Here is a 55,059-nt window from a genome sequence, read left to right on the forward strand (position 1 = left end):
CTGCCGTCGCGATCGCCGACGCGCCGCGTCGCGGCCGCAAGAAGGGCTCCAAGAACAAGGCGGCGTCGTCGGCCAAGGCCGGCGGCAAGCGTGGCCGCAAGGCGGCAGCTGCAGAAACCGGCGAAACCGGCAACCTGAGCGGCGCGCTGGCCGCGATCGCCAGCCGCTTCGCTCCGGTTGCGGACCTGAAGCAGAAGGTGGCCGTGCTGGATCAGCTGGCCCAGTCTCTGCCGCGCGAAGTGGCCGCCGTGCTGAAGGCGATCAAGAGCGATCTGACGCGCTGACACCGGGCTTGCGGTCCTGCCCGGCTGTGGAGCAGGACCGGCAGCATCGGCGCGAAGGAGCGCCTCGCTGCGGCTGCCATCGGAAACGATGACCGTCGCTCAGCGATGTGCCGTCACCTGCGTCTCGGCGAGCAGTTCGAATACCGGATAGGGATGCCGGAAACAAGAACGGCCACTCGAAGTGGCCGTTCTTGTTGTGCTGCTTAATGAAGTGGTCGGGGCGACAGGATTTGAACCTGCGACCACTTGCCCCCCAGGCAAGTGCGCTACCAGACTGCGCTACGCCCCGCGAGTTGTGATTGTAGCCTGCCCTGAAGGCGGCAGGCGAGCTTCAAGGCCAGCTCAGTAAGGCCAGCGGTCCAGCAGGGACTGCAGTTCCAGCCGGATATCGCGCAGCTGCTGCTGCCGGTCTCCACCGTTAGCCGGTGCTGCGGTCGGCGGAACAACCGGCTCGGTGTCGGGCACATCCTTCAGACGCAGGCGCGCGGCGCCGATCGTGTAGCCCTGCTCATAAAGCAAGCTGCGGATGCGCCGCACCATCTCGACATCGCCTTGTTGGTAGTAGCGACGGTTGCCGCGCCGCTTCGCCGGTTTCAGCTGTGGGAATTCCTGCTCCCAGTAGCGCAGCACGTGCGCCTTGACGCCGCACAGGTCGCTGACTTCCCCGATCGCGAAATAGCGCTTGGCTGGGATTTCGGGCAGCGGCGCCAGCTTATGCGTCGTCTTCATCGACGCTGACTCGCAGGCGCAGTTTCTGGCCAGGACGGAAGGTGACGACACGACGGGCGGAGATCGGAATCTCTTCGCCGGTCTTCGGATTGCGGCCAGGACGCTGGCTCTTGTCGCGGAGTTCGAAGTTGCCGAACCCCGACAGCTTCACTTCTTCACCGTGTTCCAGGCGCTCGCGCACTTCCTCGAAGAAGTAATCCACGAACTCCTTAGCTTCCCGCTTGTTCAGGCCCAGTTCCTCGAACAGGGCTTCGGCCAATTCGGCTTTGGTCAACGCCACGATTGTCAGTCTCTTACCAAACCACCCAGTCGGGCATGAACGCTGGCGGCAACGGAATGCGCGGCGGCGTCGACTTCCTCCACATTCAGCGTGCGGGAATAATCCTGAAAAATCAAGCCGAAGGCGATGCTTTTGCGTCCGGCGGGAAGGCCTGTTCCGCGGTAGACATCGAAGATCTGAAGGTGCCGGAGCAGTGGGCCGGCCGCCTCCCGGATGACCCCGGAAAGTGCATCGGATGTCACCGATTCGTCGACCACGAAGGCAAGATCGCGGCGCGACGACGGGAACTCCGACACGCCGCCCGGTGCCGGCAGGGCGATGTCGCGGACAGCGGCCCAGTCCAGTTCGAACAGGTACAGCGCGTCCGGGATGTCGAGCACCTCCGCAAGCTTCGGATGCAGCGCACCGAGCCAGCCGACGGCCACACCGTCGCGAACGATCCGCGCCGTGCGGCCCGGATGCAGGGCAGGGTGCTGGGCGGCCTCGTACAGAAGCGCGCTGCCGAACAGCGCCTCGAGATCAGCCTTGGCGTCGAAGAAATCGACCGGACGGGCCGCAGCGCCCCATTGCTCGGGCTGAGCCGGGCCGGCGATCAGGCCGGCGAGCCGCGCGTCCTCGCGATTGGCGTCGCCCGCCAGCGCGTAGACCGCGCCGGCCTCGAACAGCCGGGCGCGCTTCTGCTGGCGCTGCCGGTTGTACTGCCAGGTCGGGATCAGGCCGCTCCAGATCGTCGTCCGCATGACCGCCATGGTCTCGGCGATCGGGTTGTCGAGCGGCACGCCTGGCGTGGCGGGATCGAGCTGCGCCTGGATTTTCGGATCGACGAAGCTGTAGGTGACGACTTCCTGATAGCCGCGCGCGATCAGGGCGTCCTTGACCCGGTCGAGCTGCCGCGTCGTCTCCTTGGCCGAGAACGGCGCCAGTTCGGCGGCATAGGCGCGCGGGGCGATGTTGTCGTAGCCATGCAGGCGGCCGATTTCCTCGACCAGGTCCGCTTCGATCCGCAGGTCATGGCGGTGCGGCGGCACCTTGACCTTCCAGCTGCTGGCACCGGTCGGCGCAACGCTCATCCCGAGGCTTTGCAGCAGCGGCACGATGCGGCTGGCGGGAATCTCGCAGCCGAGCAGGCGGTTGACCTGCGAATGGCGAAGCGCGATTTCGGCAACGTGGTGCGGCGCGGTGCCGACCTCGACGATCGGTCCGGCGCGGCCGCCGCAGATGTCCTGGACCAGCGCCGTCGCGCGTTCCAGCGCCTGCCGCTGCAGGGCCGGGTCGACGCCGCGCTCGAAACGGTAGCGGGAGTCCGACAGCAGCTTGTGGCGGCGTCCGCCGGTGGCGATGGTGACCGGCTCGAAGCAGGCGGATTCCAGGAAGATGGTCGTGGTGGCGGCCGAACAGCCGGAGGCATCGCCGCCCATGATGCCGGCCAGTGCCAGCGGGCCGCTGTCGTCGCAGATCAGCAGGTCGCGCGCGTCCAGGCTCAGGGTCTGTTCGTTGAGCAGCTTGAGCTGCTCGCCGGCACGGGCACGGCGCACGCGGATCGCGCCCCGCAGCTTGGCGGCGTCGAAGCCGTGCATCGGCTGGCCGAGTTCGAGCAGCACGTAGTTGGTGATGTCGACCACCGGGTGGATCGCGCGGATGCCGGAGCGGCGCAGCCGTTCGACCATCCAGTCCGGCGTGCGTGCGGCTGCGTTCAGGCCTTCCACGACCCGGCCGACGTAATGCGGGCAAGCGGCCGCATCCTCGACGACGACGTTGATCCGCGTTTCCGGCTCGACCACGGCGGGCTTGATGCGCGGCGCGCTGACCGGAATGCCGTACAGCGCCGCCGTTTCGCGGGCGAGGCCGGCAATGCTCAGGCAGTCGCCACGGTTGGGCGTCAGCTCCAGCACCAGGATGTTGTCGACCAGGCCGAGATGCCGCTCGATCGGCGTGCCGGGCTTGGCGCCCGGATCGAGCTCCAGCAGGCCTTCGGATTTCTCGGCCAGGCCCAGCTCGGAGGCCGAACACAGCATGCCGCTGGATTCGACGCCACGCAGCGCGGCCTTGGTGATCTGGGTGCCGCTCGGCAAGATCGCGCCGGGCAGGGCCGCCGGCACCAGGATGCCCGGACGGGCGTTGGCGGCGCCGCAGACGATCTGCAGCACCTCGCCAGTGCCGGCATCGACTTCGCAGACCCTTAGGCGATCGGCCTGCGGATGCGGTGCCGTCTTGAGGATCCGGCCCACGACGATGCCGTTCGGCAGCACGGACAGCATCGCCTCGGCTTCGGCCTCGAGGCCAGCCATGTTCAGTTTGTGCGCGAGTTCGGTGGCGGTGGCCGGCGGGTTCACCCACTCGCGCAGCCAGTTTTCGGAAAGCTTCACTTGAACTGCTCCAGGAAGCGCAGGTCGTTGTTGAAGAACAGGCGCAGGTCGTCGACGCCGTAGCGCAACATGGTCAGGCGTTCCACGCCCATGCCGAATGCGTAGCCGGTGTAGCGCTCGGGGTCGATGCCGACTGCCGCCAGCACGTTCGGATGGACCACGCCGCAGCCCAGCACTTCGAGCCAACGCGTGCCCTTGTCGGGATCGCCCCAGCGGATGTGGACGTCGGCGCCGGGTTCCACGAACGGGAAGTACGAGGGACGGAACAGCGCTTCGACATCGCGTTCGAAGAACAGCTTGAGGAACGTGGTCAGATCATGTTTCAGATCGGCAAGGCCCACGTTTTCAGCGACATACAGGCCTTCGACCTGATGGAACATCGGGCTGTGGGTGCGATCGAAATCGACCCGGTAGACCCGGCCCGGGCAAATGATGCGGATCGGTGGTTTGCGGTCGAGCATGGTCCGCACCTGCACCGGGCTGGTGTGGGTGCGCAGCAGGCGCGCGCCGTTCAGCGCGTAGAAGGTGTCCTGCATCGCCCGCGCCGGGTGCGATTCGGGAATGTTCAGCGCCTGGAAGTTGTGCCAGTCATCCTCGATTTCCGGGCCTTGCACCGATTCGAAGCCCATCGAGTTGAAGATCTGCTCGATGCGGCGAATCGTCCGCGACACCGGATGCAGGGCGCCGGCCGGTTCGCCGCGGCCAGGCAACGTGACATCAATGGTTTCCGAGGCCAGACGGCGTTCGAGTTCGACGTCGGCAAGCGCGCGGGCGCGGGCTTCGAGCTGCGTCGACAACAGCTCCTTGACCTTGTTGACCTGCTCGCCGAAGGCTTTGCGCTGCTCGTGCGGCAGGCTACCCAAGCTTTTCAGCAGGTCGGTGACTCGGCCCTTCTTGCCGAGCAGGTCGACGCGAAGCGCCTCGATGGCGCGCGGATCGCCGGCGGCGGCAATTTCCGCCTGGGCGCTGTGCAGCAGATCGTCGAGGTGAGGTGTTGAAGTCGCGTTCATGGCAACGGAACTCGTGAATTCAGGGGAATTCGAGGGCACAAAAAAGGGGAGAGGCGAATGACGCCGCTCCCCCGTTTTGCAGCCGGACAGCTTAGGCGGCGAGCTTGGCCTTCGCCTGCTCGACAAGCTTGGCGAACGCCGGCTTGTCGTGGATCGCGATGTCCGAAAGCATCTTGCGGTCGACCTGGATTTCCGCCAGCGACAGACCGTGGATGAACTTCGAGTACGACAGACCCAGCTCGTTGGCCGCTGCGTTGATGCGCTGGATCCAGAGGGCGCGGAACTCGCGCTTCTTGACCCGACGATCGCGGTAGGCGTACTGACCCGACTTGATGACCTGCTGCTTGGCAGCGCGGTAGACGCGGCCGCGGGCGCCGTAGTAGCCCTTGGCCTTCTTCAGCAACTTCTTGTGACGTGCGCGCGCAGTGACGCCGCGTTTGACTCGTGCCATCGGTGATTACCTTTTGATGATCGTGTTCGCTGAGCGAATCTTCTATGTAAGCGACGCTTCTACCACTGGGTGACGCCGACGAACCCGGAGGTTCAGGCGTACGGGAGCAGCTGACGGACTTCCTTGTTGTCCGAGGCATGCACCATCGTCGGCCCGCGCAGGTCGCGGATGCGCTTGGGCGACTTCTTGGTCAGGATGTGGCGCTTGAACGCGCTGGAGCGCTTGAAGCCGCCTTTCGCGGTGCGGGAAAAGCGCTTGGCGGCGCCCTTGTTGGTCTTCAGCTTCGGCATTTCTTACGGCTCCAATGTGTTGGTGTATCAGTCATCCACCGCAAGGATGACTTTGCAGTGTACTTAGTGCTTCCGCGGGCCCATCACCATGATGGCCTGCTTGCCTTCGAGTTTCGGGTGCTGCTCGACCAGCGCCAGTTCATCCAGTTCTGCCTTGAGGCGGTCAATCAGCCTGAAGCCCAGTTCCTGGTGAGCCAGCTCGCGACCCTTGTAGCGGATCACGATCTTCACCTTGTCGCCTTCTTCGAGGAATTCCTTGCAGTGCTTCAGCTTGGTCTGGAAGTCGCCTTCCTCGGTCGTCGGCCGGAATTTCACTTCCTTGACCTGGATCTGCTTCTGCTTCTTGCGAGCGGCCTGCTGCTGCTTGTCCTTCTGATAGATGTACTTGCCGTAATCCATGATCTTGCAGACCGGTGGATCTGCATTCGGCGAGACTTCTACCAGGTCAAGCCCGGCTTCCTCGGCTTTGGCGATGGCGTCACGGGTGAGCATGATGCCGACCTGTGCGCCGTCATCGGCGATGACACGTACGCGAGGTACGTTAATTTCATCGTTCCGGCGATCCTGACGTTCCGCGCTGATACGCGTATCTCCCAAAAACCCATAGACAAGGCGAGTCGAGCGCACGCCCCCGCCGATTAAGAGCGGTATTATAGGGAATGCGCAGCCGGCGAAACAAGTACGCGGACGCCGAAAGCCGCCGTTGCGTGTCAGTAGGCCCGGGCCGTGGTCTCGCATACGAAAAAGGCTTCGGTTTTCCGAAGCCTTTTCGTTACCAAATTGGTAGGCGCGAATGGACTCGAACCATCGACCCCCACCATGTCAAGGTGGTGCTCTAACCAGCTGAGCTACGCGCCTGCGTAGTCAGAAACTATACGGCACCGACAGCAAATCGCGCAAGCTTTTCCTGCGGTATCCGGAAATTTCAGGCGGACTTCGCGCCCAGCGCCGTCTCCCGAAGCTTGCGCAGCTCGTCTCGCTTCTTGGCTGCCAGCTCGAATTCGAGATTCTGCGCCGCCTGCCGCATTTCCTTTTCGAGCTTGGCGATCAGCTTGGCCAGCTTTTCCGGCGGCATTCGGCCGTAGTCGACCGTCTTTTCGGCCGCCTTGCGCGACGGCGTCGTGTCGGTCGTCTCGTAGCCGAGCTTCATCACGTCGTGGATGCGCTTGGCAACCGAGGTCGGCGTGATGCCGTTGATCCGGTTGTGTTCGATCTGCTTGGCGCGGCGGCGGTCGGTTTCGTCGAGCGCGGCGCGCATCGAGCCGGTGATGGTGTCGGCGTACAGGATTGCCTTACCGTTCAGGTTGCGCGCGGCGCGGCCGATGGTCTGGATCAGCGAGCGCTCCGAGCGCAGGAAGCCTTCCTTGTCGGCATCGAGGATGGCGACCAGCGACACCTCGGGCAGGTCAAGGCCTTCGCGCAGCAGGTTGATGCCGACTAGCACGTCGAACACGCCGAGGCGCAGGTCACGCAGGATTTCGGCCCGTTCGACGGTGTCGATGTCCGAATGCAGGTAGCGGACCTTGACGCCGTGTTCGGTCAGGTAGTCGGTCAGGTCTTCCGACATTCGCTTGGTCAGCGTGGTGATCAGCACGCGATCGCCGTTGTCGACGCGCAGGCGGATCTCGCCGAGCACGTCATCGACCTGCGAGGCTGCCGGCCGCACTTCCACTTCCGGGTCGATCAGGCCGGTCGGGCGCACCACCTGATCGATGATGGCGTCGCCGGAGAACTTCAGCTCATAAGGGCCGGGCGTCGCGGAGACGTAGATGGTCTGCGGGACCAGTCGCTCGAATTCCTCGAACTTCAGCGGTCGGTTATCGAGCGCGCTGGGCAGGCGGAAGCCGTATTGCACCAGGGTTTCTTTGCGTGCCCGGTCGCCACGGTACATGCCGCCGATCTGCGGAACGGTGACGTGGCTTTCGTCGATCACCACCAGCGCATCCGGCGGCAGGTAGTCGAGCAGGCAGGGCGGTGGCTCGCCCGGTGCGCGGCCGGTGAGGTAGCGCGAGTAGTTTTCGATCCCGTTGCAGTAGCCGATCTCCTGGATCATCTCCAGATCGAAGGTCGTGCGCTGCTCGATGCGCTGTGCTTCCAGCAGCTTGCCGTTGTCGGCGAAGTACTTGATGCGCTCCTGCAGCTCGTCCTTGATTGCCCCGCTCATCGCCATCGTCCGCTCCTTCGGCGTCACGTAATGGCTCTTGGCGTAGATCGTCGCCCGCGGCACGCGGCGGCGGACCTCGCCGGTCAGCGGATCGAAGTAGCTGATGCCGTCGACCTCGTCGTCGAACAGTTCGACGCGCACCGCTTCCTCGTCCGATTCGGCCGGGTGGATGTCGATGATCTCGCCGCGGACGCGATAGGTGCCGCGCGCCAGCGCCACATCGTTGCGCGTGTACTGCATTTCGGTGAGGCGGCGGATGATCTCGCGCTGGCCCAGCTTGTCGCCCTTGACCAGGTGCAACACCATGTTGAAGTAGGCCTCCGGATTGCCGAGGCCGTAGATCGCCGATACCGACGCCACGATGATCGCGTCCTTGCGCTCCATCAGCGCCTTGGTCGCGCTCAAACGCATCTGCTCGATGTGCTCGTTGATCGCCGAATCCTTCTCGATGAAGGTGTCGGACGACGGCACATAGGCTTCCGGCTGGTAGTAGTCGTAGTAGCTGACGAAGTACTCGACCGCGTTGTCCGGAAAGAACTCCTTGAACTCGCCGTACAGCTGGCCGGCAAGGGTCTTGTTCGGTGCCAGGATCATTGTCGGCCGCTGGGTGCGCTGGATGACGTTGGCGATCGTGTAGGTCTTGCCTGAGCCGGTGACGCCGAGCAGGGTCTGGTGGGCGAGGCCGTCGTTGAGGTTCTCGACCAGCTTGTTGATCGCCTGCGGCTGGTCGCCGCTCGGCGCCCAGTCGGCCTTCAGATGGAAGCCGCCGTCGATGCGGCGCTTGAGGCGGACCAGCTTGTCGGAGACGTGCTCGACGATCAGATCGGACTTCGGACTGGACATGGCAGGCAGGTTCGAAAGAGGACTGGACAGGTTACCGCTGCGTCGCCGCGCCAGCCACGCCGGACAGCGGCTCAGGCATCCGAACGGGCATCGATGCGGCGGTCCGGGCGCGTCGTCAATGCCGGTCGTCGCCGTGGCAGCAGCGTGACCAGGCAGGAGCCGATCACCAAGCCAATGCCGAGCAGGGACCAGCGATCCGGTGCCTCGCCCCACAGGGCCCAGCCCAGGGCACCGGCGAAGATCACCGAGGTATACGTGAACGGGCCGATGTAGGACGCAGTGGCGACCGAATAGGCACGGGTCAGCAGGAACTGGCCGGCGGTGGCGAATGCGCCGACTCCGAGCAGCCAGCCCCAACCCGGCAGGTCTGGTGTCTTCCAGACCCAGGGCAGCGGCGCGGCGGCGGCGATGCTCGACAGCAGCAGGAAGTAGAAGACGATCCGCGACGCCGGTTCGGTATCGCTGATCCGGCGGATGCCGATCATTGCGGCTGCTGCGCTGATGCCCGAGGTGGCGCCGATCAGCGCCGCGAGGCTGGTCAGCCCTTCGCCCCCCGGCTTGACGATCAGCGTGATGCCGGCGAGGCCGATCAGCGCCGCCGGCAGCGCACTTGGCGGCGGCTTTTCGGCCAGCCACAACCAGCCGATGAAGGGCGCGAACAGGGGCATCGTGTAGGTCAGCAGCACCGCTTCGGCCAGTGGCAGATGGCCGAGCGCGTGGAAATAGCCGTACATCGAGATCAGGCCGAAGCCGGCGCGCCACAGATGGCCGCCGAAGCGTTGCGTCGTCATCAAGTTGCGGCCGCCGCGCACCAGCCACGGGGCCATCAGCAGCAAGCCGATGGTGGCGCGGAAGAACACGATCACCGGCCCCGGAACCGATCCCGATGCGCCTTTGATGCAGGTGGCGCCAAGGGCCATCGCGGCGGCTGCCGAAAGGGCATAGAAGGCGCCGCGGCGCAGGTCATCGGACATCGCGGATCAACGGGCAGGGGCGGGGCGCGGCAGTCTATCGGCTGGGTCGTTCGGGCGGGGACGGCGCGGCTGGCGACCGGCTGCCGTCTGTCCGGATGCCGGTGCCATCGGTATGAAATCTCGCCGCATCGCCGGTTGCCTCATTACATTGCCAACTCGTTCATTTCTGCCGGCGCTGCCGGAACTCCCACCATGCTGAATCCATGCCGGTTGACCGGTCGAGCAGGAGCGACCCGATGATGCATTCCGATTCCGCCGCCGCCACGCCGTCCGCCAGCGGTGGTGCGCGCGCCGCCGTGATCCTGCTGGTCGAGGATTCGATCGCCGATGTCCGGCTGATGCAGGAGGTGCTGCGCGAAACCGGCCTGCCGCACGAACTGCTGATTGCCGGCGACGGCGAAAAGGCCCTGCGCGCGATCCGCCGTGAAGGCGAGTACGCCGGCGCGCGGCAGCCGGACCTGGTGCTGCTCGACCTCAACCTGCCGGGCATCGATGGTCGCGAGGTGCTGCGCACGATCAAGAGCGATCCGGCGCTGCGCCGCACGCCGGTGCTGGTGCTGTCGACTTCCACCGCCGAAAGCGACATCACCGCCAGCTACGACGCGCATGCCAACTGCTACCTGTCGAAGCCGGTCGACCTGGGCGATTTCTTCCGTCTCGCCGAAGCGCTGCGCGATTTCTGGCTGCGGCTGGTGATCTTGCCGCCCCGGCCTGACGCCGACGGCGGGCAGTCGTGATGCGCGATCGCTGAGGCCGACATGGCGGCTTCTTTCTTCTCCGCGAGCGGCACCGGGCTGCTGCCGCACGGCATCTGTTTCCAGCTGCGGCCGGACCTGATCTGGCTGCATGTCGCCGCCGACGCGGTGACCGCCGTGTCGTACTTTGTGATCCCTGCGCTGCTGCTTTACTACATTCGCCGTCGGCGCCAGCCACTGCCGTTCGGTTGGGCGGTGGCGCTGTTCGCGGCCTTCATCGTGTTGTGCGGCCTGAGCCATGTGCTGGGCATCGTCGCCATCTGGTCGCCGATCTACTACCTGCAGGGCATCGAGAAGGCTGTCACCGCCGCTGTGTCGCTGGCGACCGCGATCGCCATCGTGCCGCTGGTGCCGAAGCTGCTGGCGATGCGCTCGCCGGAGGAACTGGCCGAAGCCAACCAGCGGTTGCGGGAGGAGATCGCCTCCCGCGAACAGGCCGAGGACGACATGCGGCGTTCGCTGGACCGGATGAACCGCGCCGTGCGCGAGCTGGAGCAGTTCGCCTACATCACCTCGCACGATCTGCAGGCGCCGCTCCGGACCATTTCCGGCTTCTCGCAGCTGCTGACCCGGCGCCACCGCGACAAGCTCGATGGCGATGCGCTGGAGTTCCTCGACTACATCGACAAGGGCGCGCGGCAGATGCAGCAGCTGATCCAGGATCTGCTGACGCTGTCACGGGTTGGGCGCAGCGATACCGCCGGCATCGAACGCAAGCCGCTGGCCGACACCCTGACCCGGACCCTCAAGGGCCTCAAGGCGGCCATTGACCGCAGTGGCGCTGATATCGCCGTCGGCACGCTGCCGGAGATCGAGGCCAACCACGGGCTGCTGGTGCAGCTGCTGCACAACCTGATCGACAACGCGATCAAGTTCCAGAAGCCCGGCGAGCGGCCGAAGATCCGCATCGACATCGTCCGCGACGGCGATTTCTGGGAGCTGACGATCGCCGATAACGGCATCGGCATTCCGCAGGATCAGCTCGACGCGGTATTCGCGATCTTCAAGCGGCTGCATGGTCCCGACGACTACGAGGGCACCGGCATCGGACTGGCGATCTGCCGGAAGATTGCCGAGTACCACGGTGGCAGCATCCACGCGACGGCCGACGACAGCGGCACGCAGTTCCACCTGCGATTGCCGGTGACGGTGCCAAGGCAGCGCCTGCCGGCGATGACGGGCGACGACCTGCGCAAGCTCTGAAGCCGCGCCGACGTGCCGCGAGTCGGGCGCCTCAGCGGATCGGGCGCAGCACCACGTGGTCACCGCAACCGTCGCGCAAGTCTGCTCCGCAGGCGCGCGAGGTGTTGTTGCGGTCGAAGCACAGGCGGACTTCCTGCAGGTAGCGACCCTTGCACTGCAGCACCAGGCTGTCCGGCCGGAGTGCCGGGTTGGCATCCAGCAGGTCGCGGCGCAGCTCGTCGGTGTCGAGATCGAGCGGTTCCGGCAGCCGCTGGTAGCGTTCCGGAATGCGGATGGCCTGAAAGCGGCGCTCCAGCGCCGCGAAGTAGCGGTCGGCTCCCAGGCCGCTGCAGCTGCCGTGCTTGCGCCACTCGTGAATGATCAGGCCGCGGCTCGGCATGATCGGCAGCAGCCGGTTGATCGTCGCTTCCGGCACCTGCTCGCGGGTCTCGCAGTCCTGTGGCCAGCCGCGTTCGTTCTGCGGCCACAGGCCGTGAGCGACGAATGCGTAGGGGCGGGCGCACTGCGGATCGTCAACGCGCCGGCGGCTGGCGCAGTACTCCGGCGACCAGGACAGGCTGAGCACGTAGTAATCGAACACCCCGGCCGCATCGCGCGGCCGGTGTTCGCGTGCGGTGGCGGTGCCGGCGAGCAGCCCCGCCAGCAGCGCGACGACGACTGGCAGACGCATCATCGCCGCGCGACCGACCGGCCTCAGGCCTTCTGACCGGCCAGGAACAGCCAGGTTTCGACGACCGTGTCGGGGTTCAGGCTCATCGACTCGATGCCCTGGTCGAGCAGCCACTTGGCCAGATCCGGGTGGTCGCTCGGGCCCTGGCCGCAGATGCCGACGTACTTGTTGGCGCGCTTGCAGGCCGAGATCGCCATCGACAGCATCTTCTTGACCGCCGGATCGCGCTCGTCGAAGCCGCTGGCGACGAGGCCGGAATCGCGATCGAGGCCGAGCGTCAGCTGGGTCATGTCGTTGGAGCCGATCGAGAAGCCGTCGAAGTACTCGAGGAACTCGTCCGCCATCACGGCGTTGCTCGGCAGCTCGCACATCATGATCAGCTTCAGGCCGTTGTCGCCACGCTTCATGCCGTTGGCAGCCAGGATGTCCGACACGCCCTTGGCTTCGGCCAAGGTGCGGACGAACGGCACCATCACCTGCACGTTGGTCAGGCCCATCTCGTCACGGACGTACTTCAGCGCCTTGCATTCGAGGTCGAAGCAGGGACGGAAGTCCTTGGAGATGTAGCGTGACGCGCCGCGGAACCCGAGCATCGGGTTTTCCTCGTGCGGCTCGTAGCGGCCACCGGCGACCAGGTTGGCGTACTCGTTCGACTTGAAGTCGGACAGGCGCACGATCACCGGCTCCGGCGCGAAGGCGGCCGCGATCATCGCGATGCCCTCGGCCATGCGCATCCAGAAGTAGTCGAGCGGGCTCGGGTAGGCGGCGATCATCGGATCGATGATCCGGCGCAGCTCCGGGGTCTGCTTGTCCAGCTCCAGCAGCGCCTGCGGGTGGATGCCGATCTGGCGGTTGACGATGAATTCCAGGCGGGCAAGGCCGACGCCCTTGTGCGGCAGGCTGGCGAAGTCGAACGCCTGCTCCGGCGTGCCGACGTTCATCATGATCTTGACCGGGATGTCCGGCATCTTGTCGAGTTCGATCTCGTCGACGGCATAGTCGACGTGCCCCTCGTAGACGAAGCCGGTATCACCTTCGGCGCAGCTCACGGTGACGTCGGTGCCGTCCTTCAGCACGCTGGTCGCGTTGCCGGTGCCAACCACCGCCGGGATGCCCAGTTCACGGGCGATGATCGCCGCATGGCAGGTCCGGCCGCCGCGGTTGGTGACGATGGCGCTGGCGCGCTTCATCACCGGCTCCCAGTCGGGATCGGTCATGTCGGTGACCAGCACGTCGCCCGGCTGCACGCGCTCCATCTGCTCGATCGAGTTCAGGAAGCGCACCCGGCCGGCGCCGATCTTCTGGCCGATCGCGCGACCCTCGATCAGCACCTTGCCCTTCGACTTCAGCTTGTAGCGGCGCAGGCGGCTGCCACCGGCGCGCGACTGCACCGTTTCCGGGCGCGCCTGCAGGATGTACAGCTTGCCGTCGGTGCCATCGAGACCCCATTCGATGTCCATCGGCCGCTGGTAGTGCTTCTCGATGATCAGCGCCTGGCGGGCGAGGTCGGTGATCTGGGCATCGGTCAGCGAGAACTGGCGGCGGTCGGCATCGGCCACCGAGGTGAACTCGACCGCCTTGCCGCCGGCCGGGTCGGCGTAGACCATCTTCTTGGCTTTTTCGCCGAGTCCGCGTTTCAGGATCGCCGGGCGGCCGGCGGCCAGCGCCGGCTTGTAGACGTAGAACTCGTCCGGGTTCACCGCGCCCTGCACCACGGCTTCGCCGAGACCGTAGCTGGAGGTGATGAACACGGCGTCGCGGAAGCCCGATTCGGTGTCCATCGTGAACATCACGCCGCTGGACCCGACGTCCGAGCGCACCATCCGCTGCACGCCGGCCGACAGCGCGACCTTCGAGTGATCGAAGTTCTTGTGCACGCGGTAGGCGATCGCGCGATCGTTGAACAGCGACGCGAAAACTTCCTTCATCTTGGCCAGCACGTCGTCGATGCCACGGACATTCAGGAAGGTTTCCTGCTGGCCGGCGAAGGAGGCATCCGGCAGATCTTCGGCGGTCGCTGACGAACGCACGGCGACCGAAATTTCGACGCCGGCTTCGGCGAGCAGCTGGTCGTAAGCGGTGCGGATCTCGGCTTCCAGCGCCGCCGGGAACGGCGCCTTCATCACCGCATCGCGGATGTTCTTGCCGACCTTGGCGAGCTTGACGACGTCATCGACATCGAGGTCGTCGAGCTGGGCGTTGATGCGATCGGCCAGACCTTCGTGGCTCAGGAACTCGCGATAGGCCTGCGCCGTGGTGGCAAAGCCGTCGGGGACCGACACGCCCAGCTTGGTCAGATGCTGGATCATCTCGCCGAGCGAGGAGTTCTTGCCGCCGACCAGCTCCACGTCGTGCATGCCCAGCTGCTTGAACCACAGTACCGTCGGTGTCGCCATGAACTCGAGTTCCTGCTTGGGAAAGATCAAAAAGGGGCGTCAGGATACCAACTTGAGGCCGATGATCGACACGATCAGCAGACTCAGAAAGCAGACCTGCAGCACGTTGAGGGTTTCGCCGAAATACATCACCCCCACCAGCGCCGTGCCGGCCGCGCCGATCCCGGTCCACACGGCATAAGCCGTGCCAAGGGAGATGCCGCGCATCGCGAGGTTGAGCAGAAAAAAACTGCCCAACGCGAAAGCGCCGAAAACGAGGATATATTTCGGCCGCTCCAGCGAGAAACCGTTCGACAGCTTCAGCGCTGTCGTGAAGCCGATCTCCAGCAGACCGGCGAGAACCAGATAAACCCAGGACATGGCAAGAAAAGGGATTCGGCAGGTGGGGGGCTTGGCGCGTGAATGAACCCGCGCAGCGCATCGTGTTCTTCGTATCGGACGGTACCGGCATCACCGCCGAGACCCTCGGCAGCACCCTGCTGACCCAGTTCGAGGGGGTCGAATTCAGGAAGGTGACCCTGCCGTTCATCAACTCGACCGACAAGGCACGAGTGACGGTGAACTATATCAACCACGTCTCGACCACGGAAACGCGGCGGCCGCTGGTGTTTTCGACCACCGTGAACGAGGAGGTGCGGTCGATCCTGCGCACCGCGAACGCGCAGTTCCTGGACCTGTTCGATACCTACATCGCGCCGATCGAGGCGGAGCTGGGCATCAAGTCGACGCACGCCCAGGGCCGTGCCCACGGCATGAGCGACCACGGCCGCTACAACGCGCGCATCGACGCGATGAACTTCTCGATGGAGCACGACGACGGCCAGAGCGTGCGCGACCTGAGCCGGGCCGACGTGATCCTGATCGCCCCGTCGCGCTGCGGAAAGACGCCGACCACGCTGTACCTGGCGCTGCAGCATGCGGTGTTTGCGACCAACTTCCCGCTGACCGAGGACGACCTCGAGAACCTCAAGCTGCCGAAGGCGCTGCGCGGCTTCGAGAACAAGCTGTTCGGCCTGACCTCCGATCCAGAGCGGCTGCAACAGGTGCGCAGCGAGCGCCGGCCGGGCTCCAAGTACGCGTCGCTGGCGCAGTGCGCCTACGAACTGCGGCAGGCCGAGCAGCTGTACCGGCGCAACAACGTGCCGCACCTGAACTCGGCCAACATGTCGATCGAGGAAATCGCGGCGATGGTGATGCAGGAAAAAGGACTCAGGCGCTAGCCGCAGCCTGCGGGCGGGGCGCAGCATCCTCGTCACGCCGGCGTCACCACGAGGCGGAACAATCACGTCCGACGTTCATGAATCGGACCTACCGGGAGGAGAATCGCCATGGGACAGCAACGCAGCCGCCGCGCGCGCAAGCGCACCGGCCTTGACCGCCGTCATTTCCTGAAATCCGCCGCTGCCGGGCTCGCCGCCAGCACGCTGCCGCTGCTGCCCGAGGACGGCAATGCCGCGCAGGCGCAGACGGCGAAGCTGTCGTTCGTCCACGGAGTTGCCAGCGGCGATCCGCTGCGCGACCGCGTGATCCTGTGGACCCGCGTCACCGTGCCCGGTGGCGGGCCGGTGACGGTCGAATATCGGATTGCCATCGATCCTGGCCTGCAGACATTGGTGCAGACCGGCGCGACGATCACCGATGCCAGTCGCGACCACACGGTGAAGATCGATGCCGCCGGCCTCGAGCCGGGACGCACCTACTACTACCGGTTCAATGTCGGCGCGGTGCGCTCGCCGGTCGGCCGCACCCGGACGCTGCCAGTCGGCAACGTGCAGCGGCTGCGGCTGGCGGTGGCCTCGTGCTCGAGCCTGGCGCACGGCTTCTTCAATGCCTACGCGCGGATTGCCGAGCGCGCCGATCTGGATCTGGTGCTGCACCTCGGCGACTACATCTACGAATACGGCAATGGTGACTACGGCAGCGCCCGCAACTACGAGCCGCCGCACGAAATCCTGACGCTGGCCGACTACCGCACCCGTCACGCCCAGTACAAGCGCGAGCCGGAACTGCAGGAAATGCATCGCCAGCATCCGATCATCGCGATCTGGGACGACCACGAGTTCGCCAACAACGCCTACAAGGACGGCGCCGAGAACCACCAGCCGGACACCGAGGGCGACTGGGCGACGCGGGTCGCTAACGCGCTGCAGGCCTACTACGAATGGATGCCGACCCGAGTTCCGGATGCCAACGACCTGCGCCGCAACTGGCGCAATTTCTCGATCGGCAACCTGGCCGACCTGTACATGCTCGAAGAGCGTGTCGGCGCCCGTGACGAACCCATCCCGGCACCGGTGCAGCTGCTGCCGCAGGCCGGCCTTGGCGTGTACACCCAGACCGGCGCCTACACCGATCCGAACCGCCAGCTGCTTGGCGTCACCCAGGAAGACTGGCTGATCAACGGCCTGCGCGGCGCCCCGCGCAACAAGTGGAAGCTGATCGGCCAGGGCGTGATGTTCGCGCAGCTGAAGGTGCTCGGCCTGCCGAACGCGACCCGGCTCAGCCAGTACCTCAATGTCGATCAGTGGGACGGCTACGACCCGCGCCGCGACCGGATCTTCGAAGCCCTGACCGGCACCGCCCAGCACGATCCGGTCGACAACGTCGTGGTGCTGACCGGCGACATCCACTGCTCCTGGGCCGCCGACCTGACGCCTGATCCGAACAAGCTGCTCGGCCCGCGCTTCGGCGGCTACAACGCGCTGACCGGGGAAGGTTCGCGGGCGGTCGAGTTCGTCTGCACCTCGGTCACCTCGGCCGGCCTCGACAACCTGCAGGCGCTGTCGCCGGTGATCCGCGCCAACAACCCGCACTTCAAGTACATCAACCTCGACCAGCGCGGCTACATGGTGCTCGACATCACGCCCGAGCGGGTGTCGAACGAGTGGTGGTACGTCACCACCATCGACCGTCGCGACCGCGGCCAGAGCTTCGCGATCGCCCTGGAAAATCGCCGCAACGAGAACCGACTGCGGCGCGGTTCGCGCAGCACCCCGAAGGCCAATCCACCGCCGCTGGCGCCGTGATGTCCGCGCCCGGTCCGGCCCGCTGACGGCGGCCGGACCGGGCATCCGTTGCGCCTGAAGCGCCGCTCCGGCGGCGCCGTGCCGAGCCTTCACGCCGCCGTCACTTTCGTTCCCTAGATTGCCGGAAATTCATCTGGCGCCGACCGACCTGCAGCCGGCGGCGACCCGATGTCGGCATTCCATTTCGAGTTCGACGGGGACCTTCCATGACGGGCATGCGCAGCGCGCCGCTGGCGCGCGGGCTGTTGGCAGCAAGCTTTCTTTCCGGCGGCGCAGCGCAGGCCGATGGCAGCATCAGCGGCCGGATCAGCGTCGCCGGCAGCAGCGGCAGCGCGCTGCAGGGCACGCTGGTGCGGATCAGGGAACTGGGCCGCGAGGCGGCCGCCGACCGCGATGGCCGCTTCCGTTTCGCCGATGTGCCGGCCGGCCGCTACACGCTGACCGCCCAGTACCTCGGGGCCGCCGAAGCGGCACAGTCGATCACCGTCCGCGACGATGCGACGACCACGCAGGACTTCGCGCTCGGCGATGCCGCAGTCAAGCTCAAGCAGGTGCTGATCGTCGGCCAGCTGGCCGGGCAGGCGGGGGCGCTGAACCGCCAGCGCGCGGCGGACAACATCAAGACGGTCGTCGATTTCGACGCCATCAACCAGTACCCGGACCAGAACGTCGCCGAATCGCTGCAGCGCCTGCCCGGCCTGTCGGTGGCCCGCGACCAGGGCGAAGGCCGCTTCGTGGTGATTCGCGGGCTTGACCCGGCGCTGAATACCGCGACCATCAACGGCGTACGCGTCGGCAGCCCGGAAAGCGACACCCGGTCGGTCAACCTCGATGTCGTGGCCAACGATCTGCTCGAAGGCCTGGAAGTCACCAAGACGCTGACCCCGGACATGGACGGCGACGGCATCGGCGGCAACATCGAGATCAAGACCGCCACCGCCTTCGATCGCGGCAACAGCTTCAGTCTGCGCTCGGAAGGCAGCTACAACGAGCAGCGCGACACCATCAGCCCGCGCCTCGCCGCCACTGCCACGCGGCTGCTGTCGATCGGCGGGCAGGATGACTTCGGCGTCTCGACCGGCGTCAGCTACTTCCGCCGCAGCTTCGGTTCCGACAACGTCGAGACCGCCGGCTTCCCGTTGCTGGAGACCGAGGGCGGCGAGCTGGCCGGCCTGGAGGAAGGCGAGCAGCGCGACTACCGGGTGATCCGCGAGCGCCTGTCGACCTCGCTGAACGTCGACTGGCGCCCGAGCGCGAACAACGAGTTCTACCTGCGCACGCTGTTCAGCCGTTTCGAGGACGACGAGACGCGCCAGTCCAGCGTCTATGTATTCGAGGATGGCGAGGTGGCCGAGCTGGACGACGCCGGTGGCCGCTTCGACGGCGCCACCCAGGAACGCAATCTGCGGGCGCGCATCGAGACCCAGCAGATCTTCACGACCGCGCTGGGTGCCAGGCATCGCTGGGACGACTGGAAGTTCGATTACGTCGTCGCCCACGCGTTTGCCAACGAGAAGAACCGCAGCAATCTGAGCGCCTCGTTTGTCGGCGAAGGGCTGGACCTCGGCTACTCGCTGGCCGATCGCCACCGCCCGGTCTTCTTCGGCACCGGCAATGACGATCCCGCCGATTTCGTGCTCGACGAAGCCACCTTGGAGGATTCCAGCACCGAGGAGCGCGAGACCAGCTTCGCCGTCAACCTGCGCCACGACTACGCGTTCAGCCGCTGGAACGGCCATCTGCAGATGGGCAGCAAGGTTCGCCTGCGCAAGAAGACCGCCGAACTCGAAGCCGCCGTCTACGACGGTTTCGGCGATGACGACGTGACCCTGTCCGGCTTCGCCCGCGACAACCGCCGCTATCCGCTCGGCCACTACGGGCCGGGGGTCGATCCGGGCGCGTTCCGCCGCTACTTCAACGCGAGCCGCGCCGGCTTCGAGCTTGACGGCGACGCGTCGGCGGTCGATTCGCGCGGTGCCGATTACCGGATCGACGAGGACATCTACGCCGCCTACGCGCTCGGCGTGGTCAACATCGGGGACCTGCGCATCCTCGGCGGCGCGCGCATGGAATACACCGATACCGTGTCGCGCGGCACCGCGATCACCGTTGACGATGTCGACGGCGATGGCGATCCGCAGTTCGCGCCGTTCAGTGCCCGGCGCGACGGCTCGGCGCTGCTGCCGTCGCTGCATGTCCGCTACCGCTTCGACCCGCGCCTGATCGGCCGGCTGGCCTATACCGAGGCGCTGGCCCGTCCGGGCTACGAGGATGCCGCGCCGCGCCAGCTGATCGAGATCGAGGAAGACGATGGCGAGATCCAGCGCCGTGGCGAGGTCGGCAACCCGAACCTGAAGGCGCTGCGTTCGCGCAACGTCGACCTCGCTTTCGAGTACTACCCGGGCAGCCTAGGCGTTGTGCAGGCCGGCGGCTTCTACAAGCGCATCCGCAATTTCATCGTCATTGCCGATGTCGCCGGTTCGCCGGGCTTCGAGGCGTTCGACGAAGTGTTCCAGGCCGTCAACGGCCAGTCCGCCGATGTCTATGGCCTTGAACTCGGCTACACGCAGGCGCTGAAGTTCCTGCCGGCGCCGTTCGACGGCCTGCTGGTGTCGGCCAACTACACGCTGACCAACAGCCGGGCGCGCCTGCCGTTCCGCGACGATCGGCTGTCGCTGCCTCGGCAGTCGGACCGGGTCGGCAACCTCGCGTTCGGTTACGAGAAGTACGGCTTCAGCGCGCGCCTGTCGGCGACTTACCGCAGCGCTTTCCTTGATTCGATCGAGGAACTCGACGACCCGCGCTTCGACCGCTACGCCGACGCCAACCTGCAGCTGGATTTCACTGGCGGCTACCAGCTCACCGACTACGCGCGGCTTTATGTCAACGTCGTCAACATCACCGACGAGCCGTTCTATGCCTATTTCGGCGCCGATCGCTACGCTTCCCAGTACGAGCAGTACGGCATCACGGGCGAGCTCGGCATCAAGCTGAACTTCTGATCGACAACCTGGTTCCGACACCTTCGCATGAACGCTTTCCGCTCGCATTTCCTGGCACTGGCGCTGACTTTGGGCAGCGCCGTCTCGGCCATCGCCGGACCGGCCACGCCGCCGACTTCTCCCGTGACGCCAGTCAAGGATGCGCTGCATTTCATGGTCATCGGCGACTGGGGCCGGCACGGCCAGGAAGGGCAGTTCGACACCGCCGGCCGGCTGGCGGCGGCGGCGCACAAGCAGGACGCCGCGTTCGTGATCTCGGTCGGCGACAACTTCTATCCGGTTGGTGTCGCCAGCACTGATGACCCTTCGTGGAGCAGTTCCTTCGAGGACGTCTACAGCGATCACGCGCTGCATGTGCCGTGGTACGTCGTGCTTGGCAATCACGACTACAAGGGCAATCCGCAGGCGCAGATCGACTACACGCGGATCAGCCGCCGCTGGCAGATGCCGGCCCGCTATTTCACCAAGACCTTCGCCGCCGGCGAGGACAGCCCGGTGCAGGCGCAGTTCTTCTTCATCGACACCTCGCCGATGATCGAGGACTACCAGCAGCATCCGGGCGAATACGCGGTGGCCGATCAGGACGCGGCCGCGCAGCTGCGCTGGTTGGAGGACGAGCTGAAGAAGTCGACCGCGCGCTGGAAGATCGTCGTTGGCCACCATCCGATCTACACGGTTGGCAAGCGTAAGAAAGCGATCGGCGGCGGCATCCAGAAAGAGCTGGAGAAAGCGCTGCTGCCACTGCTGGAGAAGTACCACGTGCAGGCCTATCTGGCCGGCCACGAGCACGACCTTCAGGTGATCCGCCGCCCCGGCGGCACGGTCACCCACCTGGTGTCCGGGGCCGGATCGGAAACCCGTCCGCTGGGCGTGCCGGACCCGAAGGACGGCCGGCTGTTCGCCGTCGCCAGCGCCGGCTTCATGGCGATGTCGCTGACCGCCGAGGCGCTGAACGTCGAACTGGTCGATGCCGAAAACCGCGTGCCCTACGCCATCAGCCTGAAGCCCTGACGCCTGCGGCGGAGCCCTGCGCTCGCGTAGGCTTTCGCGCATGAGCTCCCATCCGCTGACCGTTCGCCCGTCCGGCGCCGCGCCGTTGCTGCTGCTGACCAGCCTGTACGTCGCGCAGGGGCTGCCGTACGGCTTTTTCACCCAGGCGCTGCCGGTGCTGATGCGCGAAAACGGCGCGTCGCTGAAGGCGATCAGCGCTACCAGCCTGCTGTTCCTGCCGTGGGCACTGAAATTCCTGTGGGCACCGATGGTCGACCACATCGGCACCCGGCGCGGCTGGATCGTGCCGATCCAGTTCGTTGCCGCGATCGGCGCGGCACTGCTGGCCTGGATCGATCCCGCGCAGGGCTTCATGGCGGTGTTCGTCGCGGTGTTCGCGTTCAATGCGCTGGCGGCCATCCAGGACGTCGCCACCGACGGCCTGGCCGTGCGCCTGCTCGACACCCGCGCCCGCGGGCTCGGCAACGGCATCCAGGTCGGTGCCTACCGGATCGGCATGGTGCTCGGTGGCGGCCTGCTGCTGTGGATCTACGCGCAGTTCGGCTGGGTGCCGATGTGCCTCGGCATGTCGGCGCTGCTGGCGCTGACCTGCCTGCCGGTGCTGCTGCAGCGCAGTGCACGCGAAGCCCCGGCGCGGCAGGCGCGGCCGTCGGTGCGGCAGCTGGCCGCCGGCTGGTGCCCGAGGCTGCGGATGCCCGGCATGGCGCTGCTGCTGGCGCTGGTCTGCGCCTACAAGTTCGGCGATTCGATGACCGCGTCGCTGATCGGGCCGATGCTCAAGGACGCGCACTGGCCGACCGCCGAGATCGCTCTCGTCAAGGGCACGCTGGGCTCGATCGTCGGCCTGCTGGGCGCGGCTGCCGGTGGCGGGCTGGCGTTCCGGCTCGGGCGCCGGCGGGCGCTGCTGGGCTGCGGCATCGCCCAGGCGCTGAGCCTGCTGCTGTACGTCGCCGCCGCCAGCCTGCCGACCGACCGGCCGCTGGTCTGGTCGGCCTGCATCGCCGAGCATCTGTTCGGCGGCATGGCGACGGTGGCGCTGTTCACGCTGATGATGGATGCCTCCGATCCCGAGCACGCCGGCACCGATTACACGCTGCTGGCTTGCGCGGTGGTGGTCGCCCAGGGCCTGGCGGCCTTCGTGGCCGCCGCGCTCGGTGATGCCTTCGGCTACCTGCCGGCGCTGGCCGCCGGCTTCGGGCTGGCAGTGGCCGGCTGCGCGGTGTTGGTCATCGCGCTGGATGCCGGCCGAGGCCCGCCCCGACTGGCTGCGCTGTGGCGGCGCCCCGACGCTGCGGCCGGTACCGCATGATCCCGCTTTCCGTCCGCCTGACTGCCGAGACCTGATGCCATGCAACACCTGCTCGAACTCGGCGCTCGCGCCGGCCAGCTGCTGACCGCCCGGGGCGAACGCCTGGTGGTTGCGGAGACCTCGTCCGGCGGCCTGGTATCGGCGGCGCTGCTCGCGGTGCCGGGGGCTTCGCGCTTCTACACCGGCGGCGCGATCCCCTATTCGGCGCGCGGGATCAAGGCGCTGGCCGGCCTGACCTTGGACGACCTGCAGGCGACAGGCATCCGCTCCAGCTCCGAGCCCTATGCCGCGCTGCTGGCGCAGACGCTGCGCGAGCGGCACGGCGACAAGGTGAGCTGGGGCCTGTCGGAAACCGGCGCCGCCGGGCCGGACGGCAACCGATACGGCGATCCGGCCGGCCATACCTGCTTGGCGGTATCCGGACCCGTCAGCCGGGTGCGGACCTTGCGCACCGGCCAGGCCGACCGCTACGCCAACATGCAGGCGTTCGCGGCGGCGGCGCTGGCGCTGCTGGTCGAGGCGCTGGAAGCCGCGCCAGCGCGCTGAAGCGGCTCAGGTGATGACGCTGGGGCCCTTGCGGCCGCTCTGCTCGTTGATGCGGATCAGCCGGTCGGCGATCGCGGCCAGCGGCGCCAGCGCCTCGGTCGTGGTCCAGCCGAGGCGGTCGGCAGCGCGCTCGTAGCGTTCCAGGTAGAGCCGGATCGTCGCGCCCTCGGTGCCGGTGCCGGACAGCCGCAGGATGATTCGCGCGGCGTCGCCGAACACGATGCGCAGGCCCTGGCCGGTGGTCCGGCTTCCGTCGACCGGATCGGTATAGGCGAACTCGTCGGCCTGGCTGACCGTCCAGTCGCCCTGCCGGCTGCCGGCCAGCGTCGGCAGCGCCTTGCGCAGGCCATCGACGATGCCGTTGGCGGTAGCGGTCGGCAGCTCGTCGTAATCGTGGCGCACGTAGTAGTGGCGGCCGTGGCGTGCCCAGTGCTCGGTGGCGATCTGCTGCACGCTCTTGCCGGTCACCGCCAGCACGTTCAGCCAGGCCAGCACCGCCCACAAGCCGTCTTTTTCGCGCGTGTGGCTGGACGAGGTGCCGAAGCTCTCCTCGCCGCACAGCGTCACCCGGCCGGCATCGAGCAGGTTGGCGAAGAACTTCCAGCCGGTCGGCGTCTCGTGGCATTCCAGTCCGCGCGCCTGGGCCACGACATCGACCGCGCGGCAGGTCGGCATCGAGCGGGCCAGGCCCTTGAGGCCGCCCTTGTAGCCGGGCAGCTTGTCGAGATGGGCAGCGAGCATCGCCAGCGAATCGCCCGGCGAGATGAACAGGCCGCGGCCGAGGATCATGTTGCGGTCACCATCGCCGTCGCTGGCGGCGATCAGGTCCGGTGCTTCCGCGCTCAGCGCCAGGTCGAGCAGGTGCCGGGCGTAGATCAGGTTGGGGTCCGGATGGCCGCCGCCGAAATCCTCCAGCGGGCTGGCGTTGATGACGCTGCCGGCCGGTGCGCCGAGCTGCTCGATCAGGATGCGGGTGGCGTACGGGCCGGTGACCGCGTGCATCGCGTCGAAGCAGATCCGGCCGCCGCGCTTGAACCAGTCGCGGATGCGGTCGAAGTCGAACAGGCTCTGCTGCAGCTTGGCGTAGTCATCGACGCAGTCGACGATGTCGATCCGCGTATCGCCGAGCTGCTGGCTGCCGCGCCGGTCGAGATCGAGGCTGCCGCCCTCGAAGATGCGGTAGCGGCTGATCGCCTTGGAGGCCTCGAAGATCCGGCCGGTCAGCGTCTCGGACGCTTGGCCGCCGCCCGCGACGTTGAACTTGATGCCGAAGTCGCCGTCCGGGCCGGCCGGGTTGTGGCTGGCGGTCAGCAGCAGGCCGCCGGCCGCCTGGTGCAGGCGGATCATCGTCGACGCGGCCGGCGTCGACAGGATGCCGCCCTGGCCGACGATCACCCGGGCGATGCCGTTGCCGGCCGCCATCGCCACCGCTGTGTAGATCGCTTCGCGGTTGTGGTAGCGGCCGTCGCCGCCGATCACCAGCGTGCCGCCGCGCAGGGACGTTTCGACATCGAAGATCGCCTGCAGGAAGTTCTCCAGGTAGTGCGGCTGCTGGAACACCGCGACCTTCTTGCGCAAGCCGGCGGTGCCGGATTTCTGGTCGGTGTAGGGACGGGTCGGCAGCTCGCGGACGGGCATCGGAAGCGTTCTCGGAATGGCGGGAAAAGCAAGGCTGCAACGGGTCGCGGCGGTATCTTATAGTCGGCTTCATGCCGCACGACATCACCACCCACGAGCCCTATTGCCCCTGCTGCGGACAGCCGCGCCGCATCGCCCATCTGGTCGATCTCTACGAACGCAGTTATGCGCTGCTGGAGCGGCTGATTCCGGAGCTGAACCTGCCGTTCGAGCGGGCGGTGTCGAAGTCGCCGACCGACCTGCCGCTGGTGCTGACCGTGGTCGAGCGGGCGCCGTACACCGCCGAGCTGCGGCTGACCTACGAGTTCCGCGATGCCGATGGCGAGCGCCGGCTGGCGCCGGACATGTGGATCAAGGTGTACCGCGATGCGCGGGTCGCCGAGGCGCTCGACTGCGGCCAGCGGCCGACCTGGCTGGCGCAGATCTTCGGCGACGCGCAGGCGCACGATTACCTGCACGATCAGTGGGGTCGCAACCACATGCTGGCCAAGTGGCTCGACTATCTGCTCGGCCATGGCCACGGCTTTGCGATCGCCGCCCGGCCGCGTCTGCCGAACGCCTGACGGCTCGCTGCATCGCCTGTTCACCTGTCGTCCATCCGTTGCTCATGGCGGTCCCTGCAGACTGCCCGCCAGCGGTTTCACAACCCTCAAGGAGCCTTGCCGAACATGACGTCGCCCGCCCGCTACAGCCGCCTCAGCATCGGCCTGCACTGGTTGATGCTGCTGCTGATCATCGCCGGCTACACGTTCATCCTGATCCGCGGTGAATTCCCGAAAGGCAGCGAGCCGCGGGCGCTGGTGAAGATGCTGCATTTCTCGATCGGCCTGACGTTGTTCGCGCTGGTCTGGGTGCGCATCGCCGCCCGCCTGGCCGGTGGCCCGGCGCCCGCCATCAGCCCGGCACCGCCGGCCTGGCAGCAGCGGGCCGGCAAGCTCGCGCACCTGGCCTTGTACGGCTTCATGATCGGCATGCCGATCGGCGGCGCGCTGATCCTGAGCTTCGAAGGCGAGGCGCTGCCGTTCTTCGGTCTGTTCGAGATCGGGCCGCTGCTCGGCGCCAACGAAACCTACGCCGAAGCCTTCGAGGAACTGCACGAGGCCGGCGGCACGATCGGCTATTTCCTGATCGGCCTGCACGCGCTGGCCGGGCTGTATCACCACTACGTGCGCCGCGATGACACGCTGACGCGGATGCTGCCCTGAGCCGCTTTAATATTCTTTTAAGAGATTAACGTAGCAATTCTTATTACTTTGAACGACTGAGCCGGACGCATAGATTGCCCGGACCGCCGCGCCGGCCTTCGCTCCCGAAGCCTGGCGCGGCCCCGATCCAGGAGCCCTCATGTCGTTCGATTCTCACGCCAGCTCGCGGTCCGCCGGACCTGTGCTCGATGCCAGCGCGGTTCCGCCCGCGAGCGTGCTGCCGCATGCCGGCGGTGTCGATCCGGTGGAAGCCTGGCGGCTGGTCAAGGCCGGGCTGGCCGTGCTGGTCGACGTGCGCACCGCCGAGGAGCGCAAGTTCGTCGGCCATGTGCCGGACAGCCTGCACGTGCCCTGGGCCACCGGCACTGCGCTGACCCGCAATCCGCGCTTCGCCCGCGAACTGGAAGCCAAGGTGGGCCTGCACCAGCCGACGCTGCTGATCTGCCGCAGCGGCAAGCGCTCGGCGCAGGCGCTGGAGGTGGCGGTCAAGGCCGGCTTCAGCCAGATCGCCAACGTGCTGGAGGGATTCGAGGGCGACCTCGACGAACACGACCAGCGCGGGCACTTCAACGGCTGGCGTCATCACGGTCTGCCCTGGCTGCAGGACTGACGGGGGCTGGGCGGCATGAGCACCTCAGAACCGGCGCCGCACTGGGATCTGCCGACCATCGTCCGCGAACTGCGCGAAGCCCGCGAGGACTGGCGCCATCGCAGCAGTCGCGATCGTGATTCCGGTGATCGCGAGTTCCCGTCGCCGGACCGCGTCCGCGAGCAGCTGAAGCTGCTGCGCGGCGCGCTGTTCCCGCTGCGCCTCGGCCCGTCCGACCTGAAGCGGGAAGGCGAGGACTATTTCGTCGGCCACGCGCTCGACCGCGCGCTGAACGGGCTGGTCGAGGAAGCGCGCCTGGAACTGGCCAGCCGGCAGCGCGAACATCCCGACCATCCGCCGGCGGCGATCTTCCGGCAGGCGCAGGCCAGGATCGCCGACTTCGCGCGCAGCCTGCCGACCCTGCGCACCCTGCTCGACACCGATGCCGAAGCCGCCTTCCAGGGCGATCCGGCCGCGCGCAGCGTCGATGAAGTGCTGCTCTGCTATCCCGGCATTCAGGCGCTGATCCATCACCGCATCGCCCACCGGCTGCATGCGCTGGATCTGCCGCTGCTGGCCCGGATCGTCGCCGAACTGGCCCATTCCGAAACCGGCATCGACATCCACCCCGGCGCCTCGATCGGCCGCTACTGCTTCATCGACCACGGCACCGGCGTGGTGATCGGCGAAACGGCGGTGATCGGCGAGCACGTCCGCCTCTATCAGGCGGTGACGCTGGGCGCCAAGCGCTTCGAGGCGAGTGAGGACGGCAGCCTGGTCAAGGGCCAGCCGCGCCACCCGATCGTCGAGGACGGCGTGGTGATCTACGCCGGTGCCACGCTCCTCGGCCGCATCACCATCGGCCGCGGTTCCAGCATCGGCGGCAACGTCTGGCTCACCCGCAGCGTGCCGCCCGGCAGCCAGATCACCCAGGCGCGCTCCGAACAGGCGGCCAGCGCATGAGCACCGGACGCCTTGAACGCAGCCTGCTGCAGCAGGCGCTGGCCCGCAGGCTGCGCGCCAGCCGTACCCGTCTGGGCTGGTCGCAGGAACGCCTGGCATCGACGGCCGGGCTCGATCGCAGCTACGTCGGCGACATCGAGCGCGGCGTGGTCAGCCCGACCTTGCAGACGCTGGAAAAGCTGTCGCTGGCGCTCGGCATTCCTGCTTCAGAACTCATTCGTATCGAAGCGGCAGATGCGGCCGACAAAAAGATTGCCAGCTGAGGACGATATCCCGTCGACCGGTCGATCATGCCTCGCCAATCTATCGATATTCCCGAACCGATCTGACGAGGATCTCCGATGGCTGAAACCGAACTCCTGCCGACGCTGGGCGATGCTGCCGCCCGGAAGCTTGCCAACACCACCAAGACGGTTGCGCAGTATTCGAACATCACGCCACGCTGGCTGACCCATCTGCTGCAGTGGCAGCCGGTCGAAGCGGGCGTGTTCCGCGTCAACAAGGTCAAGAATCCGGCCGACATCCGCACCGCCTGCTCGGTGACCGAATCCGGCCAGCTGCCGAATTCCTTCGTCGACTACGAAGATCAGCCGCGCGAGTACTGGCTGAAGCAGGTTGCCACCCGGCTGAACATCCACACCCGTGTGTCGGATCTGTATTCGAGCCCGAACGACCAGATCAAGGAACAGCTGCGCCTGATCATAGAAACGATCAAGGAGCGTCAGGAATCCGAGCTGATCAACAACCCGGACTATGGCCTTCTGGCCAACGTCGCCGAGTCGCAGCGCGTCTATCCGCTGACTGGCGCGCCGACGCCTGACGACATGGACGAGCTGCTGACCAAGGTCTGGAAGGAGCCGGCGTTCTTCCTCGCTCATCCGCTGGCGATCGCCGCGTTCGGCCGCGAGTGCACCCGCCGTGGCGTGCCGCCGCCGACGGTGTCCCTGTTCGGCTCGCAGTTCATCACCTGGCGCGGCGTGCCGCTGATTCCGAGCGACAAGCTGCCGATCGCCGACGGCAAGTCGAAGATCATCCTGATGCGGGTCGGCGAGAAGCGGCAGGGCGTCATCGGCCTGTTCCAGCCGGGTCTGCCGGGCGAGCAGAGCCCGGGCCTGTCGGTGCGCCTGATGGGCATCGACGACCATGCGGTCGCCTCCTATCTGATCTCGCTGTACTGCTCGCTGGCGGTGCTGACCGACGATGCGCTGGCCGTGCTGGAAGATGTGGAAATCAACAAGTTCCACGACTACCCCGACACCTACAAGTAAGGTCCCGGGGCTCCCATGAGTGTCTCGGGCAGCGGTCTCGATCCGTCGGTGCTGCAGGCGCTGGCCAATGCCATGTTCAGCGCGCCGCCGGGTGCCGAACCGGCATTCGGTCAGGCGCCGGCAGCGCCGAGCGGTCCCATCAATCTGGCGTCGCCGTTGCCGCCCGGCGGCATTCCGGTCGCCGGTCACAACAATCCCCTGCCGGTGGCCACCACCTTGCAGATGACGCCGCCGCTGCGCACCACGCAGCCCGGCGCCGCCGAACTGGCGACGCCGCCGTCGTTCATCACGCCGCGCGTGCTGCCGGTGCAGGCGCAGACGCCGGATCTGCACGGCCTGCAGAGCACCGTATTGCCGGCGCTGCCGAAAGGCGGCAGCGGTCTCGCCGGCGTCACTGAAGGCGTGGCGGCGCTGCTTCCCGGCGCCGCACCGGTGCCGAACCTGTCGGACGCGGCCGTGCCGTCATCGGCGCAGCCACCGAGCAGTCCGTACTACTTCCTCGGCGAAGCAGTGTCGACCGGCGGCGTGCCGGCGGCGCCACCGCTGAAGCTCGACGGCCTGTCCGATCCGTTCGGTCTTGCCGCGCCGGCGAGGATTCCGGCGACGCCACCGGCCGCGCCATCGGCACCCGCCAGTCCGTCGGCACCGAGCTTCTATTTCGCCGACCTGGCCACCGGTCTGGGCAGCGCGAAGCCGGCCGCCAACCCGAAGCTCGCGCCAGGGCGTGGCGTTTTCGATGTCGCCACGATCCGCCGCGATTTCCCGATCCTGCAGACCCGGGTCAATGGCGGCAAGCCGCTGGTCTGGCTCGACAACGCGGCGACCACGCAGAAGCCGCAGTCGGTGATCGACCGGATCGCCCACTTCTACGCGCACGAGAATTCCAACATCCATCGCGCTGCGCACGAGCTGGCGGCGCGCGCGACCGATGCCTACGAGGCGGCGCGCAAGAAGGTGGCGAAGTTCATCGGCGCACCCAGCCCGGACGAGATCATCTTCGTGCGCGGCACCACCGAGGCGATCAATCTGGTGGCTCAGAGCTGGGGCAAGCAGAACATCGGCGAAGGTGACGAGATCGTGATCTCGCATCTGGAGCATCACGCCAACATCGTGCCCTGGCAGATGCTGGCGGCCGAGAAGGGCGCGGTGCTGCGCGTGATCCCGGTCGACAACACCGGCCAGGTGCGGCTCGACGAGTACCAGAAGCTGCTCAGCCACCGCACGCGGATCGTGTCCGTCACCCAGGTCTCGAACGCGCTCGGCACCGTGGTGCCGGTCAAGGAGATCATCGACCTCGCGCATCGGGCCGGGGCCAAGGTGCTGATCGACGGCGCGCAGTCGGTGTCGCACATGAAGGTCGACGTGCAGGCGCTGGACGCCGATTTCTTCGTGTTCTCCGGTCACAAGGTGTTCGGGCCGACCGGCATCGGTGTCGTCTACGGCAAGCGGGACATCCTCGAACACACGCCGCCGTACCAGGGCGGCGGCAACATGATCGAGGACGTGACCTTCGAGAAGACCGTCTACCACGGTCCGCCGGCACGCTTCGAAGCCGGCACCGGCAACATCGCCGATGCGGTGGGGCTGGGGGCGGCGCTCGATTACGTCGAGCGGATCGGCATCGAGAACATCGCACGTGCGGAGCACGACCTGCTCGAGTACGGCACCGATCGGCTGTGCCGCATTCCGGGGCTGTGCATGATCGGCACCGCCGCCCACAAGACCAGCGTGATGAGCTTCGTGCTCGATGGTTTCACGACCGCGGAAGTGGGGCAGGCGCTGTCCGAGGAAGGCATCGCGGTGCGCACCGGCCACCACTGCGCGCAGCCGATCCTGCGGCGTTTCGGGCTTGAGTTCACCGTGCGTCCCAGCCTCGCCTTCTACAACACCTTCGAGGAACTCGACCTGCTGGCCGACACGGTACGGCGGCTGGCGCAGACGCGGCGACGCGGCTGACGGCGGAAACGACAAGGCCCGGGCAACCGGGCCTGGTCGCATCGGGTGTCTATTCGTCAGCCGGGAACAGGCCGACTTCGCGGCCGAACAGCCGTGCCTTGTAGCTGCCGAGCAAGGCCTTGTCCGGGCAGTCTTCCAGCGCGCCGGCGCACAGCCGGCGCATCGCCGACTGGGTCTGGAAGTTCTGGTCGCGATCGACGCCGGCGAGGTCGGCGATCAGGCCGGGCAGCAGCGCGATGTCGGTCAGCGGCAGCGCCAGCTGGCGGTCGACCGCGTAGTTGGCCCGGATCTGGAACTGGGTGACGTTCCTCGGCTCGGGGACGTCGAATCGGTAAGGCGGCGAGGGATGCTCGTAGTACGCCTGATGGTCGCCGAACCAGGCCAGCAGGGTCGGTGGCGCGTCCTTCGCAAGCAGGCTGTGGTCGAGCGTCGCCACGGCAGCGTCAAGCGTCTGCAGCCGCTGCGCGTAGTCGGTCAGCCGGCCGGCAAGCGGCTTCGAGATGCCGGCCTTGTCGAGCCGGAAGCCGATCTTCGTGTGCTTGTCGTACGGCGCGTGTTCCTTGACCGACAGGAAGTACAGGAACAGCGGCTGCGCCGCGTGCGGCCCGGCGCGATGTTCACGGACGATCTTCAGCGCCGCCTCGGCCATGCGCGGCGTTTCGGCGATGTCCCACTCGTCGCCGGGGAAGCGGTCGTATTCGGGGAAGTCGCGCAGGGTCAGGATCTCGTCCGCGCCCATGCCCTCGTAGGTGAGCGCGGCGCCGTAGAAGCGCTTGAAGGTCGGCATCAGCACCACGCTGCGGTAGCCGTTGGCCTTCAGCAGCCGGAACAGGTTGCTGCGGGTGTCGGGGCCGACGCTGTTGAAGACCAGCGTCCGCTGCACGCCGAAATCGTCCGGCACCAGTCCGGTCAGTACCGAGAACTCCGACAGCCAGGTCTTGCCGCCGAAGGTGTGCACGCGCAGCGGGCCGATCGCCTTGGTGTTCGCTGCCGGCTCGAACATGCCGTACTTCGGCAGCTTCGCGCCGGGCAGCTTGAACTGGCGCGGATCGAAGGTGGATTCGTTCAGCCACAGCAGGATGTCCGGCGGCCGGGCCAGCGGCACGTCCGGCAACGGCGGCAGCGCCGCCTCGCCCTGCAGGAACAGGGTCGGATCGCCGGCGTGACTCGGCAGTTCGAACTCGAACATCTGCACCGAGTACAAGAGCCGCGCGGCCAGCCCGCAGCGGTGGGCGGTGCCGCAGTCGGCGTCGTCGGTGAACACTTCCCAGGTGTGGTGCTTGCGCGCGCCGTACAGCGTGGCCGACAAGGCCACCACCACCAGCAGCGCGGTCAGCCGCTGCCAGCGGCTGGCGACGCGATGGCGGCGGGAGGCCCAGATCGCATCGATCACCAGCAGGCTGGCGCCGACGGCGAACAGGCCGAGCACCGTGTGGATGCGCGGGTACTGGCGGACGATGGTCCAGTTCGCCGGCTCTGACACGAAGGCCCAGTCGGCGACGATCAGCCGGGTGTAGAAATAGACGAACTTCAGCTCGCCCATGCCGTACAGGAACAGCGTCAGCGCAGCGGCGCCCGACAGGCTCCAGACCCAGCGTCCGGTCAGTGCCAGCAGCAGCGCGAACGGCAGCAGCACCAGGCTCAGGTTGACGACGCCGCACGGCGCGTGGTGGGGGTCGATCCGCCCCACCCAGACTGACGTGGCTATCAGCACGACGCGCAGCGCCGCCCCCACCACGCGCGCAACGGCCGTTGCGCGCGACTTCAGGGTACTCATCGGCGGATTCGGAGCGTCGCGACGCGCGGATCGGGAAGGGCGCCGGGCGCGCCGCGACGGAAGTGACTCATGCGGCGTCGATCAGGGCCAGCAGCTCCGCAGTCTTGGCTTCCATCAGCGCCGGGTTGGCGCGCGACTCCACATTCAGGCGCAGCACCGGCTCGGTGTTCGAGCCCCGCAGGTTGAAGCGCCATTCCGGATAGGCGACCGACAGGCCGTCGACCTTCTCGACCACCGCGCCCGGCAGGCCGGCGTACACCGCTTCGACCTTGGCGATCGTGCCCTTGACGTCGGCCACCTTGCGGTTGATCTCGCCTGAGGCCGGGAACTTGGCCTGGCGGTCCTCGACCAGTTGCGACAGCGTCTTGCCGCTGGCCGAGATCAGGCCGGCCACCAGCAGCCACGGGATGTTGCCGTTGTCGCAGTAGGCGAAGTCGCGGAAGTAGTGATGGGCGCTCATCTCGCCGCCGTAGATCGCGTTTTCCAGACGCATGCGCTCCTTGATGAAGGCATGGCCGGTCTTCGACTGGATCGGACGGCCACCGGCGGTTTCCACCATGTCCACGGTGTTCCAGGTCAGGCGCGGGTCGTGGATGATCTTGGCGCCCGGCTCCAGCTTCAGCAGCGCTTCGGCGAGCAGGCCGACGATGTAATAGCCCTCGATGAAGCCGCCCTTCTCGTCGAACAGGAAGCAGCGGTCGAAATCACCGTCCCAGGCGACGCCGAAATCGGCCTTGTGCTCGATCACCGCCGCGGCGGTCGCCGAGCGCATTTCCGGCAGCAGCGGGTTGGGGATGCCGTTCGGGAAGGTGCCATCCGGCTCGTGGTGGATCTTGATGAACTGGAACGGCAGGTGCTTTTCCAGCGCGTCGATCACCAGACCGGCGGAGCCGTTGCCGGCATCGACAACGATCTTCAGCGGCTTCAATGCCTTCGGGTCGACATAGCCCAGCAGATGCTTGACGTAGTCCGGGCGGTAGTCGTGATGCGTGCGCGTCGCTTCACCGGTCGGGGCCGTGGCCGTCGATGCGGCGGTGGCTTCCTCCAGCGCCCGCAGGCCGGTATCGCCGGAAATCGGGATCGCGCCGCCCTTGACCAGCTTCATGCCGTTGTAATCCATCGGATTGTGGCTGGCGGTGACCATGATGCCGCCGTCAATGCCCGGCTGGAACGACGCGAAGTAGACCTCTTCGGTGCCGCCGAGGCCGATGTCGACCACTTCCACGCCGCCCTCGACCAGGCCGTGGGCCAGCGCATTGAGCAGCTCGCCGCTCGACAGCCGCACGTCGCGGCCCAGCGCCACGCGCTTCGGCTTGAACGCCGCGGCATAGGCCAGACCGAGCCGGTAGGCGACGTCGACATTGAGTTCATCGGGAACGCGGCCGCGGATGTCGTAGGCCTTGAAGCAGGGGAGGCGCAGGGTCATGGTTTCAGGTGAGGTCGTGACGGGATGGGCATTGCTGCAACGCGGTGCGAAGCATGCAACAGGTCTGGCTACGGCTGATGACGATCGCTCGATCGTCCTGTGACGCCGTGCCTTGAAAGTCCCATGCAGAAATTATGCTTGAGCTTGGCGTCCGCAGAGCGGACAATCCGCGCCGGTCCGCGCCGGTGCCCCCGCGACGGCAAGCCGTGAACCCCGCCAGGCCCGGAAGGGAGCAACGGTAGCGGTGCAGTCGGGCGCCGGGGTGTCGCTGGCGCGGGCCACCTGATTCCGGAAGTGAAAGACGGCTCGCCTTTGGCGGGCCGTTTTGCGTTCCGACGTCGGAACGCTTCTGGTAATGCCAGGCATGACGCGCCGGATGCGGGCTCAATCGTGTTCCGGCCGAGCCACTGTTGTCAGGAATTTGATCTGCACGCCATCGAGTTGCGGTGTGGCCAGGAATATGCGCGCGTTGGGGTGATGGCTCAGCTGCAGATGCTGCGCATCAAGCCAGACCGCATTGACCGCCGGACCGCCACCAGGTCCGGACGGTGCTGCCCCGTGGTTGGTGTCGGCGATGAAAAGATTCGCGCTGCGGTCATTCAGCGTTTGCTGTTCGGACAGCAGTGAGGCTTGGGTCGAAAACCCGGTGGTCGCGCCGCAATCGCGTTGAAAGATAACGACTCGGTGTTGTCCGTCCGGCGATGGAATGTCCTGAAGCGACTCGTTTACGCAAGCTGTCGAGAACGCGAAGTACACCACGGCGAACATGGCGAGACCGTAGACCATAGCGGCAGCGGTCGCGATTCGGAGCGAGTAGCGGAGCCAGATGCGCCAGCGTTGCGATTGTTTCGCCGTGGGCATCGGACCGATGGATTCAATTGCCGCCCGCGCCCTGCCGCAACAGCAGCGCCACACCGCCCTTCTTGAACTCCGGGATCAAGGTCACTTCGGCGCCGAGTTCGCGCTGCAGGTCGGGAATCCGGTCCAGCTTGACGAACACCAGTTCGCCGGGCGCCGGCAGGCGATTCGGGGTGATGTCGCCACGGTAGACGCTGAAGGTCGGCAGGAAGGTGCGATAGCTGACCACCGGCGCGCCGATGTCCCGGGCGCGCTGCGCGGCTTCCTGCACCGGCACCTGCTGGGCGGCGGCCAGCACCGGCACCACGCCGAACCAGACCTGCATGGTCAGCGCCAGCCCGGTGCCGAGCAACGCCTGCCAGGCTGGCACCGATTTGCGCAGCAGCAGCACCAGAATCGCGCCCAGGACCAGGGCACTGAGGATCGTGTAGTCCAGCGTGAACGAGCGTGCGGCGAGGCTGACGATGCCGGCTTCGTACGGGCGATCGGTGTCGACCGGCACCAGCGGCAGCAGCCACGGCAGGCTGGCCAGCAGCAGCGCGAACAGCAGCGCCGGCGCCAGGGTCCAGAACTTCGCCGGCAGCCGGTCCCAGGCACGGCCGAACAGCAGGAACAGCGGCGTGCAGCCGTACAGCAGGTAGTGCGGCAGCTGGGTGCCGGAGAACGAGAAGAACACGAACACCACGCCGAACCACAGCAGCAGGTAGCGGTCGAGCGCATCCGGCCGCCGCAGGCGCGCGAACACGCCGGACAGCAGTGCGGTGAACGGCATGACGATCAGCGGCAGCGCCAGCAGGTAGTACCAGGGCTTGCCGCCGTGGCCCTGCAGCGTGGAGCCGTAGCGGGTCAGGTTGTGATCGAACAGGAAGTGGAAGAAGAAGTCGGTCTGGCCGCTCAGCGCCAGCGGCACCATCCAGATCGAGACCGTCGCCAGCAGCACCAGCCAGCCGTAGGGATCAATCACCGCCTTGAGCCAGCGCAGTGGCTGCCGCTGCAGGAGGTAGAAGGCAAGGCTGACGATCACCGGCAAGGCGATGGCGATCGGCCCCTTGGTCAGGAAGCCGAGACCCATCCACAGATAGACGCGCAGCAGCCGTCGGCGGGTCGGTTCGAGGTAGTGGCGGTAGATGTCGAACATCGCCGCCGCGATCCACAGGTTCAGCATCGCGTCGGCGATGGCGGCGTGGCCGATGATGCTGGCCATCAGGCTCAGTGCCACGGCGCTGGCGGCGACGATCGCAGCGTTCAGCGATGCCGTGAACGCGAACGTGGCGCGGAACGCCATGAAGCACCAGGCGGTGGCGCACAGCGCCGACGGAAAGCGGAAACCGAGTTCGGTCTTGCCGAACAGCAGCACCGACGCCGCCTGCGCCCAGTAGATCAGGATCGGCTTGTCGTAGCGGGGCTCGCCGTTCAGCGTCGTGGTCAGCCAGTGGCCGGAGGCCAGCAGTTCGCTGGTGGCCTGGCTGAAGGCGCCTTCATCGAGATCGAACAGCGGCACCGCCCACAGGTTCGACCAGAAGCCGATCAGGATCGCGACGAACAGGAAGCTGATCTGCGCGCCATTCAGGCGGTCCTGCTCAAGCATCGCGCTGCAAGGCCTCTTCGCTGTCCAGCAGGTTCGGCGCTTGCGGATTGCGCAGCAGCCGCCAGTTGTCGTCGGCGCCGCCGGGCGCGCCGCTGGCCACCGTCAGCGGGCCTTCGGAGCGCTGGTAGAACACCCGCGACAGCATTTCGGCGATCAGGCCGGTGGTCAGGAACTGGATCGAGAACACCAGCAGCAGGATCGCGACCAGGAACAGGGGCCGGTTGCCGATCGACTCGCCGAGCACGAACTTGACCACGCCGAGCCAGCTCATCGCCGCGCCGCCGATGAAGCCGAGCGCCAAGCCGATCGAGCCGAAGAAGTGGCCGGGACGGGCGCGGAAGCGCAGGAAGAAAAACACCGTCAGCAGGTCGAGCACCACGCGGAAGGTGCGCGAGATGCCGTACTTGCTTTCACCGAACTGGCGCGCGGCATGGCCCACGGCCGTTTCGCCGATCCGCGTCGGGCTGGTGACCATCGCCGCCCAGACCGGAATGAAGCGGTGCATCTCGCCGTACAGCCGCACCTGCTTGATGACGCTGGCCTTGTAGACCTTCAGGCTGCAGCCGTAGTCGCGGATCTTCACGCCGGTGACCCGGGCGATCAGCTTGTTGGCGAGCTTCGACGGCAGCTTGCGGCTCATCCAGGCGTCCTGGCGATTGGCGCGGTAGCCGGTCAACAGATCCAGATCGCGGGCGAACATTTCCTCGACCATCCGCGGGATGTCGGCCGGATCATTCTGCAGATCGCCGTCGAGCGTGGCGATGACCTCGCCGCGGGCGGCATCGATGCCGGCCTGCATCGCCGTGGTCTGGCCGTTGTTGCGGGCGAAGCGGATCACCCGCACATGCGGACCGTACTTGGCGCCCTCGGCCAGCAGCCGCTTGCCGGTGTCGTCGAGGCTGCCGTCGTCGACGCAGATCAGCTCCCAGGGGCCGGGATAGCCGGCCAGGCCTTCATGGACCCGGGCCAGCATCGGGGCCACGTTGTCCTGCTCGCGGTACATCGGAATCACGATCGACAGGCTGTGCGCCATGGTTTTCGATGTGTTGCAGTGCGGGAGGGACGCGAATCTTAGCATCCGGCTCCGTATGGCCGACCGCCGCGCGCCTCAGTGGGCGGGGTGCAGCAATCGGTCGATCGACGCCGTCACCAGCGCCTCCAGTGCAGCCCTTGGCGTGCCGGCACGCGCCCGAACCGCCAGGCTGTGCAGGGTCGCCGCCGCCAGGGCGCCGAGGATGTCGACATCGGTATCCGCCGGCAGTTCACCGGCATCGACTGCCTGCCGGAAACGCGCCGCCAGCAGTGCGTCGATCAAGGCCAGCACCGTCTGCAGCGCCTGCCGGATCTCCGGCTCCTGCGGCGCCTCGACGGTTGCCGTGCAGATCACGAAGCAGCCGCGTGCTTCCGTGCTGCCGGACAGATAGACGCCAAGCGCGCCACCGTAGAAGCGTGTCAGCGCTTCGCGGATCGTCGGCGCCTCGTCGAGCGCTGATTTCACCGCCGCTTCCATCATCTGCCCGAAGCGGCCCAGCGCGTGCAGGTACAGATGCCGCTTGTCGCCGAAGGTGGCGTACAGGCTGGGCCGGTTCATGCCGGTGGCGGCGCTCAGGTCGTCGAGCGTGGTGCCGTTGTAGCCGCTGGTCCAGAAGGCGTCGAGGGCGCCGTCGAGCGCCGCGCCGGGGCTGATCCGGCGTGGGCGTCCCCGGTGGCGGCGCCCATCTGTTTTTGTACTGTCTTGCATTGAATTCACGGTTCCGGCTAATTTACTACAAGACAGTACAAAAATATCGGCATCGGGCCTCGCTCGCTGCCATACGACGTGCGACCGAGGAGACCCCGATGGACCTTTACTTTGCACCGCTGTCCTGTTCGCTGGCGACCCGCATCGCGTTATACGAAAGCGAGCAGACCGCCGGTTTTCATGAGGTCGTGTTGTCGACCAAGCGGACCAGAACTGGAGCGGACTACCGCGCCATCAATCCGAAAGGCCAAGTGCCAGCGCTGGTCTGCGACGATGGCGAGATCCTGACCGAAGGGGTCGCGATCCTGCAGTACGTCGCCGATCGCGCCCCGGCTTCCGGGCTGGCGCCGCCGGCCGGCGAGTTTGCCCGCTATCGCCTGCAGCAGTGGCTGAACTACATCGCTGCCGAGGTCCACAAGCAGGTCTTCTACACGCTGTTCAACCCGGCGGTGCCGATCGAGGCCAAGACCTTCGCCCGCGAGGTCGCATTGCCGATCCGTTTCGAGCATCTGTCGGGGCACCTGAAGGACCGCGCCTACCTGGTCGGCGATCGCTTCACCGTCGCCGATGCCTACCTGGTCACCGCGCTGAACTGGGCGGCCCCGGGCGGCGTGGACCTGAAGCGCTGGCCGGTGCTTGCCGACTGGCATGCGGTACAACTGCAACGCCCGGCGGTGGCGCGCGCCGTGGGCGAGGAACTGGCGCTGCGTGCCGCCGCCTGATCAACCCGGAGAAGCGCATGAAGATCGTTGCCCTGCTGTACCCGCAGATGACCCTGCTCGACCTGGTCGGCCCGATGCAGGTCTGGAGCTTTCTGCCCGGCGCCGAAGTCCAGTTCGTCTGGCGCGACAAAGGCCCGGTCGCGACCGATTGCGGACTGCCGGTGGTCGCTACCCATGACTTTTCCGATGCCGCCACCGACCCAGACGTGCTGTTCGTCGGCGGCGGTGCCTACGCCACGCTGGCACTGCTCGGCCAGCCGGACGTGCTGGCTTTCGTTGCGGCGCGCGGCGAGCGGGCCAAGTGGGTGACCAGCGTCTGCACCGGTTCGCTGATCCTCGGCGCGGCCGGCCTGCTGCACGGCTACCGGGCCGCCTGCCACTGGGGCGCCCGCGAGCAACTGACGAACTTCGGCGCGATTCCATCCGAAGAGCGGGTCTGCATCGACCGTAACCGCATGAGCGGCGGCGGCATCACCTCGGGCATCGACTTCGGCCTGACCGTGGCTGGCCAGTGGGCCGGCGCCGATACCGGCAGGACACTGGAGCTTATTATGGAGTACGCGCCGGCGCCGCCGTTCGGCACCGGGCGCCCGGAATTGGCCGATGCCGCGACCCGCGAGCGGGCCCATGCGCTGCTGGCTGCCGCGATGGCCGCGCCGGCCTGAGGTTGGGCCGGCGTCAGGATCAGCGCCGGGGCGTGGCCAGCCAGGCCAGCGCCCCGGCGATCAACGCCGTGGTCAGCACCAGCAGATGCAGGTTGACGGCAGCCGCCAGCAGCGGCCCGACGTCGGTCTGACCCGAAGCGGGCAGCAGCAGCGCCATCGCTCCGGCTTCGTAAGTGCCGAAGCCGCCGGGCGCATGCAGCGGCAGCACCGTCGACAGATCGCCACCGATGGCGCCGAGCGTGCCGGCCAGTGGCGACACCTGCGCCAGCAGGCCGAGCACGATGCCGAGCGCGGCCAGCTTCACGCCCCAGGCGGCCCAGGTCAGCGCCAGGTCCAGTGCCAGGGTGACCGGCCGGGTCGGCAGCCCGGCCAGCGCCTTGGCGATCAGCCCGGCGAGCGTGCCGCTGCGCGCGGCAAATCGCCGTTGCAGCGGTGCCCGCAGCGCGAACAGCAGCAGCGGTGAAAAGGCCGCCGCTGCGGCGCCTAGCCAGGCCAGTGTGCTGAGCCCGCGGATCGGCGACAGCAGGCCCGAAGCGGCGCAGGCGGCGGCGACCGTCGCCAGCACGTGCAGATCCAGCAGGCGCAGCCAGAACAGCGTGCCGGCTGCCTGCGCCAGGTCGATGCCGAACCAGCGCCGCATCAGCACCGGGAAGCTGACTTCGCCGGCCCGCGCCGGCAGCAGCAGGTTCAGCGCGTTGTTGACCAGGATCAGCCGCAGGCAGCTGAACCAGGCGCCGCGCGGGATCTGCGGCTCGGCCAGGTAGATGCGGCTGCCGCGCAGCGCATAGCTGGCGAGCATGCCGGAGATCGCCAGCAGCAGGGTTGACGGCGCGATCTGCGCCCACGGCGCCAGAAGCCGGCCCCAGCCCCAGAAGTGCTCGACTGCGTAACCGAATGCCGAGACGACGCCGAGATTCAGCGCCAGCCCGGCGGCACGGCGTGCCGCAGGCTTCAGGGCTGCACCGCCAGCCAGTCGGCGAAGCGCCGCAGCCCGGTCTCGAAATCGGTGGCCGGCTGGTAGCCAAGCTGGATCTGCGCGGCGTGGATGTCCGCCCAGGTCCGCCGCATCTCGCCCGGCTGCCAGGGCTGCCAGTCGATCTGGGCCTTGACGTTCAGCACCTGCTCCATCTGCCGGATCATTTCCAGCAGGCCGACGGTGCGGTTGTTGCCGAGGTTGAACACCGCGTACTTCGCCTTCGACGGATCGCTGGCGAAGGCCATCGCCGCACGCACGCCGGCGACGATATCGCCCCAGTAGGTGAAATCGCGCTCCGACGAGCCGTCGCCGTACACCGGAATGCTCTTGCCCGCCAGCATCAGCCGGGCGAACTTGTGGATCGCCAGGTCCGGCCGCTGGCGCTCGCCGAACACCGTGAAGAAGCGCAGGCCGACGAAGCGCAAGCCGAAAGTTTCGGCATAGACGTAGCCCATCTGCTCGTTGGCGAGCTTGGTCGAGGCATACGGATTGATCGGCGTCAGGCCCAGATCCGACTCGCTCCACGGCAGCCGCGGGCAGTTGCCGTACACGCTCGACGAGGAGCCGAACACGAACGGCTTGATGCCACGCGCCTGCGCGAAGCTCAGCAGGTTCTGGGTGCCGATGACGTTGGTCATCTGGTAGCCCAGCGGGTCGGTCAGCGAGTTGCGCACGCCAGCCTTGGCGGCCAGGTGGACGATCACCGAGTAATCGCCGGTCAGCAGCGCGTTCAGCTTGGCGCCGTCGCGGATGTCGACCTCGACCAGCCGGTAGCGCGGGTGGTCGAGCTGCGCGGCAATGTGGCGGCGCTTGACCGCTTCCGGGTAGTACGGATCGAAGTTGTCGATCACCGTTACCTGCCAGCCATCCGCCAGCAGGCCGTCGACCAGATGGCTGCCGATGAAGCCGGCGCCGCCGGTGACCAGCGCATGACCAGGAGCGAGCGGGGCGGGTAGCGGGGCAGTCACGGCGAGCACTCCGGGGACGGAGCGCGGAGTTTACGCGCTCGCCGCCGGCTGTCCGTCAGTCGACCGGCGATACCAGCGGCAGCGGCCGGCCGACCGCCACCACCTGGCGCGCCAGCCGCTCGATCGCCTCGAGGCCGTCACCGAGATAGTCCATCAGCGATTCCACCTTCGGCAGGCTGCGGCGGCAGGCCAGCACGCCGAAGTCGAGCGCGTCGGCGCGGCTGGACGCGGTGATGTTCAGCGCCATGCCGTCGACCAGCACCGACACCGGGAACATGCCTTCGACCGCGCAGCCCTGCCAGTACACCGGCACGCGCGGCCCCGGCACGTTGGAGATCACCAGGTTGAAGGCCAGATGGCCGCGCTGCGGTGCGAACAGCATGTTCAGCAGGCCCGGCGCCAGCTGCGCGGCGGCGTAGCCGAGGATCGCGCCCGGTTTCATCGACGCGAAGCGCGCCTTGCTGTGCTCCACCGAGGCCTTGATCGCCTGCAGCCGCTCGGCGGGATCGGCCAGATGGGTGCCGAGATTGGCGAGCAGGAAGCTGATCTGGTTGCCGACGTCGCTCTTGTCGCGGCGGGTCGACATCGGCACGCCGGCGATCAGCGGCGCGGTCGGCAGCGCGTGCCGGTCGGCCAGGTAGTGGCGCAGCGCGTGGCTGCACATCGCCAGCATCACGTCGTTGACGGTGCAGCCCAGCGTCCGGCCAGCGGCCTTGATCCGCGCCAGCGGATAGCTGCGGGCAAGGTAGCGGCGTGAGGCGCTGATCGGCTGGTTCAGCAGCGAAGCCGGCGCCGAGGTGCCGCCGAGTGCATCCGGATGGCCCTCGCGCCGCTCGCGCGCCGTGCGCCGCAGCTCGCGCCAGATCGCCGGCACGTTGTCGAACGCGCCGCCGAAGCGGTTGGCGAGCTTGACCACGCCATCGACCGGCGCCGCCAGCAGGTTGGCGGCGCGCACCCGCCGGCCAATCGGCGGCGAGGCCCACGGCGGCGGCAGGATGTCGCCGGCATCGACCGACATCGAGCGCAGGAACAGCCGCGTGCCGGCCACGCCGTCGGCAACCGCATGGTGAACCTTGGAATACAGCGCGACCTGGCCGCCTTCCAGCCCTTCGATGATGTAGGTGCGCCACAGCGGGTAGGCGCGGTCGAGATGGCTGGCGTGCATCCGCGACACCATCGCCAGCAGCTGGTTCATGGTGCCCGGCTGCGGCAGCGCCAGATGGATGACGTGCTGCTCGATGTCGAACTCCGGGTCCTCGACCCAGAAGCCCTTGCCGAGCCGGCTTTCCAGCCGCTGGTTGAACGGCGGCAGCGGTGTTGCATACGAGCGCAGGCGGGCCACCAGTTGGCGCACGAAATCGGCTGGCGCGTCGGCCGGCGGCCGCAGCAGCGTCAGGTAGGCGACGTGCAGCGGCTGGTTGCGCCGCTCCAGATGGATGAAGCCGAGGTCCAGCGCGGTCAGACGTTTCATTCAACTCGCTCCTGTCGTGAGCGTGGGCCGATCGTCAGCGATCGACGCGCACGCAACGGTTCATTGCCGAGGCTTCCATGCACGTTACCTGCCGGCGATGACGGCAACGCGGCAGCGGCCGGCCGGTGTAGCGGCGGCCGCAGCGCGTACGATGCGCCGCTCCGCCACCTGCCACCGCCACGCCGATGACCGACGACCTGCCGCCGCTACCGAACCTGCCGACCGGCCGCTACCGCCACTACAAGGGCGGCGAGTACGAGGTGATTGGCGTGGCCCGGCACAGCGAGACGCTGGAAGCGCTGGTCGTCTACCGGCCGCTGTATAACCAGACCGGTCTTTGGCTGCGTCCGTTCCCGATGTTCGTCGAAAACATCGTCCACGACGGGCGCAGCCAGCCGCGCTTCGCCCGTCTGCCGGACTGAGCGCGAGCGGCCGCGATCAGGCGCGGCTGGTGCGCTTGGCCATCATCTTGGCCATCTGCCGGCGCATCGCGGCGGCATAGACCGCGAACGGCACGGCGCGCTTGAACAGCCAGATGCGGCGTTCCTTGACGTGGGTCAGCACGTGGAAATCGCCGCGTGCCACCGCCGCCTTGACGGCGGCAGCGATCTGATCGGCGCCGATCGCCGACTTGTTGATCAGCTTGGCGGTCAGCCTCGCCATGTCGGCGTTGGCGGTGCGCACCGATTCCGCCAGATTGGTGCGGAAGAACGCCGGGCAGACCACGCTGACCTGGATGCCGTGCGGATGCAGCTCGGCCTGCAGGGTTTCGCTGAGCGCGACCACGGCCGCCTTGGTCGCGTTGTAGGCCGACATCATCGGCGGATGGATCAGGCCGGCCATCGAGGCGATGTTTACCAGATGGCCGCTGCGCTGCGCCTTCAGCATCGGCACGAAGGCCTTGCAGCCGCGCACCACGCCGAGCAGGTTGATGTCGATCATCCACTGCCAGTCGGCGATCGGCATCTCGTCGATGCCGCCGGCGTCGGCGACGCCGGCATTGTTGAACACCAGGTCGACACCGCCCCAGTTGGCCTGCAGCCATGCTGCCGCCGCTTCCAGATCGGCCTCGACCGTGACATTGCAGCTGAGCGCATGGGCGTCGGCACCGAGTGCCTTCAATGCGCTCAGGGTTTCGGCGCAGCGGTCGAGATGGATGTCGCCGATGCACACCCGCGCGCCATCGCGGGCATAGGCTTCGGCCAGCGCGCGGCCGAGGCCGGAGGCGCCGCCAGTGATGAAGACGCGCTGGCTCATGCCTGATGCTCTTTCAGCTTGGCCAGCCGGCTGCCGTACTTGGCCAGCTCGACCTTGGCGATCATGCCGCGATGGACCTCGTCCGGGCCGTCGGCCAGGCGCAGCACGCGGGCCTGCGCGTAGAGCATCGGCAGCACGGTGTCGTAGGACACGCCGGCGCCACCGTGAATCTGAATCGCCGCGTCGACGACCTGCTGCAGCACGTTCGGCGCCACCACCTTGATCGCCGAGATCTCGGTCAGTGCGGCGAGCGCGCCGACCTTGTCGATCTTCCAGGCCGCGTACAAGGTCAGCAGGCGGGCCTGGTCGATGGCGATGCGCAGGTCGGCGATCCGCTCACGGTTGCCGCCGAGATTGATCAGCGGCTTGCCGAAGGCCACGCGGTCCAGCCCGCGTTCGATCAACAGCTGCAGCGCCCGTTCGGATGCCCCGAGGCAGCGCATGCAGTGATGGATGCGGCCCGGGCCCAGGCGGCCCTGGGCGATCTCGAAGCCCTTGCCGACACCCTTGATGATCGCCGACACCGGCAGCCGCACGTTGTCGAAATGCACTTCGCCGTGGCCGGCCGGCGGGTCGTACTCGCCGAACACGGGCAGCATCCGCTTGATCGTGATGCCCGGCGTGTCGAGCGGCACCAGCACCATCGAATGCTGGCTGTGGCGCGCCGAATCCGGCTGCGACAGGCCCATGAAGATCACCACCTTGCAGTTCGGATGGCCGATGCCGGACGACCACCACTTCTTGCCGTTCAGCACCACCTCATTGCCTTCGACGATCGCCGTGGCGCGCATGTTGGTGGCATCTGACGAAGCGACATCCGGCTCGGTCATGCAGAACGCCGAGCGGATTTCGCCGGCGAGCAGCGGTTTCAGCCAGCGCTCCTTCTGCTCGTCGCTGCCGTACTTGTAGAGCACTTCCATGTTGCCGGTGTCCGGCGCGGAGCAGTTGAAGACCTCCGGCCCGAGGAAGCTCTTGCCCATCTCCTCGGCGAGCACGGCGTACTCGACATGGTTCAGGCCGGCGCCCAGTTCCTCGTCCGGCAGGAACAGGTTCCACAGGCCCTGGGCCTTCGCTTCGGCCTTGAGCTGCTCGAACGCAGGGCTGATCGTCCACTGCGTCCAGTCACCGCCCACTTTCCGCTCGGCGATCTCGCGCAGATGGGTTTCCTCGACCGGCAATACGCGGTCCTTGATGAAGGCGCGGATGCGCCGGAGATAGTCCTGCGCGCGCGGGCTGGGGGCGAAATCCATGGGGGGCTCCGGTTGAATGGCCGACACGATAGCGCCTTGGACGCGGTATGGCGGCTTACCCGGGGTGCGCCCGCAGGCAGCGGGGCACCGGCCTGCCGGCGCCGCACATCAACGCCGCATCGTTGGGGCCGCCGTCATTTCATGCGAGGCTTCCGCCGGTCACCCGGACGAGAGTGGGCATGAGCGAAGCACCCCGCGAAAACCTGCTGGCCACCCGCCGTTTCAGCCCGTTCTTCTGGACCCAGACGCTCGGCGCGTTCAACGACAACGTGTTCAAGAACGCGCTGGTGATCCTGGTCAGCTTCGGCATCGCCGGGCTGTCGCAGGACGACATCAACCTGTACGTGAACCTGGCCGCCGGGCTGTTCATCCTGCCGTTCTTCCTGTTCTCGGCCACCGCCGGCCAGCTGGCCGAGAAGTACGAGAAGTCGCGGCTGATCCGCTGGATCAAGCTCGCGGAGATCGGAATCATGGCGCTCGGCGTCATCGGCCTGTACCTCGGCCAGGTGCCGTTCCTGCTGGCGGTGCTGTTCCTGCTTGGCGCCCAGGCGACGATCTTCGGGCCGGTGAAGTACGCGATCCTGCCGCAGGCGCTGGCGCCGTCGGAGCTGATCACCGGCAACGCCTGGGTGGAGGCCGCCACCTTCCTGGCGATCCTGCTCGGCACCTTGCTGGGCGGCTGGCTGATCGCGCAGGCCTTCGGCATCGCCGCCGTCAGCGCGGTGATCGTCGCGGTCGCCGTCCTCGGCTACCTGAGCGCGCGGGCGATACCGCTGGCGCCGGCGGCAGCGCCGACGCTGGCGATCAACTGGAACGCGTTCACCGAAACCGCACGCAACCTGGCGTTCATGCGCGGCAACCGCACGGTGTTCCTGTCGGTGCTCGGCATCTCCTGGTTCTGGTTCTATGGCGCCACTTTTCTGGCCCAGTTGCCGAACTGGGTGAAGCTGAACCTGGGCGGCAACGAGCAGGTGGTGACGTGCCTGCTGACGGTGTTCTCGCTCGGCGTCGGCCTCGGTTCGCTGCTTTGCGAACGGCTGTCCGGCCACAAGGTCGAGGTCGGCCTGGTGCCGCTTGGCTCGATCGGCCTGAGCCTGTTCGGCGCCGACATCTATTTCGCCGCGCCCGGCGATGCCGCCGCCACCGGCCTCGGCGCGGCCGCCTGGCTGGCGCAGGCCGGCAGCCATCGGCTGCTGCTGGATCTGGCGCTGATCGGCGTCAGCGGCGGCCTGTTCATCGTGCCGCTGTACGCGCTGATCCAGACCCGATCGGAGGCCTCGCACCGCAGCCGGATCATCGCCGGCAACAACATCCTGAATGCCGCGTTCATGGTCGCCTCGGCGGTGCTGGCGATCGTGCTGCTGAAGGCGGGGCTGAACATCCCGCAGCTGTTCCTGGCGGCCGCGATCCTCAATGCCGGCGTGGCGGTGTTCATCTACACCCTGGTGCCGGAATTCCTGATGCGCTTCCTGGCCTGGATGCTGATCCGGGTGCTGTACCGCATCCGCGTGTCGGGGCTCGAGCAGCACATTCCAGAGGAAGGCGCGGCGATCGTCGTCTGCAACCACGTCAGCTATGTCGATGCGCTGATCGTCGGCGGCAGCGTGCGCCGGCCGCTGCGCTTCGTGATGGATCACCGGATCTTCCGGATTCCCGGCCTGAACTTCCTGTTCCGCACCGCGCGGGCGATTCCGATCGCGCCAGCGAAGGAAGACCCGGCGATGCTCGAAGCCGCCTACGCCGAGATCGACCGGGCGCTGAAGAACGGCGAGATCATCGGTCTGTTCCCGGAGGGCGCGCTGACCCGCGATGGCGAAATCCAGCCGTTCAAGCCGGGCATCGAAAAGATCCTCGCCGCCACCCCGGTGCCGGTGATCCCGCTGGCGTTGCGCGGCCTGTGGGGCAGCATGTGGTCGCGGATCGATTCGCGCCTGCACCGTGCGCGGCTGCCGCGCCGCTTCCGGGCCGAGATCGAGCTGCTGGCCGATGCGCCGATCGCCCCAGCCGGGCTGACCGCCGCCGCGCTGGAAGCGAAAGTCCGCAGCCTGCGAGGCGATCGCGCCTGAGCGGCGCGCGAACCGCTGGCGGTGTCGCGGGGTCGAAGCGGGCATGACCGTTCCATCCTGCCGTTGCCCGCTGCTGCCGGCGCTGCTGCTGATGCTGGCCTCGGCGGCCGAAGGCCAGCCGCTGCGGCCGGGCGGCGATGCGGCAGCACCGGCCGTCCCGGCTGCCGATCGCGGCATCTACCGCTGCCGGGCGCTCGATGGCTCGGCGCTGTTCCAGGACCGGCCCTGCCACCTGAACGCCGGCACCCTGGAGGCTCGCGAAGGTGGAGCCGGCGAGCGCCTTGACGACCTGGCCGCGCCGCCGGCTGAAGATGGCGCGGTGGCTGCGGCCCGCTACCGGCGCTATCTCGAACAGCTGGCGGCGGAGCGCCGGATTGCCGCCGATGCCGATCTTGCTCGGGCGGAGCGCCTGAAGGCCGAAGCGGCGCTGGAGGCGGCGCGCTCGCCGCCGGCTGCCGAGGCGGGCGGCGCCGTCGAAAGCGAGCGCTGGCTGCCGCTGTACCTGCCGCGTTTCGGCCGGCCGATCCATCGGCCGCCGGTGATTGCACCGCCGCCACCGGCGCCGCCATCAGGGCCTCGACCGACCCGGCCGCCGCCGCGCGAACCGCGCGACGTGCGCGCGGAAACTCTCGATACCCGGCGCTGACTCAGTTCGCCGGCCAGCGCTGCGGCACGCGCTTGACGGTGCCCAGGTCGTAGCCCATCGCCGCGATGCGGGCCAGGTGGAGGTCGTAGTCTGCCTGGCTCATGTCCGGCTTGCGGGCCAGCAGCCAGACCAGATCGCGCTTGCTGCGGGCGATGACCACGGTCGAATAGTCGGCGGCCAAGTCGGTGATCAGGTACTCGCCCTTGAACGGCCAGATGAACTGCATGCCCCATTCGGCGTTGTTCGTGCCGGGCACCACGTAGCCCTTCGGCTGGTACTGCTTCGGCTTGCCGTCGAAGCCGCCGTCGCGGAACGTGAAGGTGGTGGCGATGGTGCCGTCGTCGTTGAGCCGGTACGACTCGATCTGGTTGTAGCCGTCCTTGTCGATAAAGGTCGGCGTGTAGGCGATCACGTACCAGTCGCCCATGAAGCGCGGCAGGTCGACCTGCGCGGCGCGCTCGATCGGCGGCAGTTTCGGGGCCGCCGCGCAGGCGGTCAGGACAATGGCGAGCAACGCCGGAGACAGTCGAAGCAATCGGTTCATGGTGGGCCTGAAGGTGACAAGGGAGTGCCGTTCAGACCACGGCCGGCGTGCGGCGTTCGCGACTGATCAGAGTCCGAAAGCCAGCGGCAGCAGCGCCTGCGCCGTGGTGCTGCGCACCCGCAGGCCATCGCGGCTGAGCATCAGCACCTCGATGTCGTGGCCGCAGATCGCCACCGCTTCGGCCAGCACCTGCCGGCAGCGGCCGCAGGGGGCGATGAATTCGCCGGTCACCGCCGCCGCCAGTTCGCCTTCGGCGGCGATCGCGATCGCCACCACCTCGTGCAGCCGGCCGGCGGCGCTGGCGGCGGCGATCGCCACGGTCTCCGCGCACAAGCTCAAGCCGTAGGAGACGTTCTCGAAATTGGCGCCGCTGTGCTGGCTGCCGTCGGCGAACAGCAGTGCGGCGCCGACCCGGAAGCGGGAGTACGGCGCATGGGCGCTGCCGGTAGCGGCCAGGGCGGCGTCGACCAGCGCGCGCAGCGGCGGCGCCAGTTCGGCCCGAGGCTGGATGCGGACGAGCGGCGTCACAGCGCCTCGTCCGGCTGCTTGGCGCGCAGGAACACCAGCGCGATCACCGCGTGGATCGGCAGCAGCAGATAGATCCAGTGCAGGTTCTGCTGCCGGAGGCCAGGAAGCTCGCGGACCAGCAGCGACAGCAGCGCCAGCACGGCGATCGCCAGCGCCAGCCGCCGGATGCGCAGCGTCGGCCGCCAGCGCAGCCGCAGATAGCCGGCCAGCGCCGGGATCAGCAGCAGGCACAGCGGGTTGACCAGCAGCAGGTTCTCGTTGCGCCAGCCGGCCCAGTGCGCGCTGAACGCCCACAGCGCGACCAGGATCAGCCCGGCCAGGCCGCAGGCCAGCGCGATGCCGGTGGTGATCAGAACGAACACGGCGCGGGCGCCGCCGACCGCGCGGAACCGGGCGAGCCCGAGCAGGATCGCCGCCATCGTGATGCCGGCGAGCAGGAACTGCAGGCGCAGGTCCGGGGCGCGGTCCGGGGTGTCGCCGTGGCCGCCGGGCAGCAGCCGCGCTTCATGGCTGACCAGCGGCAGGCTGCGGCCACCGGCATCGGTGACGGTGGCGCTGCGCAGCGCCTGCATCAAGGTCAGCGGCGCGAAGCTCTGCTGCCAGACGCTGATCGGCCGGTCGGCGATCGGACCCAGCGCCAGGTCCATGCCGGCCATCAGCAGCGCATCGGGTGCGATCAGCCGGGTGGCCTCCTTGCGGAAGCTCAGCGGGCTCGGTCGGGCTTCGAGCTGCGGCTTGAGCTGCCCGTCCATCGCGTAGTCGAGCGCGTCGCGGACCCGGGTCGAGCAGTTCGACAGGAAGTAGTCGTAGCGGTAGTCGGCGTTCTCCGGCTGCACGTTCCAGGCCAGGAAATCACGCAGCCGGCCGACCTGGCGCGGGTCGAGATTGAGCCGCTGCTCCAGTGCCCAGCGATGCTCGGCCCGGTAGTGCAGCAGGTCGTTGTCGAGCGTGTTCGGCACCACCCGGTAGGTCATGTGACCGCGGGCGAAGTTCAGGAAGAAGCCGGGCGCGGCGAAATCGAAGATGCCGTAGTTGAAGCTGATCGCCCGGCCGCTGGCGGCTTCGCGCAACACCAGCGCGTTGTGGCCGAAGCGCTGCCAGTACAGCGTGCCGGGCTGGAAGGTGACGATGCTGGCGCTCAGCTCCGGCGCTGGTTGGCCACTGGGCACGAAGGGTTCGGCCCGCGCCGGCTGCGCGGCGGCCAGCAGCCAGGCCAGCATCAGCGTCAGCAGGGCACGCATCGGAAGCATCGGCCGCAGCAGCGCGCGCGACATCAGGTCTGCGACAGCATGACCTGCAGCAGGTGCACGCGGCGGCTGTCGGCGCGCTGCACGTTGAACTGGAAGCGATCAATCTGGATGCTTTCGCCACGGCGCGGCATGTGCCCCAGCTCGTGCATCACCAGCCCGCCGACGGTGTCGAAATCGGCGTCGGAGAATGTCGCGCCGAAGTACTGGTTGAACTCGTCGATCGGCGTCAGGCCCTGCACCAGATAACGGCGGTCGTCCTGCTTGAGGATCTGCGCGCTTTCCGATTCGTCGTGCTCGTCGTCGATCTCGCCGACGATCTGCTCCAGCACGTCTTCGATAGTCACCAGGCCGGCGACGCCGCCGTACTCGTCGGCGACCAGCGCCATGTGGTTGCGGCTCTTGCGGAAGTCCTTCAGCAGCACGTTGACGCGCTTGGACTCCGGCACGAAGGCAGCCGGCCGCAGCCAGCGGGCGATGTCGAAATCCGGCGCTTCGCTGGAGGTGAAGCGCAGCAGGTCCTTGGCCAGCAGGATGCCGACGATCTCGTCGCGCGAATCGCCGATCACCGGGTAGCGTGAGTGGCCGGATTCCACGACCGAGGCCAGCAGCTGCTCCAGTGGCCAGTCGCGCTCGACCACCACCATCTGTGCACGCGGCACCATGATGTCGCGCACCTGCAGCTGGCCGGTCTCGAACACGCCGCGGATCATCGACGCGGCGTCGGCATCGACGAGGCCGGATTCATGGGCGCCGTCGAGCAGTTCGTTGAGGTCTTCGCGGGTCCGGGGACCGCCGGCCAGCCGCTGCGTCAATCGCCGCCACCAGCTGGCCGGGCCGTTGTCGCTGTCGCGTTCGGAGTGGGAACTGCCTGAGCCGTCGTTCATGAATCGGGTCGGTACCAAGAAACATGCCGTGACCGGTGGAAAAGCGGTCCGGCGTCGAGTGTCGCAGCGCCCGCATGCACGGTGCGGCGGGGAAGCGATCGATTTTTCTGGAGTCTAGCGCACTCGCTTTGCGCTTCCGTGGCCGCCGCAGCTGCGGCCGGCGGTGATCAGTACGGGTCGGGGAAGCCCAGCCCGGCGAGGATCGCCCGCTCCTCGGCTTCCATCGCTTCCGCTTCGGTCTCGTCGATATGGTCGCGGCCGAGCAGGTGCAACACCCCGTGGACCACCATGTGCGCCCAGTGCGCACGCAGTTCCTTGCCCTGTTCGTCGGCCTCGCGCATCACCACTGGCGCGCAGATCGCCAGGTCGCCGAGCGGCGGGCCGTCTTCGGTTTCCTCGAAGCCTTCGCTGTCGTACGGGAACGACAGCACATTGGTCGGATAGTCCTTGCCGCGGTAGCGGCCGTTGAGCGCCGCGCTTTCCGCTTCATCGACGATGCGGATCGTCAGCTCGCCGTGGGTGTGGCCGAGCGCAGCCAGCGCCCACTGGCGCAGCGCGGCCGGCGCCGGCACACCGGCCGGCGGCACCCGCCGCTGGATGGTGATGTTGTGACTGACGCTCATCGGAAGCCGGGCGCGAGCTTTTCGCTGGCCTCGTAGGTCTCGTAGGCGCGGACGATGCGCTGCACCAGCGGATGGCGCACGACGTCGGTGGAGCCGAACTGCGTGAAGCCGATCTCCGGTACGCCGCGCAGCACGTTCATCGCATGGATGAGACCGGAGCCGACATGCTTCGGTAGATCGATCTGGGTGACGTCGCCGGTGACCACGGCCACCGAGCCGAAGCCGATGCGGGTCAGGAACATCTTCATCTGCTCGACCGTGGTGTTCTGCGCCTCGTCGAGAATCACGAAGGCCTCGTTCAAGGTACGGCCGCGCATGAAGGCCAGCGGGGCGACTTCGATGACGCTGCGCTCGATCAGCCGAGCCACCTTCTCGAAGCCGAGCATCTCGTACAGCGCGTCGTACAGCGGCCGGAGATACGGGTCGATCTTCTGGGCCATGTCGCCGGGCAGGAAGCCGAGCTTCTCGCCGGCCTCGACCGCCGGCCGCACCAGCACCAGCTTGCGCACCCGGTCGCGTTCCAGCGCTTCGACGGCACTGGCCACCGCCAGATAGGTCTTGCCGGTGCCGGCCGGGCCGATGCCGAAGCTGAGCACGTTGGCGGCGATGTCGGCGAGATAGGCCTTCTGCAGCGGCGAACGGCCACGCACCACGCCGCGCTTGGTGCGGATCACCACGTCGTCGCCGTCACGGCCGCCGGGCACAGCGGCGAGCCTGGCGCGCGGCGCGAACTCGTGCAGCGCCATGTGCACGTGCTCGGCGTCGATCGCCAGATCCTCGGCCTGCTCGTACAGCGCGCGCAGCGCGGCTTCGCCGGCTTCCGCCTCGTCGACCGGGCCGATCACCACGTAGCGGTTGCCTCGGTTGCGGATCTCGATGCCGAGGCCTACTTCGAGCGCCCGCAGATGGGCGTCGAAGCTGCCGTTGAGATTGGCGATGCGGTGTGCATCGTCCGGGGTCAGCAGGAAATCACGGCGGGAGATCGCGACCGGATCGGCGCTCATCGGCGGGGTGGGGCTGGTGGTCACAAGACGGGGTCGAGAGTCAGCACTTCGCCTTGCAGCGAATTGGTCAGGCGGGAGGTGACGCGGACATCGACGAACTGGCCGGCGAGTCGTTCAGCACCTGCGAAATTGATCGAGCGGTTGCACGGCGTCTTGCCGGTCAGCTGGCCGTTGCCCTTGCGCGACGGACCGGTGACCAGCACCGACTGCACCGAGCCGATCAGGCCATCGGCGTACTGGTCGCCGAATTCGCGGATCCGCGCCTGCACCCGTTCAAGCCGCGCCTGCTTGACCTCGGCCGGCACGCCATCGCGCAGGTTCGCCGCCGGCGTGCCGGGGCGAGGGCTGTAGATGAACGAGTAGGCGGCGTCGAAGCGGGCGGCCTCGATCAGCGCCATGGTCTGCTCGAAGTCCTCGTCGGTTTCCGACGGAAAGCCGACGATGATGTCGGTCGACAGGCTGATCTGCGGCCGGTAGTGGCGCAGCCGGGCGATCTTGGCGAGGTAGTCCGCCTGCGTGTAGCCGCGCTTCATCATCGCCAGGATGCGGTCGGAACCGCTCTGCACCGGCAGGTGCAGCTGGTTGTCGAGCTTGGGTATTGCCGCGAAGGCGTCGATCAGGCCCTCGTTGAAATGCGCCGGATGCGAGGTCGTGTAGCGCAGCCGGCCCAGGCCCTCGAAGCGGGCGAGGATGTGTAGCAGCAGCGCCAGATCGCAGATCGAGCCGTCAGCCATGCGGCCGGCATAGGCGTTGACGTTCTGGCCGAGCAGGGTGATTTCGCGGACGCCCTGGGCCAGCAGTGCATCGACTTCGGCCAGCACGTCATCGAGCGGACGGCTGATTTCCTCGCCGCGCGTATACGGCACGATGCAGAAGGTGCAGTACTTCGAGCAGCCTTCCATGATCGACACGAAGGCGGTCACGCCCTCGGCGCGCGGCTCGGGCAGGCGGTCGAACTTCTCGATTTCCGGGAAGCGCACGTCGATCGCCGGGCGCTGGGTGGCACGGGTCTGGTCGATCAGTTCGGGCAGGCGGTGCAGGGTCTGCGGGCCGAAGACCAGATCGACGGCCATTGCGCGCTTGGCGATCGCTTCGCCTTCCTGGCTGGCGACACAGCCACCGACGCCGACCAGCCGACCCGGTTTCGCGGCCTTCCAGGCTTTCAGCCGGCCGAGATCGGAGAACACCTTTTCCGAAGCTTTCTCGCGCACCGAGCAAGTGTTGAGCAGGACCAGATCGGCGTCGTCGATGTCCGCAGTCTGCTCGTAGCCACGCGCGGCTTTCAGCACGTCGACCATCTTCGACGAGTCGTACTCGTTCATCTGGCAGCCGAAGGTCTTGATGAACACCTTGGCGGGCGCGGGCTTGGCGGGCGGCTCGGACATGCGGGGCGGATCGGGAAAGGCGCGAAGTATAGCGGACGGGTTGCCGGTGTCCGCGCCACGGCCGGACTCTGTCCGCAGCCTGTCCGCGGACAGCTTCATCGCTGCAAGCCCTTGTCAAGACGAAAAAATTTCTGCGACCTGTTTAATCCGGATGGCGTCGTCGCTGCATCTCAGCAGTGCCGGAAACAGAACCGTTGCCCGCCTGCCGGCGGCACAGCACCGGCCCCACCACCTGATCTGCACGAGAGGACGACCATGAAGAACAAGAACGCCAACCGCCGCCATGACGCCAGCGAAAGCCGCAGCCTGACCCTGGTGGCCGCGGCAATGGCCGCCGTCGCCTTGCACCTGTCGTTCGCCGTGGCCCTGATCAAGACCGGCACGGCTGGCGAGCGCCTGCATGCGCTGCGTGCGGTGGAGGCGAGTCGCGTGGTCGCCGATCTCGGCAGCCTGCCGATGATCACCGTCGTCGGCCGTCGCGCGGGCTGAATGCGGCGGGCTT

The 55,059-nt window shown here is 67.4% G+C and carries 53 protein-coding genes, 2 tRNA genes and 1 other RNA gene (1 of these 56 only partly in view); 23 read left to right on the forward strand and 33 right to left on the reverse strand.

What is annotated here, in order from left to right:
* Positions 1 to 284, forward strand: partial view of a hypothetical protein gene (locus ACTIGJ_RS05715; protein WP_439639322.1) — the 3' portion only. It extends 232 nt beyond the left edge of the window; only the last 284 of its 516 coding nucleotides appear in the window; its start codon lies off the left edge, out of view; it ends in the stop codon at positions 282 to 284.
* A 212-nt stretch (positions 285 to 496) separates the two neighbouring features.
* Here ACTIGJ_RS05715 and ACTIGJ_RS05720 read toward each other — a convergent pair.
* The 11 genes from ACTIGJ_RS05720 to ACTIGJ_RS05770 all read right to left on the reverse strand — a co-directional run bounded on the left by ACTIGJ_RS05720 (position 497) and on the right by ACTIGJ_RS05770 (position 9,391).
* A tRNA-Pro gene (locus tag ACTIGJ_RS05720) sits at positions 497 to 573 on the reverse strand.
* 53 nt (positions 574 to 626) lie between these two features.
* Positions 627 to 1,013 carry a MerR family transcriptional regulator gene (locus ACTIGJ_RS05725; protein WP_439639423.1) on the reverse strand — a complete coding sequence of 129 codons (387 nt, stop codon included), beginning with the start codon at positions 1,011 to 1,013 and terminating at the stop codon, positions 627 to 629.
* The gene (locus ACTIGJ_RS05730) at positions 997 to 1,296 is read right to left on the reverse strand and encodes an integration host factor subunit alpha (protein ID WP_439639424.1); all 300 of its coding nucleotides are present in this window, start codon (positions 1,294 to 1,296) and stop codon (positions 997 to 999) included. The genes ACTIGJ_RS05725 and ACTIGJ_RS05730 overlap by 17 nt, the downstream gene beginning before the upstream one ends.
* Before the next feature lie 2 nt (positions 1,297 to 1,298).
* Positions 1,299 to 3,659 (reverse strand): phenylalanine--tRNA ligase subunit beta, encoded by a 2,361-nt coding sequence (gene pheT / locus ACTIGJ_RS05735; protein ID WP_439639323.1) that lies wholly within the window; start codon positions 3,657 to 3,659, stop codon positions 1,299 to 1,301.
* On the reverse strand, positions 3,656 to 4,669 hold the full coding sequence (gene pheS, locus ACTIGJ_RS05740; RefSeq protein ID WP_439639324.1) for a phenylalanine--tRNA ligase subunit alpha: 1,014 nt from the start codon (positions 4,667 to 4,669) through the stop codon (positions 3,656 to 3,658). The genes pheT and pheS overlap by 4 nt, the downstream gene beginning before the upstream one ends.
* A 91-nt stretch (positions 4,670 to 4,760) precedes the next feature.
* The gene (rplT, locus tag ACTIGJ_RS05745; RefSeq protein ID WP_439639325.1) at positions 4,761 to 5,120 is read right to left on the reverse strand and encodes a 50S ribosomal protein L20; all 360 of its coding nucleotides are present in this window, start codon (positions 5,118 to 5,120) and stop codon (positions 4,761 to 4,763) included.
* A 92-nt stretch (positions 5,121 to 5,212) separates the two neighbouring features.
* Positions 5,213 to 5,410: a 50S ribosomal protein L35 gene (gene rpmI, locus ACTIGJ_RS05750; RefSeq protein WP_022975473.1), complete on the reverse strand. Its 198-nt coding sequence runs from the start codon at positions 5,408 to 5,410 to the stop codon at positions 5,213 to 5,215.
* 63 nt (positions 5,411 to 5,473) lie between these two features.
* The gene (infC, locus tag ACTIGJ_RS05755) at positions 5,474 to 6,007 is read right to left on the reverse strand and encodes a translation initiation factor IF-3 (RefSeq protein WP_293370757.1); all 534 of its coding nucleotides are present in this window, start codon (positions 6,005 to 6,007) and stop codon (positions 5,474 to 5,476) included.
* Between the two features lie 184 nt (positions 6,008 to 6,191).
* Positions 6,192 to 6,268 (reverse strand) — tRNA-Val (locus ACTIGJ_RS05760).
* Between the two features lie 67 nt (positions 6,269 to 6,335).
* Positions 6,336 to 8,417, reverse strand: coding sequence for an excinuclease ABC subunit UvrB (gene uvrB / locus ACTIGJ_RS05765; protein ID WP_439639326.1), 2,082 nt, complete (start codon positions 8,415 to 8,417; stop codon positions 6,336 to 6,338).
* 71 nt (positions 8,418 to 8,488) lie between these two features.
* Positions 8,489 to 9,391, reverse strand: a complete 903-nt coding sequence (locus ACTIGJ_RS05770) for a DMT family transporter (RefSeq protein ID WP_439639327.1) — start codon at positions 9,389 to 9,391, stop codon at positions 8,489 to 8,491.
* Between the two features lie 239 nt (positions 9,392 to 9,630).
* On the opposite strand from ACTIGJ_RS05770, the gene ACTIGJ_RS05775 reads away from it, so the two are divergent.
* Positions 9,631 to 10,128: a response regulator gene (locus ACTIGJ_RS05775; protein ID WP_439639425.1), complete on the forward strand. Its 498-nt coding sequence runs from the start codon at positions 9,631 to 9,633 to the stop codon at positions 10,126 to 10,128.
* Between the two features lie 21 nt (positions 10,129 to 10,149).
* A complete protein-coding gene (locus tag ACTIGJ_RS05780; protein WP_439639328.1) occupies positions 10,150 to 11,349 on the forward strand; it encodes a sensor histidine kinase in 1,200 nt (399 codons plus the stop codon).
* Positions 11,350 to 11,380: 31 nt separating this feature from the next.
* Here ACTIGJ_RS05780 and ACTIGJ_RS05785 read toward each other — a convergent pair whose 3' ends face one another.
* From ACTIGJ_RS05785 to ACTIGJ_RS05795, 3 genes are read right to left on the reverse strand one after another with little or no spacing between them, the layout of a single operon-like run.
* The gene (locus tag ACTIGJ_RS05785; RefSeq protein WP_439639329.1) at positions 11,381 to 12,022 is read right to left on the reverse strand and encodes a ribonuclease T2 family protein; all 642 of its coding nucleotides are present in this window, start codon (positions 12,020 to 12,022) and stop codon (positions 11,381 to 11,383) included.
* A gap of 20 nt (positions 12,023 to 12,042) precedes the next feature.
* The gene (ppsA, locus tag ACTIGJ_RS05790) at positions 12,043 to 14,415 is read right to left on the reverse strand and encodes a phosphoenolpyruvate synthase (RefSeq protein ID WP_439639330.1); all 2,373 of its coding nucleotides are present in this window, start codon (positions 14,413 to 14,415) and stop codon (positions 12,043 to 12,045) included.
* Positions 14,416 to 14,454: 39 nt separating this feature from the next.
* The gene (locus tag ACTIGJ_RS05795) at positions 14,455 to 14,775 is read right to left on the reverse strand and encodes a DMT family transporter (RefSeq protein ID WP_439639331.1); all 321 of its coding nucleotides are present in this window, start codon (positions 14,773 to 14,775) and stop codon (positions 14,455 to 14,457) included.
* Between the two features lie 38 nt (positions 14,776 to 14,813).
* Here ACTIGJ_RS05795 and ppsR point away from each other — a divergent pair, with 38 nt between their 5' ends.
* From ppsR to ACTIGJ_RS05825, 6 genes are all read left to right on the forward strand, one after another.
* Positions 14,814 to 15,635: a posphoenolpyruvate synthetase regulatory kinase/phosphorylase PpsR gene (gene ppsR / locus ACTIGJ_RS05800; protein WP_439639332.1), complete on the forward strand. Its 822-nt coding sequence runs from the start codon at positions 14,814 to 14,816 to the stop codon at positions 15,633 to 15,635.
* Between the two features lie 108 nt (positions 15,636 to 15,743).
* The gene (locus ACTIGJ_RS05805; protein WP_439639333.1) at positions 15,744 to 17,441 is read left to right on the forward strand and encodes an alkaline phosphatase D family protein; all 1,698 of its coding nucleotides are present in this window, start codon (positions 15,744 to 15,746) and stop codon (positions 17,439 to 17,441) included.
* 206 nt (positions 17,442 to 17,647) lie between these two features.
* Positions 17,648 to 20,443, forward strand: a complete 2,796-nt coding sequence (locus tag ACTIGJ_RS05810; RefSeq protein WP_439639334.1) for a TonB-dependent receptor — start codon at positions 17,648 to 17,650, stop codon at positions 20,441 to 20,443.
* A 27-nt stretch (positions 20,444 to 20,470) separates the two neighbouring features.
* On the forward strand, positions 20,471 to 21,454 hold the full coding sequence (locus ACTIGJ_RS05815) for a purple acid phosphatase family protein (RefSeq protein WP_439639335.1): 984 nt from the start codon (positions 20,471 to 20,473) through the stop codon (positions 21,452 to 21,454).
* A gap of 40 nt (positions 21,455 to 21,494) precedes the next feature.
* A complete protein-coding gene (locus tag ACTIGJ_RS05820) occupies positions 21,495 to 22,763 on the forward strand; it encodes an MFS transporter (RefSeq protein WP_439639336.1) in 1,269 nt (422 codons plus the stop codon).
* Positions 22,764 to 22,802: 39 nt separating this feature from the next.
* Positions 22,803 to 23,309: a CinA family protein gene (locus ACTIGJ_RS05825; protein ID WP_439639337.1), complete on the forward strand. Its 507-nt coding sequence runs from the start codon at positions 22,803 to 22,805 to the stop codon at positions 23,307 to 23,309.
* A 6-nt stretch (positions 23,310 to 23,315) separates the two neighbouring features.
* Here the strand turns inward: ACTIGJ_RS05825 and ACTIGJ_RS05830 are convergent, their stop codons facing one another.
* Complete coding sequence (locus ACTIGJ_RS05830) at positions 23,316 to 24,947, reverse strand: alpha-D-glucose phosphate-specific phosphoglucomutase (protein ID WP_439639338.1); 1,632 nt, start codon at positions 24,945 to 24,947, stop codon at positions 23,316 to 23,318.
* A gap of 71 nt (positions 24,948 to 25,018) precedes the next feature.
* Here ACTIGJ_RS05830 and ACTIGJ_RS05835 point away from each other — a divergent pair, with 71 nt between their 5' ends.
* From ACTIGJ_RS05835 to ACTIGJ_RS05865, 7 genes are all read left to right on the forward strand, one after another.
* A complete protein-coding gene (locus ACTIGJ_RS05835; RefSeq protein ID WP_439639339.1) occupies positions 25,019 to 25,510 on the forward strand; it encodes a DUF1249 domain-containing protein in 492 nt (163 codons plus the stop codon).
* Positions 25,511 to 25,615: 105 nt separating this feature from the next.
* Complete coding sequence (locus tag ACTIGJ_RS05840) at positions 25,616 to 26,152, forward strand: cytochrome b (protein ID WP_439639340.1); 537 nt, start codon at positions 25,616 to 25,618, stop codon at positions 26,150 to 26,152.
* A gap of 139 nt (positions 26,153 to 26,291) precedes the next feature.
* Positions 26,292 to 26,762 (forward strand): rhodanese-like domain-containing protein, encoded by a 471-nt coding sequence (locus ACTIGJ_RS05845; protein ID WP_439639341.1) that lies wholly within the window; start codon positions 26,292 to 26,294, stop codon positions 26,760 to 26,762.
* A 15-nt stretch (positions 26,763 to 26,777) separates the two neighbouring features.
* Entirely contained in the window at positions 26,778 to 27,704 is a 927-nt protein-coding gene (gene epsC, locus ACTIGJ_RS05850) for a serine O-acetyltransferase EpsC (protein ID WP_439639342.1), read from the forward strand.
* The gene (locus ACTIGJ_RS05855; protein WP_439639343.1) at positions 27,701 to 27,967 is read left to right on the forward strand and encodes a helix-turn-helix domain-containing protein; all 267 of its coding nucleotides are present in this window, start codon (positions 27,701 to 27,703) and stop codon (positions 27,965 to 27,967) included. Before epsC ends, ACTIGJ_RS05855 begins: the two co-directional genes overlap by 4 nt.
* Before the next feature lie 78 nt (positions 27,968 to 28,045).
* Complete coding sequence (locus ACTIGJ_RS05860) at positions 28,046 to 28,972, forward strand: family 2A encapsulin nanocompartment shell protein (RefSeq protein WP_439639344.1); 927 nt, start codon at positions 28,046 to 28,048, stop codon at positions 28,970 to 28,972.
* A 15-nt stretch (positions 28,973 to 28,987) separates the two neighbouring features.
* A complete protein-coding gene (locus ACTIGJ_RS05865) occupies positions 28,988 to 30,928 on the forward strand; it encodes a family 2A encapsulin nanocompartment cargo protein cysteine desulfurase (protein WP_439639345.1) in 1,941 nt (646 codons plus the stop codon).
* Between the two features lie 49 nt (positions 30,929 to 30,977).
* Here ACTIGJ_RS05865 and ACTIGJ_RS05870 read toward each other — a convergent pair whose 3' ends face one another.
* Positions 30,978 to 32,705: a sulfatase-like hydrolase/transferase gene (locus ACTIGJ_RS05870; RefSeq protein ID WP_439639346.1), complete on the reverse strand. Its 1,728-nt coding sequence runs from the start codon at positions 32,703 to 32,705 to the stop codon at positions 30,978 to 30,980.
* 67 nt (positions 32,706 to 32,772) lie between these two features.
* Positions 32,773 to 34,131: a phosphomannomutase gene (locus tag ACTIGJ_RS05875; protein WP_439639347.1), complete on the reverse strand. Its 1,359-nt coding sequence runs from the start codon at positions 34,129 to 34,131 to the stop codon at positions 32,773 to 32,775.
* A gap of 180 nt (positions 34,132 to 34,311) precedes the next feature.
* Between ACTIGJ_RS05875 and ffs the strand changes: the two genes are divergently transcribed.
* Positions 34,312 to 34,402, forward strand: an RNA gene (gene ffs, locus ACTIGJ_RS05880) — signal recognition particle sRNA small type.
* Between the two features lie 113 nt (positions 34,403 to 34,515).
* On the opposite strand, the gene ACTIGJ_RS05885 is transcribed toward ffs, so the two are convergent.
* From ACTIGJ_RS05885 to ACTIGJ_RS05900, 4 genes are all read right to left on the reverse strand, one after another.
* Complete coding sequence (locus ACTIGJ_RS05885; RefSeq protein ID WP_439639348.1) at positions 34,516 to 34,992, reverse strand: DUF5412 family protein; 477 nt, start codon at positions 34,990 to 34,992, stop codon at positions 34,516 to 34,518.
* 13 nt (positions 34,993 to 35,005) lie between these two features.
* Complete coding sequence (locus ACTIGJ_RS05890) at positions 35,006 to 36,577, reverse strand: ArnT family glycosyltransferase (protein ID WP_439639349.1); 1,572 nt, start codon at positions 36,575 to 36,577, stop codon at positions 35,006 to 35,008.
* Entirely contained in the window at positions 36,570 to 37,610 is a 1,041-nt protein-coding gene (locus ACTIGJ_RS05895; RefSeq protein ID WP_439639350.1) for a glycosyltransferase family 2 protein, read from the reverse strand. Before ACTIGJ_RS05895 ends, ACTIGJ_RS05890 begins: the two co-directional genes overlap by 8 nt.
* 75 nt (positions 37,611 to 37,685) lie before the next feature.
* Positions 37,686 to 38,318, reverse strand: a complete 633-nt coding sequence (locus ACTIGJ_RS05900; protein WP_439639351.1) for a TetR/AcrR family transcriptional regulator — start codon at positions 38,316 to 38,318, stop codon at positions 37,686 to 37,688.
* A gap of 98 nt (positions 38,319 to 38,416) precedes the next feature.
* Here ACTIGJ_RS05900 and ACTIGJ_RS05905 point away from each other — a divergent pair, with 98 nt between their 5' ends.
* Together ACTIGJ_RS05905 and ACTIGJ_RS05910 are read left to right on the forward strand one after the other, a co-directional pair.
* Positions 38,417 to 39,040 carry a glutathione binding-like protein gene (locus ACTIGJ_RS05905; protein ID WP_439639352.1) on the forward strand — a complete coding sequence of 208 codons (624 nt, stop codon included), beginning with the start codon at positions 38,417 to 38,419 and terminating at the stop codon, positions 39,038 to 39,040.
* A gap of 17 nt (positions 39,041 to 39,057) precedes the next feature.
* Positions 39,058 to 39,705: a DJ-1/PfpI family protein gene (locus ACTIGJ_RS05910; protein WP_439639353.1), complete on the forward strand. Its 648-nt coding sequence runs from the start codon at positions 39,058 to 39,060 to the stop codon at positions 39,703 to 39,705.
* 19 nt (positions 39,706 to 39,724) lie between these two features.
* Here ACTIGJ_RS05910 and ACTIGJ_RS05915 read toward each other — a convergent pair whose 3' ends face one another.
* From ACTIGJ_RS05915 to ACTIGJ_RS05925, 3 genes are read right to left on the reverse strand one after another with little or no spacing between them, the layout of a single operon-like run.
* On the reverse strand, positions 39,725 to 40,762 hold the full coding sequence (locus ACTIGJ_RS05915) for a lysylphosphatidylglycerol synthase domain-containing protein (RefSeq protein ID WP_439639426.1): 1,038 nt from the start codon (positions 40,760 to 40,762) through the stop codon (positions 39,725 to 39,727).
* Positions 40,657 to 41,649, reverse strand: a complete 993-nt coding sequence (locus ACTIGJ_RS05920; RefSeq protein ID WP_439639354.1) for an NAD-dependent epimerase/dehydratase family protein — start codon at positions 41,647 to 41,649, stop codon at positions 40,657 to 40,659. The genes ACTIGJ_RS05915 and ACTIGJ_RS05920 overlap by 106 nt, the downstream gene beginning before the upstream one ends.
* 55 nt (positions 41,650 to 41,704) lie before the next feature.
* Positions 41,705 to 43,120 carry a WS/DGAT/MGAT family O-acyltransferase gene (locus tag ACTIGJ_RS05925; protein WP_439639355.1) on the reverse strand — a complete coding sequence of 472 codons (1,416 nt, stop codon included), beginning with the start codon at positions 43,118 to 43,120 and terminating at the stop codon, positions 41,705 to 41,707.
* A gap of 185 nt (positions 43,121 to 43,305) precedes the next feature.
* Between ACTIGJ_RS05925 and ACTIGJ_RS05930 the strand changes: the two genes are divergently transcribed.
* A complete protein-coding gene (locus ACTIGJ_RS05930; RefSeq protein ID WP_439639356.1) occupies positions 43,306 to 43,542 on the forward strand; it encodes a DUF1653 domain-containing protein in 237 nt (78 codons plus the stop codon).
* A gap of 16 nt (positions 43,543 to 43,558) precedes the next feature.
* Here ACTIGJ_RS05930 and ACTIGJ_RS05935 read toward each other — a convergent pair whose 3' ends face one another.
* A complete protein-coding gene (locus tag ACTIGJ_RS05935; RefSeq protein WP_439639357.1) occupies positions 43,559 to 44,377 on the reverse strand; it encodes an SDR family oxidoreductase in 819 nt (272 codons plus the stop codon).
* Positions 44,374 to 45,627, reverse strand: coding sequence for an acyl-CoA dehydrogenase family protein (locus tag ACTIGJ_RS05940; protein ID WP_439639358.1), 1,254 nt, complete (start codon positions 45,625 to 45,627; stop codon positions 44,374 to 44,376). The genes ACTIGJ_RS05935 and ACTIGJ_RS05940 overlap by 4 nt, the downstream gene beginning before the upstream one ends.
* A gap of 179 nt (positions 45,628 to 45,806) precedes the next feature.
* Here ACTIGJ_RS05940 and ACTIGJ_RS05945 point away from each other — a divergent pair, with 179 nt between their 5' ends.
* Together ACTIGJ_RS05945 and ACTIGJ_RS05950 are read left to right on the forward strand one after the other, a co-directional pair.
* A complete protein-coding gene (locus tag ACTIGJ_RS05945) occupies positions 45,807 to 47,693 on the forward strand; it encodes an MFS transporter (RefSeq protein ID WP_439639359.1) in 1,887 nt (628 codons plus the stop codon).
* A 43-nt stretch (positions 47,694 to 47,736) separates the two neighbouring features.
* Positions 47,737 to 48,339 (forward strand): hypothetical protein, encoded by a 603-nt coding sequence (locus ACTIGJ_RS05950; protein ID WP_439639360.1) that lies wholly within the window; start codon positions 47,737 to 47,739, stop codon positions 48,337 to 48,339.
* Between the two features lies 1 nt (position 48,340).
* On the opposite strand, the gene ACTIGJ_RS05955 is transcribed toward ACTIGJ_RS05950, so the two are convergent.
* From ACTIGJ_RS05955 to miaB, 7 genes are all read right to left on the reverse strand, one after another.
* Positions 48,341 to 48,883, reverse strand: a complete 543-nt coding sequence (locus ACTIGJ_RS05955; RefSeq protein WP_439639361.1) for a lipocalin family protein — start codon at positions 48,881 to 48,883, stop codon at positions 48,341 to 48,343.
* 66 nt (positions 48,884 to 48,949) lie between these two features.
* On the reverse strand, positions 48,950 to 49,411 hold the full coding sequence (locus ACTIGJ_RS05960; RefSeq protein WP_439639362.1) for a cytidine deaminase: 462 nt from the start codon (positions 49,409 to 49,411) through the stop codon (positions 48,950 to 48,952).
* Positions 49,408 to 50,652 (reverse strand): lipoprotein N-acyltransferase Lnb domain-containing protein, encoded by a 1,245-nt coding sequence (locus ACTIGJ_RS05965; protein ID WP_439639363.1) that lies wholly within the window; start codon positions 50,650 to 50,652, stop codon positions 49,408 to 49,410. Before ACTIGJ_RS05965 ends, ACTIGJ_RS05960 begins: the two co-directional genes overlap by 4 nt.
* A 32-nt stretch (positions 50,653 to 50,684) precedes the next feature.
* The gene (locus tag ACTIGJ_RS05970) at positions 50,685 to 51,545 is read right to left on the reverse strand and encodes an HlyC/CorC family transporter (protein ID WP_439639364.1); all 861 of its coding nucleotides are present in this window, start codon (positions 51,543 to 51,545) and stop codon (positions 50,685 to 50,687) included.
* Positions 51,546 to 51,712: 167 nt separating this feature from the next.
* Positions 51,713 to 52,168: an rRNA maturation RNase YbeY gene (ybeY, locus tag ACTIGJ_RS05975; RefSeq protein ID WP_439639365.1), complete on the reverse strand. Its 456-nt coding sequence runs from the start codon at positions 52,166 to 52,168 to the stop codon at positions 51,713 to 51,715.
* Positions 52,165 to 53,172 (reverse strand): PhoH family protein, encoded by a 1,008-nt coding sequence (locus ACTIGJ_RS05980; RefSeq protein WP_439639366.1) that lies wholly within the window; start codon positions 53,170 to 53,172, stop codon positions 52,165 to 52,167. The genes ybeY and ACTIGJ_RS05980 overlap by 4 nt, the downstream gene beginning before the upstream one ends.
* Before the next feature lie 20 nt (positions 53,173 to 53,192).
* The gene (miaB, locus tag ACTIGJ_RS05985) at positions 53,193 to 54,557 is read right to left on the reverse strand and encodes a tRNA (N6-isopentenyl adenosine(37)-C2)-methylthiotransferase MiaB (protein WP_439639367.1); all 1,365 of its coding nucleotides are present in this window, start codon (positions 54,555 to 54,557) and stop codon (positions 53,193 to 53,195) included.
* Positions 54,558 to 54,812: 255 nt separating this feature from the next.
* Here miaB and ACTIGJ_RS05990 point away from each other — a divergent pair, with 255 nt between their 5' ends.
* The gene (locus ACTIGJ_RS05990; RefSeq protein WP_439639368.1) at positions 54,813 to 55,046 is read left to right on the forward strand and encodes a hypothetical protein; all 234 of its coding nucleotides are present in this window, start codon (positions 54,813 to 54,815) and stop codon (positions 55,044 to 55,046) included.
* Positions 55,047 to 55,059: the final 13 nt, after the last annotated feature.

Source organism: Nevskia sp. (assembly GCF_051860985.1).
GTDB lineage: Bacteria > Pseudomonadota > Gammaproteobacteria > Nevskiales > Nevskiaceae > Nevskia.

Bases quoted from the DNA above. Each gene is read 5' to 3' on its own strand.
- ACTIGJ_RS05725 (WP_439639423.1), bottom strand. From the start codon at position 1,013: ATGAAGACGACGCATAAGCTGGCGCCGCTGCCCGAAATCCCAGCCAAG.
- pheS (WP_439639324.1), bottom strand. From the start codon at position 4,669: ATGAACGCGACTTCAACACCTCACCTCGACGATCTGCTGCACAGCGCC.
- rplT (WP_439639325.1), bottom strand. From the start codon at position 5,120: ATGGCACGAGTCAAACGCGGCGTCACTGCGCGCGCACGTCACAAGAAG.
- rpmI (WP_022975473.1), bottom strand. From the start codon at position 5,410: ATGCCGAAGCTGAAGACCAACAAGGGCGCCGCCAAGCGCTTTTCCCGC.
- uvrB (WP_439639326.1), bottom strand. From the start codon at position 8,417: ATGTCCAGTCCGAAGTCCGATCTGATCGTCGAGCACGTCTCCGACAAG.
- ACTIGJ_RS05770 (WP_439639327.1), bottom strand. From the start codon at position 9,391: ATGTCCGATGACCTGCGCCGCGGCGCCTTCTATGCCCTTTCGGCAGCC.
- ACTIGJ_RS05775 (WP_439639425.1), top strand. From the start codon at position 9,631: ATGCATTCCGATTCCGCCGCCGCCACGCCGTCCGCCAGCGGTGGTGCG.
- ACTIGJ_RS05780 (WP_439639328.1), top strand. From the start codon at position 10,150: ATGGCGGCTTCTTTCTTCTCCGCGAGCGGCACCGGGCTGCTGCCGCAC.
- ACTIGJ_RS05785 (WP_439639329.1), bottom strand. From the start codon at position 12,022: ATGATGCGTCTGCCAGTCGTCGTCGCGCTGCTGGCGGGGCTGCTCGCC.
- ppsA (WP_439639330.1), bottom strand. From the start codon at position 14,415: ATGGCGACACCGACGGTACTGTGGTTCAAGCAGCTGGGCATGCACGAC.
- ACTIGJ_RS05795 (WP_439639331.1), bottom strand. From the start codon at position 14,775: ATGTCCTGGGTTTATCTGGTTCTCGCCGGTCTGCTGGAGATCGGCTTC.
- ACTIGJ_RS05805 (WP_439639333.1), top strand. From the start codon at position 15,744: ATGGGACAGCAACGCAGCCGCCGCGCGCGCAAGCGCACCGGCCTTGAC.
- ACTIGJ_RS05810 (WP_439639334.1), top strand. From the start codon at position 17,648: ATGACGGGCATGCGCAGCGCGCCGCTGGCGCGCGGGCTGTTGGCAGCA.
- ACTIGJ_RS05815 (WP_439639335.1), top strand. From the start codon at position 20,471: ATGAACGCTTTCCGCTCGCATTTCCTGGCACTGGCGCTGACTTTGGGC.
- ACTIGJ_RS05820 (WP_439639336.1), top strand. From the start codon at position 21,495: ATGAGCTCCCATCCGCTGACCGTTCGCCCGTCCGGCGCCGCGCCGTTG.
- ACTIGJ_RS05825 (WP_439639337.1), top strand. From the start codon at position 22,803: ATGCAACACCTGCTCGAACTCGGCGCTCGCGCCGGCCAGCTGCTGACC.
- ACTIGJ_RS05830 (WP_439639338.1), bottom strand. From the start codon at position 24,947: ATGCCCGTCCGCGAGCTGCCGACCCGTCCCTACACCGACCAGAAATCC.
- ACTIGJ_RS05835 (WP_439639339.1), top strand. From the start codon at position 25,019: ATGCCGCACGACATCACCACCCACGAGCCCTATTGCCCCTGCTGCGGA.
- ACTIGJ_RS05840 (WP_439639340.1), top strand. From the start codon at position 25,616: ATGACGTCGCCCGCCCGCTACAGCCGCCTCAGCATCGGCCTGCACTGG.
- ACTIGJ_RS05845 (WP_439639341.1), top strand. From the start codon at position 26,292: ATGTCGTTCGATTCTCACGCCAGCTCGCGGTCCGCCGGACCTGTGCTC.
- epsC (WP_439639342.1), top strand. From the start codon at position 26,778: ATGAGCACCTCAGAACCGGCGCCGCACTGGGATCTGCCGACCATCGTC.
- ACTIGJ_RS05855 (WP_439639343.1), top strand. From the start codon at position 27,701: ATGAGCACCGGACGCCTTGAACGCAGCCTGCTGCAGCAGGCGCTGGCC.
- ACTIGJ_RS05860 (WP_439639344.1), top strand. From the start codon at position 28,046: ATGGCTGAAACCGAACTCCTGCCGACGCTGGGCGATGCTGCCGCCCGG.
- ACTIGJ_RS05865 (WP_439639345.1), top strand. From the start codon at position 28,988: ATGAGTGTCTCGGGCAGCGGTCTCGATCCGTCGGTGCTGCAGGCGCTG.
- ACTIGJ_RS05870 (WP_439639346.1), bottom strand. From the start codon at position 32,705: ATGAGTACCCTGAAGTCGCGCGCAACGGCCGTTGCGCGCGTGGTGGGG.
- ACTIGJ_RS05875 (WP_439639347.1), bottom strand. From the start codon at position 34,131: ATGACCCTGCGCCTCCCCTGCTTCAAGGCCTACGACATCCGCGGCCGC.
- ACTIGJ_RS05885 (WP_439639348.1), bottom strand. From the start codon at position 34,992: ATGCCCACGGCGAAACAATCGCAACGCTGGCGCATCTGGCTCCGCTAC.
- ACTIGJ_RS05890 (WP_439639349.1), bottom strand. From the start codon at position 36,577: ATGCTTGAGCAGGACCGCCTGAATGGCGCGCAGATCAGCTTCCTGTTC.
- ACTIGJ_RS05895 (WP_439639350.1), bottom strand. From the start codon at position 37,610: ATGGCGCACAGCCTGTCGATCGTGATTCCGATGTACCGCGAGCAGGAC.
- ACTIGJ_RS05900 (WP_439639351.1), bottom strand. From the start codon at position 38,318: ATGCAAGACAGTACAAAAACAGATGGGCGCCGCCACCGGGGACGCCCA.
- ACTIGJ_RS05905 (WP_439639352.1), top strand. From the start codon at position 38,417: ATGGACCTTTACTTTGCACCGCTGTCCTGTTCGCTGGCGACCCGCATC.
- ACTIGJ_RS05910 (WP_439639353.1), top strand. From the start codon at position 39,058: ATGAAGATCGTTGCCCTGCTGTACCCGCAGATGACCCTGCTCGACCTG.
- ACTIGJ_RS05925 (WP_439639355.1), bottom strand. From the start codon at position 43,120: ATGAAACGTCTGACCGCGCTGGACCTCGGCTTCATCCATCTGGAGCGG.
- ACTIGJ_RS05930 (WP_439639356.1), top strand. From the start codon at position 43,306: ATGACCGACGACCTGCCGCCGCTACCGAACCTGCCGACCGGCCGCTAC.
- ACTIGJ_RS05935 (WP_439639357.1), bottom strand. From the start codon at position 44,377: ATGAGCCAGCGCGTCTTCATCACTGGCGGCGCCTCCGGCCTCGGCCGC.
- ACTIGJ_RS05940 (WP_439639358.1), bottom strand. From the start codon at position 45,627: ATGGATTTCGCCCCCAGCCCGCGCGCGCAGGACTATCTCCGGCGCATC.
- ACTIGJ_RS05945 (WP_439639359.1), top strand. From the start codon at position 45,807: ATGAGCGAAGCACCCCGCGAAAACCTGCTGGCCACCCGCCGTTTCAGC.
- ACTIGJ_RS05950 (WP_439639360.1), top strand. From the start codon at position 47,737: ATGACCGTTCCATCCTGCCGTTGCCCGCTGCTGCCGGCGCTGCTGCTG.
- ACTIGJ_RS05955 (WP_439639361.1), bottom strand. From the start codon at position 48,883: ATGAACCGATTGCTTCGACTGTCTCCGGCGTTGCTCGCCATTGTCCTG.
- ACTIGJ_RS05965 (WP_439639363.1), bottom strand. From the start codon at position 50,652: ATGCGTGCCCTGCTGACGCTGATGCTGGCCTGGCTGCTGGCCGCCGCG.
- ACTIGJ_RS05970 (WP_439639364.1), bottom strand. From the start codon at position 51,545: ATGAACGACGGCTCAGGCAGTTCCCACTCCGAACGCGACAGCGACAAC.
- ybeY (WP_439639365.1), bottom strand. From the start codon at position 52,168: ATGAGCGTCAGTCACAACATCACCATCCAGCGGCGGGTGCCGCCGGCC.
- ACTIGJ_RS05980 (WP_439639366.1), bottom strand. From the start codon at position 53,172: ATGAGCGCCGATCCGGTCGCGATCTCCCGCCGTGATTTCCTGCTGACC.
- miaB (WP_439639367.1), bottom strand. From the start codon at position 54,557: ATGTCCGAGCCGCCCGCCAAGCCCGCGCCCGCCAAGGTGTTCATCAAG.
- ACTIGJ_RS05990 (WP_439639368.1), top strand. From the start codon at position 54,813: ATGAAGAACAAGAACGCCAACCGCCGCCATGACGCCAGCGAAAGCCGC.